Raw genomic sequence first — 57,671 nt, 5'->3', positions numbered from 1 at the left:
ATGATTCATTTGGCATTTAAGAAGGGATTTACCAATAAAGAAACGGTCGAGTGCAGTGGAAGTTGGTCATTGATACGATAACTGGAAAATAGGGAGGGAACCATGATGGATATGCAAACGAAAAAACAAGTAAATAATAGCATAAAGATCCCACAATTGGGATTGGGCGTATACAAAGTGCATGCTGAAGAGGTATATGAAACGGTTAATTTTTTATATTTCTCGCCGATCTGCATCAGTACCGGATCATACAAATACTTCGCTCTGCCAAGTGGAGACCATGATTCAACGGCAAAAAGGAAGCGACCATCTGCGTCCCAAGAAGACGTTTGTCAATTATCATTGTTTGACGTGTCATGATGAGGAGGAAATTCCTTATGACTTAATGGATGGAGGAGACTACACCACCGAGATTCACCTGTGAACAATGTGGGGGAGAAATGTATCCAGTGTATTATAAAGGCATACATGGACAGGAATATAAATTACAGATTTTCTCTAGTCTTGGTGGATAGAAAAGGACCTGGCGGCGTTTGCCCGGTTTTTCTTATATGATCCCCAAAAAGGCATTTAATGTTGTAGGGCGCCTGTCGCTTTCTGAACTATGTCATGTTTTGTCGAAAAATGATTAAATGATACCATGTTAATGTGTGATAAAATAAAGTAGCAACTGTATATGGTAAGGGTGGTTGGTTGTCGCACTTCTTTCCTGATCATTATCGATCGGAAAGGAGGTGATAATCATGGAAACGTTTTTCGACTTTTTCAGAGAAGTTCTAAAAGGAATTGTTCGTGCAATCAGTACGCACTTCTTTAAGAAGGCTTTTCTTGAAAAGGAGAAAACCACCCTGCTCCGTCGAAAGAAAAAGGGTGGTTTTCAATAAATGTAAATAATTGTTGACAACCACCCCCCCGGAGGGTAGTAGTTGCAGGGAGAAGTGTTGATAGCGCTTCTCCCTTTATCTATATCCATTATATATGAAATTATTCCAAGTTTCCAGCCTTACGAGTTTGGGGTCAGACACCTTAGCCAAGTTTAGAATACGTTTTACGTCTAACCAAATGTTTTACCTCCCCGGCACCCATTCTCATCAACTGTTTCCGCTATCCACTAAAACTGTATTTTTCTTCCTTCAAAAATTAACTATCACAAAAGATACAGCTCCAAGTGAGATGGAATCATTGCCTAAAAAAGAAAAACATATTCTCGTGTTTTTTCTGTGGTTTTCGGACAGCGAAAGTTACAATTATTCTGGAAGGATGATCATTGTGAAAAGAAAAATCATAGGCAGCTTTATCATTGTCTTACTGTTATTATTAATCGCTACCTGTATTCAACAGATATCGAAGCAAAAGACGATGGTAAGGATGAAGGGATGATTAAATTTGGTGTATTCGCTTGGACAAGCACTGTACCCCTAACCAACAAAATTTATGATGGGGCGGATGCAAAAGAAGTTGCCCAAAAGTGGATCGATGATAACCAGGACAATATTAATAAGATGATTGGGGAGTCGTAATGGTGATGAACCAGAATGTTTATCGTTTCCGATAATACCCACAATAAACAATCCCACAGCCGGTTTATGAGGGATTACTTTCTTAAGCTGTCTTCCTCTTTTGACGGGTTGTAATTATTTAGTAAGAAATAAGCATCGCCCGTAGGTATAAAAAACAGTCCTTTGTTTTGGTTATATCATCTGAACGATCTCAAAGAACGACATGCAAATATAAAGGGTAAATAACACCAACTAGTATTGCAAGCGTTTCAACTGCTGACCTCGTTATCGAAGCTGTTCCAGAGATACTGTTATTAAAACAGGATGTCTTCAGGGAAATTGTCCAAGAGACAATTATAAATGATCATCCTCATACATAAAAAAAGTATTGACAAACGGAATGAAAACGTTTTATTCTATGTGTTAACGGGTTACATGTTTTCTAACCCGTTTTGTTTTTTACTATTTATGTAACGGGTTACACTACGTTTATCATTCAAATAGAAAGTGGTTGGATACATGGCTACAATAAGGGATGTTGCTACACTAGCGGGGTTTCAGTTGCCACCGTCTCGCGCGTGCTAAATGAATCGGCAAATGTTAATGAGTGTACCAAACACCGGGTTCAAAAGGCAATTGAAAAGTTGAACTACCGGCCAAACGATGTGGCGAGGAGTTTGTTTAAAGGTAAGTCGAAAATGATTGCTTTATTTGTTCCGGATATTATGAATCCATATTTTCCCGAATTAGCCCGGGCAGTGGAAGATATCACAACAAAACACGGCTATACTTTCATTTTATGCAATACCGATGATGATCTGCAAAAAGAACTGGCATATTTGAATACGTTAAGTCAAAAATCAATAGATGGCATTATTATTGTATCCAGCACGATGACAAACGAACATGTGGTCAATGCTAATTTTCCAATTATTGCAGTTGATCGGGAAATCAACGATAGCTTCCCATCTGTTACCGTGAATAATTACGATAGTGCACGGGAAGCGGTTCATTACTTACAAGCTATTGGCTGCACGAAAATTGCCCATATCAGCGGTCCGAAAAATGTTCGAAATGCTGTGCAACGGATGGAGGGTTACTTGGCCGTTGTCAAGAAGGAAAGCTGGTTTACAAAGACGCATGTCAAGTCGGGCAATTATACATTTGAAGAAGCATACTCAGCAACAATTGATTTGTTAACTGCCAACCCACAAACAGATGGTATATTTGTAGCTAACGATTTGATGGGAGTTGGCGTATTAAAAGCAGCACAATCGCTGGGAATACGAGTGCCGGAAGATTTATCCGTTATTGCATTCGACGGCATATCCCTGGGGGAAACGACAACCCCGTCATTAACGACAATGGCACAGCCCATTTATGATATGGGGGCAAGAGCTGCAGAAATGTTGATGGAACAAATTAATCAACCAGAGAAAATGATGGGTTCGGTTGAATTCAAGGCAGCATTGATCGAACGTCAATCGGCAAGGAGGTAAACTAAAATGAGAACCCCAAATATACGTGTGGTAGGTAGTATAAATATGAATATGACTACTACAGCCGATATGGCGCCAATACAAGGAGAAACTGTCTTAGGCAGGTCGTTTGCTACCTATCCTGGAGGCAAGGGTGCAAATCAAGCGGTTGCCGCTGCTTTATCCGTAACAAAAATCGGCGCGCAAAACGGGATGCCAACACGAATACAACTAGAGAGATTTATAGCGGGGAGAAGAGATGATGCTGATGAAAAAGAAAGGAATATTAAATAGAGAAATAGCTGCGGTATTGGCAAAAATGGGCCACACGGATAGTATTATCATAGCAGATTGTGGGCTATACCCATACCAGATGGAACGTGGTGTATAGATTTATCCATTACACAAGGAGAACCGAACTTTTTATCTGTATTGCAAGCGGTGATGGGTGATATGGAGATTGAAAAAATGACTATGGCAGACGAAATAAAAGTAGAAAATCAATCATTGCATGTACAAGTGCTGGATAGTCGTGACGCAATACCGAAAGCATACATTTCGCGCGAGTTGCTGAAAAAGAAGATACTAGATGCAAAAGCAGTTATTCGTACAGGATAAAATACACCTTTTGCAAATATTATCCTTCAATCAGGCGTGATTTTTTAAGAAGGGAGTTTGAAAAATGCCCCGTACCACTTTTGTTGAAATGGAAAATATTAGTAAATCATTTTCGGGAAATCAGGTGTTAAACAATGTTCAGTTTACAGTGTTAAGTGGCGAAATCCATGCATTGATGGGTGAAAATGGTGCAGGGAAGTCTACTTTAATCAAAATCCTGACAGGTATCTATCCAAAAGACAGTGGGGTTGTAAGGATGAAGGGAAAACAAGTCCATTTTGCCAATCCCAAGGAAGCGGAGCAGAAGGGCATCAGTGTTATCCATCAGGAGTTGAATATCATCCCGTATCTAACCGTTGCCCAGAACATGTTCATGGGGAAGGAATTAACAAAGAAGTTCGGGATTTTGGATACAAAGGAAATGCAAAACCGAACGAAAAAGAGCCTAGAAGATTTGGGAGTTACCAATATTGATCCCAATGAAATCGCTAGTAATCTATCGGTCGGACAGCAGCAATTGGTAGAAATTGCTCGTGCATTGGCAACAAAGGCTGAAATGATTGTCATGGATGAGCCTACAGCGGCACTAACGGAGCGTGAGATTGAGAGTCTCTTTGAAGTGATTGATTCACTTAAGAAAAAAGGGGTTAGTATCATCTACATTTCTCACCGTATGGAGGAGATTTTTCAAATTTGCGACCGGATAACAGTATTGCGGGACGGGGAATCGATCGGCACTAGAAATATTTCAGACACGTCTTTTCAAGAAATTGTAAAAATGATGGTAGGGCGTGAATTAGGGGATCGGTTCCCAAACAGAGAGGGGAAAATCGGGGAGGTCGTATTTGAGGCTCACGAATTGTCCAGTCCAGGATGGTTTGAAAACGTTTCCTTTCGAGTCCGTGAAGGAGAAATCCTCGGGGTCGCTGGGCTTATGGGTGCCGGGCGGTCTGAAATGATGGAGGCCATTTTCGGTTTTCGAAAAATGAAAAGCGGCAGTGTAAAACTCAATGGTAAAGAATTGCATATTAAGCACCCGCGGGATGCGATTGAGGCAGGCATCGGCTTTATAACGGAGGACAGAAAGACAAAGGGATTAGTGATTGATGCTTCTATTAAGGAAAATATGGCATTGACCAATTTGAAAGATATTTCGAAAACCGGTGTGATTTCCAAACAGGATGAAAAGAAACTCGTGGATCAACTCATTGAAAGATTGATGATTCGCACGACGAGTAGTGAACAGCCTGCCAAGTCTTTAAGTGGCGGAAACCAGCAAAAGGTTGTCATTGCAAAATGGCTTAGTATTCATCCAACGTTGCTTATTATGGATGAACCGACCAGAGGAGTAGATGTTGGTGCGAAAACGGAAATTTATGACATAATGGGCGAATTAACAAGAAATGGAGTTGCCATTATCATGATTTCTTCTGAATTAACGGAAGTAATTGGCGTCAGTGACCGGGTAATGGTGGTTCATGAAGGGAAAGTCACCGGGTTTTTAGACAGAGAACAAGCAAACCAGGAAAAAATTATGACATTAGCAACTGGAGGTGAATATATTGAATAAATCATTGGCTAGTCGTCTCGTAAAAATTGGTCCACTTATCGGGTTAATACTCATTATGATCATACTCAGTATTTTAAGTGACAGCTTTTTGACAATGAACAATATCCTAAACCTACTTAGACAAATTTCTATTAATGCACTAATTGCTTTCGGGATGACTTTCGTTATTTTAACAGCAGGGATTGACTTGTCAGTTGGATCTTTGCTTGCACTGGGCAGTGCCTTAACGGCGGGTATGTTGACAAGTGGAATGGACCCAATGTTGGCGATATTGATTGGACTCTTGATTGGTTTGGGATTAGGTGCCATCAATGGACTGATCATCACGAAAGGAAAGGTGGCCCCTTTCATTGCAACATTGGCGACGATGACGATTTTTCGCGGAGCAACGCTTGTTTTCACAAACGGAAAACCTGTTACAGGACTATCGGATAGCTTCAGTTTTCAAATGATCGGTAAAGGCTATCTACTTGGCATCCCATTTCCGGTCGTCATCATGCTGATTATATTTTTGGTGCTGTTTTTTATTCTGAGGAACACGGTTTTTGGAAGACAAGTTTATGCAGTTGGTGGTAACGAAGAAGCATCGACGTTATCCGGTATTAAGGCGGATCGTGTCAAAATTTGGGTTTATGCCTTAACAGGGATGCTGTCCGTTCTTGCTGGCATAATTATGATGAGCCGACTTAATTCCGCCCAGCCAACCGCGGGGACTTCATATGAATTGGATGCTATTGCGGCGGTGGTTATCGGAGGGACAAGCTTGATGGGTGGCCGAGGAAAAATATTAGGTACACTGATCGGTGCCCTGATTATTGGTGTCATTGACAATGGGTTGAACTTGTTGAATGTTTCTTCTTTTTATCAACAAATCGTCAAAGGTGCAGTTATATTGTTAGCTGTATTATTGGACAGGCAATCTAAAAAACAATAGGTTGGGGAGGATTATGATGAAAAAATATGTGAAACTAATGGGCTTAGTAGTATTGGTTATGATGCTGGTAACGGGTTGCTCTTTGGATCAGCCTGGAAAGTCTGAAGGTGATGGTGACAATACAAAAAATAAAGATATTAAAATCGGATTATCTATTTCTACTTTGAATAATCCATTCTTTGTGACATTGCGTGACGGGGCGGAAAAAGCCGCAAAAGATGCTGGACATCATATTGTAACAGCAGATTCACAAGATGACCCTTCTAAACAAATGAGTGATATTGAAGATATGCTGCAGCAAAATATTGATATATTGCTTGTAAATCCGACTGATTCTGAAGCGGTGGCTTCCGCTGTTCAAATGGCTAATGATGAGGATATTCCTGTTATTACCGTGGATCGCAGTTCTGATGGGGGAGAAGTTGTTACCCATATTGCTTCTGACAACGTAGAAGGCGGAGAAATGGCAGCGAAGTTTATAAGCGAAAGGTTGAAAGATAAAGGAAACGTAGTAGAACTGGAAGGTGTTTCTGGTGCTTCCGCTACACGGGAACGTGGTAAAGGTTTTCACAATGTTATTGATAAGAAGAAGGATATCAAAATAATTGCAAGTCAATCTGGTGATTTTGATCGAACCAAAGGATTGAGCGTAATGGAGAATATCATCCAAAGCCATAAGGATATCGATGCAGTATTCGCTCAAAACGATGAAATGGCATTAGGAGCATACGAGGCGTTGCAAGCACAAGGAATGGATGATGTGGTTGTTGTTGGTTTTGATGCGACAGATGATGCAGTTAAATCGGTAAAGGAAGGGGACATGGCTGCGACTATTGCACAGCAGCCGGATCTAATCGGAAAACAAGCTGTTGAAACAGCAGCTAAAGTACTCGATGGGGAAAAACTAGACGACTTCGTTCCGGTTGAATTAAAATTGATCAAATAGATGTTTTTGAATTGGTGTCAGGCGCCCATGTTAGTAGTGCGGGTACCTGACATTATTTTACGGACAGATACATGCTGCGTAAACACAACCTTACATTCCACCCATTCATCTATAATTGCTTTAACACTTTAATATTTTACTACAACAGGGGACAGTCTCCCATTTACAAAATTGTAATATTTTAGCTGTTTTTATTTGTCTTTCTTTGGAAGTGAAATCGATCATATATTGAAACCCATAAAGAAGTAATACTCGTATCGAATCAATTCCCAAGTACTGGAGTTTTGTCAATTTTGCCAACGTAATTAGTTTGGAGCGACTTACAAATTTAACACCATTTAGCGGTTTAATTTCTTTATAACATATCCGCCATTTTTCTTTTGGCCGAACTGATCAAGTGCTTTGGTGAATATACACATAACTATGGCGGCCGGCAGAAATTTTTAAATGCCTTTTTACCCAGAATAGCTATCCTCAACCGTGGGACGGTAAGGACAGCAAGTAAAAATAACTTCTCCTAAACTTCACCTCTTACGTTTAGAATATCTGGCTAGGCAAATTTTACTCAAAATACACACTTCATTTTCTACCTGTTCATCGTGATATACTAGAGGACAAGGAGGGAAACATGATGGATATGCAAACACAAAAACAACTAAATAATGGCACGTACATTCCGCAATTGGGGCTGGGTGTATACAAAGTGCCTGCTGAAGATGTATATGAAACGGTTGGACATGCACTGGAACTTGGTTATCGGCATATTGATACGGCGAGTTTTTATGGGAATGAAGAGGGGGTAGGTAAAGCAATCCAAGATTCTGGAATTCCCCGGGAAGAGCTCTTTGTCACGACCAAAGTATGGAATGACCAGCAAGGCTTTGAACGGGCGCAGCAAGCGTTTGCAGCCAGTTTAACAAGGCTCGGGCTTGATTATGTTGATCTTTACCTGATCCACTGGCCGGTTCCAGATATGTTCCCGGAAACATGGAAAGCGTTGGAGAAACTCTATCAGGATGGTAGGACGAAAGCGATCGGGGTCAGCAACTTCCTGGATCACCATTTGCAAACCCTGGCAGCTACCCAGCAGATCGCACCTGCCGTCAACCAAATTGAGCTTCATCCCAAGTTGCAACAAAGAGAGACAACAACTTATTGTCGGGAACATGGAATTGCCGTTGAATCATGGTCTCCACTTGGCAGGGCAAAGTATTTGGATGATCCGGTTCTTATGAAAATTGGCAAAAAGTACAACAAAACGCCGGCACAAGTAATAATCAGGTGGCACCTGCAGCACGATTTTATTGTGATTCCAAAGTCAACGAACAAAGAACGGCAGCGACAAAATATGACCGTGTTTGACTTTCAGCTTGACGATGGCGATATGAGATTATTGGATCAGCTGGAAAGCGGCATGCGTGTCGGATCACACCCCGATCAGCCACCAAAATAGGGGATAAGCCCTCATCGCTTTAGCATGTTAATCGATGAGGGACTGACCACCCATCATGGGATAATTCCATGATGTAGAATCCGGACATCGACATTAAAATCAACATCTATGTTTGGATAAATCTCATGTAATTTATCGTTGCCGGGTTTATTTCCTTTTTGATGGGTGCGATAAACAACCCCGTAACCAAAGGGATCGGCACCTAACTTTTGTGTGTAGGCCAATAACTTCTCATATTGGCTCTTTACCTCGTTTTCAATCTCTTTTTCAAATTTTTTAATGACCTTTGGATCTCGCAAATCAATTTCCTCACTCAATTCCATTAAATCCACACTGAGTTTTACATTCGTTTGAAACTTCAAGTTTTGGCTATCAAGCAATTTTGTTTTGGCTTTCCCCTTACGAAGGGATAAGTCAGCATAAGCATACTTTCTACTTTGCTGCTTCGTTGATTGCTTTTTCATGTGCTCCTTGAATGGTTTTAATGGAATCGCGGCTTGTATATTCAATTTCTTGATTGGTTTATGCAACATGGAAATTAAATAAACTTTATCCAATGGTATCTTGCCAACAAGTTGGTCATCCAAAAATAGAGCAACTGATGAAATAATTGGTTGGTTGTCCTTGATGGATAATATCGGTAAATACGGATCCCTGCCTATCTTGAAATATTCATTAGAAAAATCAATTAATCTAACGTCCGGGATGACATTGTTCTTTTTATTTTGTTTGATGAGATCATTCAGGTAACGATTTAGATTGATTCTCGGATTTTTGTTCCCTGTTAAAATGATCTTTTCAGCGGTTGGCTCTGCTATTGCCAAATACATCATATCGGATATTTTTGCATCACGTTCCAAGGGGTCAAGATAACGTGACAATCCCTGTTTGGCCAGTTCCGCACCAAATAACGCCAATTGGATAGATCCGGGAGCCAGCTCAAAACTGGTATATTGATTGGCTATCTGACGCGCACGTTTCATTGTATTTGCCTCCCCGGATACAATTTGGGAGGTTTCTTCATTTTGTTTTGCGAATTTGTATATGACCATTGTCGATTTAAGTTGACCATTTTCCAGCTGGTCTACCCCATAATTATTAATGATTCCCAAGTCCTCAATTGTTTTGGTGGGCACACAACCGGCAAGAAAAATGAGAAATGCCAAGATCATCACACATGTCCGATTCATTTTTTACCCCCACCTTTTCTTTTTTTATCCCAGCGTCTCTTTATCCATACGATTGGTAGTAGAATAAACGGGTAAACATAGACGATCCAGAAGCTAATGACGGAATAGGCATCGGTCAATTTGATCACATATGTATGACGCGAGATAAACCCGCATGATATAAAGAGGAGAAGGGCAACGGTAAAAAGCGTGAATTTCCTTGGTATATTATATAATCGCTTCATCCCATAAGTAATCATCCAGATTAACAACAGCATCACCGGTACGATTACCATAATCCACTCGGCGATGACAATAAAGTCAATGCGATTGATAAATGGCAATTTCGACCCTTTAAATAAGGTCAATACAGCCCATTCTAATTGCGCAAGCAGTCCCGGACTGAAAAAGCCAATTGCAATAACCATCTGCAATAAAGCGATTAAAGCAGTATAGGTTATACCCAAAAAGATTGGGCGTTTGGCCTTTTGTTTGTTTTGGATAAATGGGTAAACAAAAAAGAGAATTTCAAACCCGACAAAGGTAAAGGTTGTCTTTTTTGCCCCCTGAAGCAATTCAGGAATAGTTGCTTCGAAATAAGGCTGGAAATTATTAAATTCCATTTTCATGATTGGCTCGTAAAACAAGAATAGTAACCACTGTGTTAAAAAAAAGAATATAAATGCAACCCCAACAATGACTCGTAGCCCACCCAAGGCACCATAAATAATCAAAATAAGCAACAGTCCGCCCATCACAAACGAACTCAGTTGTGGAAAAATAAAAATTTGTACAACTTCAATATAAGTGACAAACACGGTGATGAGGCCAACGGTAAAATGAATCATATAAATCGTACCCAATAATTTGCCGATCCATTTGCCAAATACATCAACCTGGATACCCAAAATATCTGCGTTTTTATACTGCTTCAGTATCAAGTACATGACATAGACAACAACCATTAGGTAGACATAGGCAATAAGAATGGATATCCATGAATCTTGTTTTGCCTCATTGTAAACATACATCGGATACCCCATCATGCCGACTCCTATTTGCGTGCCTGTAACGATAAAGAACAAATAGAATGCACGAATCTGCAAGTCATTTTTTACTTTTACATTAATATCCATCCTATCACCTAATCTTCAATGTCATGTTTGCGTTTGGACTCTTTGCGTTTATAACGAAGCAAATTTTTCGGTCTGATGGAGAAAAATCGCTTGTTTTCGTATTGGAGCGGAGCACGAGTCAGTGATTTGTTCAAGTCGGCCCAGCGGAATGGATAGATGGGCGTCAAATACGGCATCCCTAAAGATTTTAGTTTTAGCAAATGGATGACTAAAAACGATGCACCAAAAATAATCCCAATAAGACCAAATAATCCAGCCAGGACGATCATCGGAAAACGAACGATTCGAACCGCTGTCCCCATCAAATAACTTGGTGTCGTAAAAGAGGATAGTGCACTTAATGCAACAACGACGATTAAAATATTACTGGTTAATCCTGCCTGAACAACCGCCTGTCCGATGATAACCCCGCCAACAATTCCAATCGTCTGACCTACTTTGGTCGGCAGTCTGGCTCCAGCCTCACGCAATAGTTCAATCAAAAATTCCAGAATTATCGCTTCCCAGATTGGTGGAAAAGGAACAGCTGCCCGTGACTGGCCGATCGTTATCAGCTCGTCAACAGGAATAATCTCGTAATGATAGGTCACCGCAGCCACATATAATGGCGTCATCGTAACTGAAAGAAATATTGCGAAAAAGCGCAAAATCAATAAAAAAGTGCCGATATTCCAACGCATATACAAGTCTTCTGTTGACTCAAAAAAACTCAAGAATGTGGATGGCGCAATGAACCCAGTCGGACTATTTTCCGTCAATACCCCAATCCGACCCTGTCTGATCGCATAGCTGAAACGATCAGGAAGTTCGGTGGAATAGAACTGGGGAAAGACGGTAGAGGATGAATCATTGAGATACTGTTGCAATACAGTGCTATCTTCTATTTCATCTACATCCAAATCTTGTAGACGTTGCCGCATCGTGTTGACCAATTGCTCGTTGGCAATGGATTTTATGTAACAAATCCGAATTTCCCGTGGATAGCGATGACCAATCATCAGCTGTTCCAATACGAGATCAGTAGAGCGAATACTCCAACGAACCACGTTAAGATTGGTCACAAGCGACTCGGTAAAAGCGACTTGTGGTCCAATCACAACGGTTTCATTTTCTGCTTTATCCAGCTGACGTTGTTGTTTTTTCAGGGCAAGATAACCAAGCGCTTCTTCTTCCCCCTCCACGTAAATGAATAGTTCTCCGACCAGCAATCCTTTTAGAATGTCCTCCAATTTATCCACCGTGTGTCCGGTATTTTCGGGAATATCGTCTAAAATAGAATCATTGCTCCATTCCTCTTTGCTGCTTAACAGCGGATCAAGAATAAACTGACCAATGATGTTCAAGTCGACTTGATAGGAGATAAAAAACACTGCTGCTTTTTTACCACTATCCTGATTATATGTACGAAATAATAAGTCATCGTTGTTTTCAAATTTTTGGAGCATGATCTGCTCGAGTTCTTCCAGTTTGATCGGAAAGAAACTGTTTGTGTTTTTCTTCTGCTGACGATTTCTTCTCATGTGGACCTCCTGGAACAATATTACAGTCCGCTTATAAGTGATAAACTGATAACACCTAGTATGTGAAAAATCGCTGAAATTATTATAGAGATAGCGTAGAGGGTCAGCGGGAGCATGAGTGGTAGTTTGAGATTACTGAAATATCCAGATGGTCTGTACAGAGTGAAGTTGCGGTGGTTGCTTTTTATCTTATTTTATAAGGGGCGTAAACAATCAAGAAAAAAACTTTCCATAGATGGCCGATTTGATACCAACCATCCATGGAAAGTTTTTTCAATGGTGTGCTACTTATTCTGCTTTGGTAACAAGATCAAGTTTTCCTGTTGCCGGATCGATAACCAAGCCATGTACCTTAATTGCTGGGGGCAGAAGTGGGTGATTGCGCACAATATCAACACTTTGCTTGACGGAATCTTCAACAGTTGTAAATCCCTCGAATTCCTTATGTACATCAATGCCGGCATGTTCGAGTGTTGTTAGTGTATCTTCCGCAATACCTTTTTCAAGCATGGATTTTTTTAATACATCTGTATCCACGTGGGACATGCCGCAATCGTGGTGACCAATGACCATTACTTCTTCTGCTTTTAGTTCATAGATAGCGACTAGGATACCCTTCATGATACTGTCAAATGGGCTACGAATAATTGCACCGGCATTTTTAAGCATTTTTACATCGCCATTATGAATATTTAATGCTTTTGGCAACAATTCAACAAGTCGTGTGTCCATGCAGGTTACAATAACTAGGCGTTTATTGGGAATATTATCGGTTTTGTAGGGCTCGTATTCCTTTCCTTCTACAAATTTTTGGTTGTAAGCGAGTATCTCATCGATTTGCATCCAATCCACTCCTTCTTAAAAATCTCTTCTATATAACTATAGCAGGTTTTGATGCTGTTCGACCAGTCTGTTGTATAAAACGGGGAGTTATTCCATTGGTTATTTCAAACAAGGATCGATTGAGGTGAAAGAAGGCGAACAGGCGATGTCTAACTGGCTAAATTTTTCGGGATATTTTACTTTATTGCTTCAAGTGCGTGTTCAAAAAGGAGAATAAAAAGGACCGAGAAGTTCTAGGCGGCGTAGCTTTCAGACTGTTTATTTTGAATTGTCCGATCTATTTTGAGCAAAAGCCAATGTTCAACCTAAAGTGAGCATTGGCTTTTGTTTAAATCAGTCACCCATACTCATGCCTTTTAAAGTAACAGCCGTAATAAATCCTGTTACACAAACAATTGCCGTCGAAATAACGATAGCTGTTGCGATACTCATGAAATATACCCCCTTATATAATCGTAACGTTACTTAAGTCTACCTTGGCTCCATGTAAAAAGTTGTAGGTTAACTTATCCATCCTGGCCCCGGAAAAATCGGTTTTCCTTACATCTGACTGGCGAAATTGAACGCTTGTCAATATTGCATTACGAAATGATGCCTTCTTTAACGTGGATCCTTCAAATATCGTTTGATGAAAGGTTTCCCCATCAAAGACTAATCCCTCCAAATTGCTATTTTTAAAGTGTGTGCCATTATATATACAATGTTTGAAAGTTGCCCCTTTCAAATTCGCGCCTTTAAATAGCGTTCCGGTTAAATTGACATCTTCAAAAATGCACTGGTATAAATCACTGCCTTTAAACGTACTGTTGGTCAGGTCAGAATGGCTGAAATCGGATCCTTTTAACTCACTGGCATTAAATTTACCATCATGAACCGAAACCGAACGGAAATCTGAATCCCGGAGACGTTGGCAGGAAAAATTCATCTGTACGGCTTGCTCTAATTCATTATGTTTTAGATTAATGGATTCTACCAACTCCGATACCTCACCAATGGAGTCGATGGTTAACCTGTATGCTTCTTTATCACTGTATCCTTGTTGTTTGTAATCATCATATTTTTCTTTGAGATTTTGCGACAGTTCTTCTTCCAGTTCTTTGGCAGATTTTACATTTTGATAGGGCATAAAAATGCTGTGCACATGCGCTTTTATTTGGTCAATCATGGATCATTATCCTTTCTATTGTTTAACATTTTTCATTCGGGTACTTCATTTCTCATAACAAGCGTTCCAGAATCTTCTTTGCCTGTTCCCAGTTTTGTTTATTTTGTTTATAGGTTTCTTTCCCGCTTAATGTGATCGTATAATATTTTCTTCGTCCGCCTTGAGTCGCGTCCCCCCAATAGGAGCGGATGTTGCCTTCTTTTTCAAGCCGTTTCAAACTGGAGTACATGGTCGCTTCCTTTAATTCGTATTGTTCCCCTGAATTCGCCCGGATTAATTTACTAATTTCGTATCCATATTTATCTCCATTTAACAAAAGTTTTAAGATCATCGTATCAGCGTGTCCGCGCAGCAGATCGGAGGATAGCTTTGACTGAACCACATCCTCACCTCCTTGTGTATAATATATAATAAATTACTATATCTGTCAAAGTAATTTGTGTATAACAGCAAATATGTAAATGAATAAGGGGACTCGAATGAAAAAGATCAGCGGCAAACGGAAAAAACAGCAAGCACTTGAATTATCACTTGAGAGTGTTGACCAAATGTTTGGGAATAGTGCTTTCATCACGAAAAAGAAGCAGAGTGTGCTCCCCAAGTTCGGAAGGGAGGAAATAGAAAACAAAGGGAGAGAAACGGAAGAATGTCAAAAAGGTGTCATAATGATTGGATCTTTATGTGATTTTTTTCACAGTTGGTGAATGTGTTTTGTCATAAGCTAGTGATATGAAGGTAGGAAGGGATTTTATTCAGTTTAAAAACCAAATCTGGAAGGGATGGTTGAGCATGAATCGGCCAAATCTACAACTCTCGCTGCAATCCGTCAGTTTGATCGTTGGGTTTATGGTATGGGTGCTGATTTCCTCGTTGATGCCAATTATTAACGAAGAAATTCATTTAACAGCCGGGCAAATGTCGCTTGTTACGGCGATTCCGGTTATTCTTGGATCTGTGTTAAGGGTTCCGATCGGATTTTATACAAATCGCTTTGGTGCCCGGACAATTTTTATGATTAGTTTTGTTATCCTTTTGTTTCCTGTGTTTTATATGAGTATTGCCAAGTCGTTTACCGATTTAATTATTAGTGGACTCTTCCTTGGGGTTGGTGGTGCCACGTTTTCTATCGGGGTAACCTCACTGCCGAAATATTATCCAAAAGAAAAACATGGATTAGTAAACGGGATTTATGCGGTAGGGAACGCAGGAACAGCAATCAGTACATTTTTTGCGCCGATGCTGGCAAAATCGTATGGCTGGGAAAATACGGTTCGCTTTTATCTTGTTTTGCTACTTGCATTTATTGTCATTAATTTTTTCATTGGCGATCGCAAGGAGAAAAAAGTCAAGGTTTCCATGGTGGCGCAAATCAAAAGTGTTTACCGCAATCAAACACTATGGTTTTTAAGTTTTTTCTATTTTATCACGTTCGGTGCTTTTGTTGCCTTTACCGTCTATTTGCCTAACTTTTTGGCATCACACTTTTCACTGGATCCGGTTGATGCCGGGATTCGAACAGCCGGCTTTATTGTATTGGCGACATTGTTGCGTCCATTAGGTGGCTGGCTTGCCGATAAATTTAATCCGTATGTGATTTTGATGATTATCTTTTTGGGAACCAGTATATCAGGTGTTATCTTATCCTTTTCACCAACGATTGGCCTTTATACGTTTGGAACGTTATCGGTTGCTGTTTTTGTCGGGATTGGAAATGGTACCGTGTTTAAGCTTGTCCCACTGCATTTTTCCAAACAAGCCGGGATCGTCAACGGAATTGTGTCGGCAATGGGCGGACTAGGGGGATTTTTTCCGCCAATTGTACTCACAACGGTCTTCAATTTAACCGGACACTATGCAATTGGTTTTATGGCATTGTCAGAATTTGCACTGGTCAGTTTTGTGATTGTCATTTATATGTATTATCAAGATCGCTTGAGTATTGAGGGACGAATTATTGAAGGAGCCGCGGAAGGCATCATGGTCACCAACAAACATGGTGTTATCCGAAACGTTAACCCTGCGTTTACGCGTATAACTGGATTTAAGGAAGAAGAAGTGAGAGGGAAAACGCCGAGTGTACTTAAATCGGGCAAGCATGATGAAACTTTTTATCAAGACATGTGGGAGATCATGCGGGAAAAAGGTTATTGGGAAGGAGAAATCTGGAATAAGCGGAAAAACGGTGAGATCTATCCCGGATGGTTGACCATAAGCCAGTTAAATAACAGCAAAGGACAGCCGCAGTATTATGTCGGGATGATGAGTGATATATCTCAAGTGAAAAAGTAAAAAAGAAGACCATATGACATTGTCTTCTTTTTTTGCAGGAATACTTACCTATTTTGAGGAAAAGAAGAAAAAGGGCATTGACTTTAAATTTTAGTAATATTATAATTACTGGGAGTCAAATAACGAGAGGAGGTCATTACCATGCAACGCCAATTACAACGACAGCAAAAGCAACAACTATACAAGCAAAATTTTATAAATGGTGTGACCTCAAACGATGTCAGTGGCAGCAATAGCTGATTCACATGATAAGCTAAATCTGTTTGGTAAAGGTCACATATGTCTGTGGCCTTTTTGTGATTTAGAACAGCTCATTCGCCCGGCTAACGAAATTTTTGTCGGTAAGAACACTCTATTTTACGAGAGCATGCGTCATAGGCGACGTGTGCTTTTTTGTTTAGGGATAATTGAACAAACCGGTTGATAAAAGCGTTAATCCGGTTGATATGTTGGCGAGACCGGTTGATATCCAGTCATGAGCGGTCGATATCTACCTTCAATCGGTTGATACGTGCCCCAAACTGGTCGATATCCATACCAATTTGGTCGAAACTCCCGGACGATAATGAAATTAACAGGAGATGTTAGCCCATGTAAAAAAACCGTAACAAAGCGTATGTCAGCAGATTTTTGCAAGAAGAGGGTGAGAAGATGTTTCAGGTTTTTAACAAGTTAAAATGGTTTTTTAAGTATTATTGGAAACGGTATGTGTTAGCAATAACGGTATTAATTATTGCCAGTGCGATTGGCTTAATCCCGCCCAAAATAGTTGGCTTCGCGATTGATAAAATCCAGTTTGAAACACTGACAATGAAATTATTAACCATGATCGTTGCCGGTTATTTGCTGCTAGCGGTTATTCATTATGCCATCTCGTTTTTGTGGGATTATACCTTGTTCAGCGGAGCGGCGATTTTAGAACGGTGGACCAGGAGTAAATTGATGGATCACTTTTTGCATATGACGCCAACCTTTTTTGGTAAATACCGGACTGGTGATTTAATGGCCCGTGCAACGAATGATTTGCGTGCCATTCAGTTGACGGCGGGATTTGGTGTGTTGACACTGGTCGATTCGAGTATGTTCATGTTGATGATTATCGCCATGATGGGATTTACCATCAGTTGGAAATTAACCCTTGCTGCGCTGATCCCATTACCAATTATGGCAGTCGTGATGAATAAATATGGAGCAGCAATTCATGCTCGCTTTATGAAGGCACAAGCTGCATTTGGCGAGATGAATAATGATGTTTTGGAATCGGTTCGTGGGGTGCGGGTGATCCGTGCTTTTGTGCAGGAAAAACAGGAAGAGGTACGATTTCAAGCGATGACGGAGGATGTCTATCGGAAAAATATCGAGGTTGTAAAAATTGATGCCTTATTCGAGCCAACGATGAAAATTCTTGTTGGGCTGTCGTATACGATCGGGATTGGCTATGGGGCATTGCTAGTGTTCCAAAGCGGGATCACACTTGGTGATTTGGTTACATTTAATGTCTATCTTGGTATGCTCATTTGGCCGATGTTTGCGGTTGGCGAATTAATTAATATTTTACAGCGGGGAAATGCTTCATTGGATCGCGTACAGGAAACGTTGAGCTATGAAGCGGATGTGCAAGATAGTGCCCATCCAAGGCAGGTGAAAACGGTTGATTCGATCACATTTTCCGATGTCTGTTTTGCCTATCCTGGGGCGGTATCCAATCAATTAACCCATGTGAACTTGCAAGTGAACCCTGGTGATACCATCGGGATTGTTGGTAAAACCGGTGCTGGTAAAACAACCTTGTTTAAATTAATGCTTCGCCAGTATCCGGGCCTTGTTGGCAGTATCCGCATTTCAGGTGTGGAATTATCAGATATAAGCCTTGGGCAAATTCGCGATTGGATTGGCTATGTGCCACAGGATCAAATCATGTTTTCGAAAACAATTCGGGAAAATATTCAATTTGGCAAAGCTGACGCGACGGATCAGGAAATTTACCGGACGCTGGACTTGGCTCATTTCCTTGATGATATCAAACAACTGCCAAATGGATTGGATACGCAGGTTGGTGAGAGCGGTGTTACGCTTTCAGGCGGACAAAAACAGCGTGTGGCCTTAGCCAGGGCGTTTATCAAGGATCCGGAAATTTTAATCCTTGATGATTCATTATCTGCAGTCGATGGAAAAACGGAGGCGAAAATCATGGAACATTTACGTCATGAACGCCGGAACAAAACAACCTTTATCGCGGCGCACAGGCTGTCAGCGGTCACCCATGCCGATCATATTATTGTGCTTGACGACGGAAAAATTACCGAAGCAGGCACACATGAGGTGCTGATGAACCAAGGTGGCTGGTATATGCAACAGTATCAGCTACAGCAATTGGAGGATAAGGAGGAGATCTCCTAATGAAACAATCAACCGAAAAACGTTTAGTTGGTTATGCGTTACAGTTTAAAAAAAGTATTATTATTGGCCTGGTTTGCTTAATGATTGCTGTGTGCCTGGAACTTGCCGGGCCACTCATTGCCAAAACAGTAATTGATGATCATATTCTTGGGGTGGAAGGTAACTGGATACAGGTGAACAGCCAACACGATCGCAATACCGTTACCTTTGATGACCAACAGTATAAACGCGCCGATCGGGTTACCGGTCAAGAACAAACAGGGGAAACAAAGACCATTTTACAGGTTGGAAACAGTTATTATTTGGCGGATGGGGACCTTCCATTATCCGGTAAGCGATCTGTTGATGGAAATACGATTTTGATCAAACAAGGAAATGATACACAGACATATACTGCTGAGAAGCTTTCCTTGTCGGAGATTTATCCATTTTTTAAACCGGAGCAACGTCCGATTCTGTTCTTGCTGGGATTGTATGTAGCATTGCTGGTGATCGCAGCGTTTTTTCAATTTTTTCAGACCTTCTTATTGCAGAAGGTGTCCAATCAAATTGTTAAGAAAATGCGCAATGATGTGTTTGCCCATACACAGCGGCTTCCGATCAATTATTATGTGGATCAGCCGGCAGGAAAAATTGTCGCTAGAATTACCAATGATACGGAAGCCATTCGGGATTTATATGAACGTGTGTTATCGATTGTAGTAACGAGTATTATTTATATGGCAGGTATTTTTATTGCTTTGTTTCTACTTGATGTCACATTGGCGGCATTCAGTTTGCTTGTTATTCCGTTGATTCTGGGCTGGATGAAGGTGTATAAGTACTTTGGAACCAAATATAATACTGTGATTCGCTCTACGGTCAGTGCCATTAATGGAAATATTAATGAAGCAATTCAGGGAATGCCGATTATCCAGGCGTTTCGTCGTGAAAAACAAACGAAAGCTGAATTTGAGACATTAAATGAACGCAATTTTACGTATCAACGCAAATTGGTTAAATTAAGCGCACTAACATCATATAATCTTGTTACAGTTTTTCGGAACCTGGCCTTTGTTGGCTTTATCTGGTATTTTGGCTCATTTTCGCTTGAGCCTGGTAGCATTATTTCCATTGGTGTTCTCTATGCGTTTGTGGATTATCTCAACCGCTTATTTGAACCATTGGAGGATATTGTCAACCAGTTACCACTGATTGAGCAGGCAAGGGTAGCCGGCAATCGTGTATTTACCTTAATGGATCACCAAGGCGAGGATGTGCAAGTTCGAAAAATCGACAAATATCGCGGGAATATCGATTTTAACCATGTGTCATTTGCCTATGATGATAAGGATTATGTCATCAAAGATATGTCTTTTTCGGTTAAGGCGGGGCAAACCGTTGCTTTTGTCGGGCATACCGGATCAGGCAAAAGTTCGATTATGAATCTGTTGTTTCGCTTCTATGACCCACAGCATGGAACGATTACAATCGATGGACAAAAAACCGTTGCCTTGTCACGACAGCAGGTGAGAAGTCATATGGGCATCGTCTTACAGGATCCATTTCTGTTTTCGGGGACTGTCATCTCCAATGTTACGATGAATGACCCAAATATTACCCGGGAAATGGCAATCGCGGCATTGCAGGCAGTTGGGGCTAACCGGTTTATTGAGAAATTGCCTGACAGGTACGATGAAAAGGTCACCGAGGGCGGGACTACTTTTTCACTTGGGGAGCGGCAACTGATCTCTTTTGCCCGTGCCTTGGCATTTGATCCGGCCATACTAATTCTCGATGAAGCGACTGCCAATATTGATACAGAAACGGAGCATATGATCCAGCGAGCATTAGATGTATTGAAGCAAGGGCGTACCACACTTGTTATTGCGCACCGCTTGTCAACAATTCAACAGGCCGATGCAATATTTGTACTCGAGCATGGTGAAATTGTAGAACAAGGAAATCATGAAACACTCATTCAACAAAAAGGCCTATACCATCAAATGTATCAAATGCAACAAGGAAGAACACGCCAGGCTGGGTAGTGGGACAAGAGGACAGGCACCTTCTCCCACCTTTTTCTTCCATGTTAAAAATGGTGGGACAAAGGAACCGTCCCTATGGCCCTGGGGTATGCAATCAATATTTAAAGGAACTGTAAATGTTTTGTGATAGCAACGCTTGTCTTCTTGCGGTAGGATTAGATATGTTGACGATTAAAAGATGGTCAATGTTGAAAGTCAGTAGACCTGATGAGTAAACTAAAAAATTTTTCCTGGATGGTCAAAAAATGTCGTTTTAATGCGAATTTTGACTACCCTGTATTTAATCATATTGAAGATGGTGAGTTGTTATGAAACAAAAATACCTAATAAATACACCCAAAAAGGTTGACAAACAATCGTATCTTATAATGGCTGGGGGTGTTTCGGTTTGAAACATAAAGACCAATCCCTGGAAGAAATAATTTCCTCCATCCAAGCGGGGGATGAACGGGCACAGTACAATTTATTGAGAACCTACCAGCCGTTTATTGCCAAATGCGTTTCAGAGGTTTGTAAACGATATATTGATCCCAAACAGGATGATGAATTCAGCATCGGTTTAGCAGCATTTAACGAGGCAATTTTAACTTATTCTGCCGACCGGGGGAGTTCCTTTCTATCCTTTGCCAAACTAGTAGTAAAACGTAAAGTGATCGATTATATTCGTTTTATCCAAAAGAACCCCATTGCTGCATCGCTGGATGAGAGCTATGATGAGGAACAAATGGAAAACCACAGCGAGATTGTTGCGGTCAAAGAAATTTATCAACAAGAACAGGATACATGGCATCGAAGGGAAGAAATTGCCGAATTTAAGGAAAAATTAAAGGACTATAAATTATCCCTGGCTGAGTTAACCGAGATCTCGCCAAAGCACCGTGATGCCAGAGACTCCGCAGTTCATACAGCGCGTGTTTTGTTTAATGATCCTGAATTAAGATCGTTTGTTGAACGCAAGAAAAAACTTCCCATCAAAGCACTTGTCAAAAAAGTGGATGTCAGTAAAAAAACATTGGAACGAAACAGGAAATATATTTTGGCTATTTTTATTGTACTTAGTAATGATTTCGTATATCTGAATGATTATCTCAAGGGGGTGGGTAGGTGAGAAAAGGGATTGTAATGGAGAAACACCGCCGATATACGATTGTAATGACTGACAATGGCCTGTTTTTCAAAACGAAGCCACTTGGGGATACTGCATCGATTGGCACTGAAGTTTCCGTTGAAATGCTGGAAAGGAAAGGACGCTATTTATTCTCTTTTTACCCCGGGCAAACAGTAAAAAACGCATTTCGATTTATTGCCATGGCTTTCTTTTTACTTCTGTTTGCGTTTCCACTTTATGTAATATCCAGCAATAAGCGAACATATGCCTACGTAAATATTGATATAAACCCAAGTGTGGAATTGGAAATCGATGAACAGATGCATGTCCGCTCCATTAAGCCGTTAAACGATGATGCAAATGTACTTATGGATCAATTATCCAATTATAAAAATGAACCATTGGATCGAACCGTTTCACGTATAATGGTAAAAAGCGAACAGTCGGGCTTGATGACACATGGTAAAAAAGTCATAGTTGGTGTTAGTTATGTAAAAAGCTGTAAGGTTCCCGTGTTGAATAAATTGGAACAATATTTCCGTGGTCAACATGGTGATTGGAAGATTGTTTCCTTTCGTGTGCCCGAAGAAATTAGAAGAACAGCCAAACAACAGGATAGAGCCATGAATGAGGTGATGGCAAAAAAGTTTGAAGAAGGTTCCACGAAGGTAAGGAAAGAAATAGAAAAGCTAAAACCTAATGAACAAGCAATTATCCATTCTTTTTATCAATAATGTATCTGGGACAAGGCTCTTTGTCCCACCTTTTATTTTCATGTAATATTGTGGGACAATGAAGGGGATGTTCGACTTGGAGCACTGCCTCTTATTGCAATGTCGAACGAACCTGTATCCCCATGTCCCTATCTTTAAACCTCCATGACGGCAGTTGGTGTTTGTTTCATGGCATGATCAATATAGTAAAGTAATTCATCATGCAATTGGAGAATTTTTGTTTGATCAAGTGAGTAATGATACGCATGCAGAAAATGCTGGATTTTTTTCGAAAGCATATCATCTTGTGTACGTACCATCAGCACTAATAAGTCGTCCCATTGCCCCCATAGTGAGTAATACAATGCCTTATCGTAATCAGGTATATCCATCATGTTCCCCTCCTTATAAATTAAAGGGTCATTTGTAGTTTCTCCATTTTATATATATATTGTCTGAAACAAAATTGGTGTCTTTGCCAAAAATAGGATGAAGCAGAAACCGGTATAAACCCGTTTTTTTGAAACATACTATGGGCAAATATGTAAGGAGGAATGAGCAAATGAAGTTCAAACTTTTATGTGTTGTATTTGCAGCAATGTTCGCACTTGCAGCATGTGGTAATGGAAACAACGGGGCAAACAATGACAACAATGGGGATAACGACGGTGCACAACCAACACGGTACAATAACAATGCAAACGATGAAAACCATGGTCAATCGTTAAGAAATGCACAAAATGCGGATCGTGACCGTGGTAATTTGAATAATAACAACGTCAATGACCGTAATAACAATGGCAATAACAACGATCGTTATGATATTTCCAAAGAAGCGGCAGACCGTATTACAGATGAAGTGGCCGGAATCGATCGTGCCTATGTCGTAACAACAAGAAACAATGCCTATGTTGCAGCGGGACTAGATGAAAATAACAATGACAATGACAACGTTAATAACGATAATGGCGTCAACGACAATAATACTGGTGTTAACAACAATAACGGTGTAAACAATAACAATAATGGCGCGATGAATGATAACAATGGTGTAACGAATAACAACCGTGCGGACAATGGTGATGCACTAACAGATGAGACAAAACGTCAAATCCGTGACATTGTTAAAGATGTGGACAACAATATTGACAATGTATATGTTTCCACAAACCCGGATTTCCTTAACCTTGCCGACAACTATGCTGACGATTTAAACAATGGTAAACCGGTTCGCGGATTTTTCGACCAAGTTGGTAACATGATCCAACGCGTATTCCCACAAGGACATAACAATCGCTAAAATCAATGGGACAGGGGGGACAGGCTCCTTGTCCTATTTTTAGATGTGACTTTTTTGTACAGGTTTCTGTGCTTTTATTTGTTGATTTTTTTCGTTATCATATACATACGGTAGCTTTATCAGCAAAAGGGGAGAGGATAATATGGCGGAAAAAATGAACGTGGAAAGCTTTAACCTGGATCATACTAAAGTGAAGGCACCATATGTACGTTTGGTTGGTGTAACAGAGGGCGCCAATGGAGACAAGATATATAAATATGATATTCGTTTTAAGCAGCCAAATAAGGAACATATGGATATGCCTGGGCTTCATTCATTAGAGCACCTAATGGCCGAGAATATCCGGGAACATCTGGATAATGTGCTTGATATCGGTCCAATGGGCTGCCAAACAGGCTTTTATTTATCCGTTTTTAACAACGATGATTACGATGAGGTACTGGACGCGATTGAAAAAACATTAAACGATGTGTTAGAGGCTGCAGAGGTACCTGCATGTAATGAGGTTCAGTGCGGGTGGGCCGCAAGTCATAGCCTTGAAGACGCCAAGGAAATTGCCCGGCAAATGCTCCAATCACGCAACGAATGGCACCAGGTTTTCGCATAGGGACAAGGGTTTCTCCTTGTCCTGTTTTTTGTGTTGGTCTACTGCTGGCTATGAAGGATTCGGTATGCTAAAATAAGTGAAAATGCATTGGAGGGTAAAGGATGAGTGAGCAGGTAATCAAGTATTTAGAGGAACATCACGATCAGCTGCTGGAAAAATTAAACCAGTTTTTAGCGATTCCAAGCGTGAGCACCGATAGTATACATAAAAAGGACATTAAAGATGCAGCAAGTTTTTTGACGACATATTTACAAGAAATTGGTTTTGAAAACATTGAACAACAGGAAACAGGTGGACACCCACTTGTGTATGCAGCATACAATCAGGCAGGTCCGGACGCGCCAACGGTTTTATTCTACGGCCACTACGATGTACAGCCAGTTGATCCGCTCGACCAATGGAAGAGTGATCCGTTCAAACCGGAGATTCGCGATGGACGTCTGTATGCCCGCGGGTCAAGTGATGATAAGGGACAAGTCTTTATGCATCTGGCCGTCTTTGAGGCGTTTATGAAGACGGATGGAAAACTTCCATTAAATGTAAAGGTCTGCATTGAAGGAGAAGAAGAAATCGGTAGTGAAAATCTTTATCAGACATTAAAGGATAAAAAGAGCAGTTCCAAGCAGATTTCGTCGTTATTTCCGACTCGGGAATGGTTGCCAAGAATCAGCCGACGATCCTTTACGGTTTAAAAGGATTTACTGGTGTCGAAATCACCGTAAATGGACCAGACCATGACCTGCATTCCGGTATGTATGGTGGGGCGGTGCGAAACCCAATCATGGCACTTAGTCATATTTTGGCATCGATGAAAAATGAAGATGAAGTCATTACAGTGGACGGTTTTTATGAGGGTGTTGAGCCGCTGACCAATGAGGAACGACAATTAATTGACCAGGTAGAGGGTGAGGATTATCGTGAATCCACCGGTGTTCCTGAAACCGTTTCCGAAAAAGGGTACACGGCAAAAGAACACACAATGGGCCGACCAACATTTGAAATAAATGGTATTTACGGTGGATATCAAGGAGAAGGAACCAAGACAATTATTCCTGCATCAGCGACTGCTAAAATCACCTGTCGTCTGGTACCTGGGCAAGATCCGGAAAGAATTCAACATTTGCTTGATAAACATGTGAAAAAGCATGCACCATCCGGCGTTACAGTCGAGGTGAAAAAAGAAAAGCTGTCAGCAAAAGCATATCAAGTGGAGCCGAACCATCCACTGATCCAAAAAGCTGCCAAAAGCTATAGCAAAGCATTCGGTAAAGATATCGTTTATGTCCGAATGGGCGGCTCGATTCCAGTGGTTGAATGGATGGAAGCATTATACAATATACCAATTGTCTTATTGGGATTTGGCACCCCGGATGACCGGCTACATTCGCCAAATGAAAGCTTTCCAATTGACAGCTTTACCAAGGGTATGGAAACCTTGGCATATTATTGGGACGAAATTCGTCATTAATCAAACGGCAATTGCTTCCTTGTTTGAAGGGGAATCAATTGCTGCATAAACCTATTAAACTTTTCTTTGTTCAATTATTTGGGTGGGGACTTTTTACAAAAAAGATATAAACATGAAATGGGGAGATGAATAGTGAAGTATGCAATCGTAACAGGGGTTTCGCAGGGGTTAGGTGAAGCAGTTGCCAAATTATTTATTGAATCCGGTATACATGTGATAGGCATTTCCCGAAATAACAATAAAAAATTGACAACACTTGCCGAGCAAAATAATGTATTATTCCAACATTTATCCTGTGACTTAGGCAATTTAGAAATACTGGAGCAGACAATCGATCAAATGAATGCATTTTTGTTTCAGGAAGAACCGACAACTATTTACTTGGTAAACAATGCCGCGGTACTAGAACCTATTGCTCAAGCTACGGAGATAAACAATCTTGAACTGCAAAACCATGTACAGGTAAATGCGATTGCGCCAATGGTCTTAATGAATTCATTAATAAGAAAAGCATTAGAAGAAGATGTGCGTTTTATTGGTGTAAATGTTACATCCGGTGCAGCAGAAAAACCATATTATGGATGGAGTGCCTACTGCAGTACAAAGGCTGGGATCAATATGTATACAAGAACAGTTGCAGTGGAACAGGATCAATTGGGGACCGGGAACAAGGTAATCGCCTTTAGCCCAGGAATCATGGATACGCAAATGCAAGAAAAGATTCGTGCTAGTTCTGCTGCTGATTTCGTTGAAGTGGATACATTCCGCAACTACAAACAACGAAATTTGCTAAAAGATACAGATGCTGTTGGTGGCGTGCTCGTTGATATTTTGACCGACGAATCCAATATTGTAAATGGAAAAGTGTACGATGTAAAAGACTATTTTTAAGATGGGGACTGCATCCGAACGAACCCTCAGATCACCGAATTAGTCATAACTTTTAATAATTTGCCAAGCATTAAAAAACGAACCCTAGGTATAACGGGTTCGTTTTTTGAAAGAAAAGAAAGAATAAAAATATGCTCTACTTTGCTTGAAATCAAATACTCATGTAATTCTTTGAAAATAAGAGGTATATAGATTAATAGTATCCACCGCCAGCATAACCACCAGCACCAACGATAATCAATAAGATGAATAATACGACGATTAATGCAAATCCACCGTTCATAAATAGTCACCTCCTTATTAGAACTTTATTTTAGTATTGGTTAGCACCAACCACAACGGTAACCGCCGCAGCCACCACCATAGCCATAACCACCGCGGTAGCCTCCGCACCAGCCGCTGGCACCAACAATAATTAGCAGAATAAATAACACGACAACAAAGGCAAAGCCACCACCATAGCCTGCACCATCACTCAATCATCTCACCCCCTTTAGAGGATGTTCAAAGTCCGGTAAAATGACACCAATAGGGGATCTTCACCCAAAACCCTAGTCCTTTTTATCCTCCTTTTGAACACGCTCTTTTATTTAATGTATGTGAATATCACGGACTTGGGAGGGCGGACGCATAGATTTACTTTCAATTTTGCATGTTACGTTGATGATTCTGGTTTTGGGCGGTGATTGCTGAGGGGATTTCTGCATTTGCTTGGATATCAACGATTTATTATTAGCAATTCCCAATTTCTGGTGGAACAATGGAACCGTCTCCTCATCCCACTTCATTTTTCGATTCATCTGTTCCTATGTTAAGATAAATCTGTGTTAAAATTAGGGGTGCTTATAATTACAGTGAGATATAACTGATAATGGTTGAAAGGAAGAACGGCATGATAACACGAAAAAGTAAACGTGAGATTGAAATGATGCAGAAGTCGGGTGATTTATTGGTGCAGTGTCATAAGGAAATTGCTCAAATGATTAAACCAGGAATCACTACGAAGGAAATTGATACATTTGTTGAGGAGTTTTTGGCAAAACATGGGGCGACCCCCGAACAGAAAGGCTTTGAGGGCTATCCATTTGCTATCTGTGCCTCTGTTAATGATGAAATTTGCCATGGTTTCCCCAATGATGAAAAATTGGTAGAAGGCGATATTGTCACCATTGATATTGTCGTCAACTTAAATGGGGGATTAGCCGATTCAGCTTGGACCTATGCAGTTGGGGAAATTGATCAGGTTGGAAAGCATTTGTTGGATGTAACGAAACAATCGCTTTATAAAGGGATTGAGCAAGCCCAGGCAGGTAACCGGATTGGCGATATCGGTCACGCCATTCAAACCTATGCAGAAGGGGAAGGATTTTCCGTAGTGCGTGACTTTACCGGGCATGGCATTGGCCCAACGATTCACGAGGAGCCGCATATCCCGCATTTTGGTCTGCCAAATAAAGGGTTGCGTTTAAAAGAAGGCATGGTCATCACAATTGAGCCGATGATCAATGAAGGTACATGGAAAAGTAAAATGGACAGTAATAACTGGACAGCGAGAACCGTTGATGGAGGACGTTCAGCACAATATGAGCACACCATCGTGATTACGAAGGATGGTCCATTGGTGACGACCGAACAGAATCGCGACGTGTAATAGTTACTTGAAAACCGGGGAAGTAATACGGCAAGCCATAATCAATTAAAAATGGGGATTTTCGGGAGAGTAAAATAGCCTTTACCCATGTAAGGAGGAGCCATCATGCGGGTTGTGTCAATTTGCCCGAGTAATACGGAGATTGTTGCTTATTTGGGGAAAACGGATGTACTAGTCGGTGTGGATAATTTTTCAGATTGGCCAAAAGAAGTAGAGGAACTACCGAAACTTGGCCCGGATTTATCGATTGACATGGATAAAGTAGCAGAGCTAAAACCTGATCTAATATTGGCCTCATTGAGTGTACCAGGCATGGAAAAAAATATTGCTGCACTCAAAGAACGCGGACTCCCGCATATTATCCTTAATCCAAACTCACTTGACGAGATTGCCCGTGATATCCAGACTGTAGGAGAGGCATTGGGTGACCCGGATCTTGGCAAGGACAAAGCCAATACATTTCGATCGCAAATAGCCCGTTATCGAACAAGAGCACAAAGGCGGCAAACTACCCCAAGATTATATTGGGAGTGGTGGCCGAAACCGATATTCACTCCAGGAAAAGCTAACTGGCTAACAGAAATCAGTCAGCTTGCTGGTGCCTGTAATATTTTTGCCACGGAGGATGTTGCCAATTTCCAAACAACCTGGGATCAAGTGAAAAAGCGTGACCCGGATCATGTTTGTATGGTGTGGGTTGGGGTCAAGGAAGAGAAAATGCGGCCGGAGTTGGTCAAAAAGCGACCAGGCTGGAATGAGATGAAGGCGATTAAGACAGGGAACATTCATGTAATGGAAGAATCTTTATATTGCCGCCCCTCCCCAAGGTTGTTAGAAGGTTTACAGAAATTGGATAAAATATTGGGGAGCTGACGAGCGTGGAGCCGTCAGCTTTTGCTTGTAACGCGCTACTTACCCGGTGATTCGGATTGTTGTCCTCTTCCACCAAAAATGACGGTGATAATCGGGCTTAATAAACAAAAGAAGGCAAATGGCAGGTAAGTTAACACGGGAACATCCAGTACATCGGCTATAAACACACCGCATACACTCCATGGAACTAGTGGATTAATGACAGTGCCGGCATCCTCCAGTGTCCGGGATAATACTTTATTTGGCAGCTCCGCTCGGTTGTAAATACCTTTATACGTTTCGCCAGTTAGCAGAATAGACAAATATTGCTCTCCAATAAACACATTGACCCCAATTGCTGTAAGTGCGGTGGAAATAATAATCGTCCGGACTCGTCTCAGTTTCTCTTTAAACGCATTTAGGATGGATGGAATAATTCCTGTTACAAATAGTAATCCCCCGAATCCTAAGGCTAATATAACGAGCGATACTGTTGACAACATGCTCGTGATGCCGCCCCGCGTTAGCAATTCATTCATTGGTTCGAAATTGGTGTTGGCGGTATAACCGTTAAACCACGTGTTCCATATATCCGACCAGGTTAAATGACTGGTTATTCCCGCAAGCAGTGTTGCCAGTGAGCTGCTTAAACCGAGCGCAATAAATGCAGGCGTTTTAAAAATGGTACAAACGACTAGAACAAGTAATGGCAGCCATGATGTCCAATGAATTAATTGTGACGCTTCCAATGCACGTTGATATTGCATAATATTTTCTAATGGCACGGATCCATTTGGTGAAAGAAAAGCAAAGATAATAAATGAAATAATAAATGCCGGGATCGTAGTCAAACACATATGCTTAATATGATCAAACAAGTCAACTTCCACGATTGTTGATGCCAAATTCGTTGTATCGGATAATGGTGACATCTTATCCCCGAAAAGCGCTCCGGAAACAATAGCGCCGGCGGTAATGGCCATGGAGGCATCAAGGGCACTCCCCATGCCGATAAAGGCAACGCCAATGGTTGCTGACGTTGTTAATGAACTGCCAAGCGAGACTCCGACTAGGGATGTGATTGCAAATACAATGGCATAAAACCATGTCCCGCCAATAACATGAAAACCGATGTTAATTAATGCTGGAATGGTTCCGCTAATGATCCAGCTGCTGATGAGCACACCAATTAACATGAATAAGAAAATGGCTCCCATGCCGGATTTTGCACCGAAGATCATTCCTTCTTCCAGATCTTTAAATGAAATTTGCCGGAACAGCCCATAGGCGATGAGCAAAAAGATGGCGAGTGTAATCGGGATATGTGGCGATGTTTCCAGCTTAATGATGAAAAAACTAATCATAGCTACGATGAGTACAAAGAAAATAATCGATTCCACAACGGAAGGGTTATATTTTGGCCGAATTGGAAACATGGCATTTCCTCCTATCTATCATTGATGTTCCAAATTTTGGTTAATTATCCATAAAAAAAGCCTCATCCCCATAATAGGGACGAAGCTTAACTCCGCGGTACCACCCTGCTTGATGATTGATTGTCACCATCCACCTCATTTATAAAGGTTCCGACTTTAATTGAATGTGTATTTCAAATTTAACCTGCCGGGGCTTTCACCAGCCGCCCCGTCTCTTTAAAATAGGCTAAACGCCAAGTTTTCCACCTTTTCGTCCGCCTTTATACTGCTCGGAAAAATTCTACTTTGCATTCCCGGATAATCGTATTTATTTACTACTAAAGTTCATCGTCATTTTAATGATGTAATTTAGAATATACATCGTTAGCGTACCCATTGTCAATATAGGGTTAAATACTTTTTAAATTTGCAAATATCAGGTATAATAGCGTCAATTTTTAAATGCAAGGGGATAGCGAAGATGATGACAAATACGGTTAAAAAAGAAGAGGATTCTTCCCAAACAATGCGTATGGTCCGGAGAGGGATTGCGGTTGGCTTTCCAATCATGCTCGGTTACTTGCCAATCGCGATTGCATATGGCGTGTTGGCGAAACAGGCCGGACTTTCTCTTGTAGAGTTAACAATGATGAGTGTACTTGTTTTCGCTGGTGCCAGTCAATTTATGGGTGCCAATATGATTGCTGTTGGTGCGGGTGCTGCAGAAATTATTGTCGCAACCTTTGTCCTTAATTTTCGCCAATTTGTGATGAGCCTATCGTTTATGAATCGGTTTCGTGACATTGGACGAACTTGGAAGGTTCCTTTATCATTGGGATTGACCGATGAAACATTTGCCGTATCATCATTACATACCAAAGAGGCAAGAGAGGATAAGGGTGCCCTCTTTTATCTGGCACTCCTATTAACGGCCTATTTTTCTTGGGTCGCCGGCTCATTACTTGGTGGTGTATTAGGCGAAATTATTCCGGAAACTTTAAGCCAAAGCATGGGGATCGCTTTATATGCGATGTTTATCGGATTGCTGGTTCCATCGGTAAAAAAGGAATTAAAGGTCGGATTAATCGCGATTATTGCAATGCTGATTAATGTATTGTGCAGTCCATTTATGAGTGAAGGATGGGCAATTGTGATTGGCACCGTTTTGGGCGGATTAACTGGTGTTTACCTTTTGAAAGGGGAGAGCGAATCTTGATTTTTGCTATTATCATCGGTATGTCGCTTGTCACCATGATTCCGCGTCTGATTCCAGTCTATATTGTTGATAAAATTAAATTCCCGGACTGGATCAATCGTTGGTTGAATGCGATTCCCTTTGCGGCGTTGGGAGCATTAATCTTTCCGGGAATTATGTCCGTCAAGTCTGGCGAACCGTATGTCGGGATCATTGGCGGGATTGTCGCGATTATTCTGGCTTTTATCGGGCTAAACGTTATCCTGGTTGTATTGGGTGCTATTCTTGCAGTCTTTCTAATAACAGTGATGTAAGGGAGGGACGGTCATAGGGGGATATTTGGATGTATTCCATACGAAAAGCGGTTTATACAGATGCAGAAGTAATTGCAACCATTCACGAAAAAAGTTGGAAAAATATTTAAATCTAAGCATACAGATCTCTTGCAAAAGAGGAACTGTATGCTTAATTTGGGTGTTTTGGATAAGGCTCAATATGGATATGAGCATAAGGAATGTTATGTTTTTTAGCTAAAAATTGTTCAATCCTTACAGTGATGTCATGACTCTCTTTTACATTTAAATGGGGATCAACCAGGATTGTAATTTCAATAAATGCCTGGTTACCGTGAATTCTTCCTTTAACATCATATACTTCCTTTACCTCGGAAACCTTTGCAATACTATCTTTTATCTTCTCTAATTGTTTTTCATCAAAACCATCAGTCAGGGTCAGAGTAGAATCCTTGAAAATATCCCACGCGGTTTTACAAATGATGATCCCAACAATGAATCCGGCAAGCGGGTCTAACCAATATAACCCGAATTGCGCACCGATGATACCAATGAATGCGCCAATACTGACAAGCGCATCAGATCGGTTGTCCTGCGCAGCCGCATTGAGGGAGGAGCTTTCGATTTTTTTGGCTAAGCTTTTATTAAAACGGTACACCAAAAACATGACAACAGCAGCACCAATAGCTGTCCAGGCTGTGAGCATATCTGGCTGCTGGGTTTGGCTGGAAATCAATTTCTTTAGCGTTCCATAAAGCACTTGCAAACCTACCGTGATCATAATAAAGGCGGCAAATAGTGATGCAACTGTTTCTGCCCGGTAATGCCCATAGTGGTGATCCTCATCGGGAGGTTTTCTGGAAATTTTCAATCCAACCAGAACCGCTATAGAAGCAATAACATCCGTGGAGTTGTTTAATCCATCAGCGCGTAATGCCTCAGAGTGTCCGATATAAGCGATGACTAATTTTACAGTTGCTAAAAAAAGGTAAGCAATGATGCTGATCCAAGCACCTTTTTCACCTTTTTTCAGGTCGTCTGCACGATTCATTTAACTTGCCTCCATAATTAGCTGTATCTGAGTTGATCTAAAAGCAGCCATACGCCCCTAAACGGTCGTCTCCGCTTTTCCTTAAACAGTCTACCAAAGGTGTGTGTGGTGGGTCTAGAGAAACATTCAAGCATCTGGTTATATGTATTGCTGAAAACTAATGATGTTTCGTGCACGCAATATCTGTTGGTGTTTATTTTAGTATCCAACTTCATTCGGTGGTCATTCAAAAAAGTAAAAATTTTTGCTTGCAATTATTCATAAGATTTAGGATAATAGAAAAAAGGAACAAAGGAGAGATGTTCCATGAAAAAGCAAAAATTAGTGTATAAGTATTTTCGGTACACGGGGGATATGATCCATGCCAAACGGGAGATACCATACGAGTTGAGGCTTGCCTCGCGTATGCTGCTGGATGAATTGTGCTTTAACTGGAACAAAGCACACTTGGAAGCGGCTATAAATCAAGCGATTGACAATGGTGATGAGGTGGAATTTTTACGATTAAGCGAGAAATATAAGCAGTTTGTTTGGGAATAAATCTTAAGAAAAAAGGCTTCACCGTTCATGTGGTGGGGTCTTTTTTCAAATGAAATTGATTGTTGAGATGCATATGGTGGAAGTGGGAGGCAACGCATGAAAAATAAAAAAACAATTATGAGCTGGATGATGTATGACTTTGGTAATTCTGCCTTTGCGACAACGATTATCGCTGCGGTGTTGCCGGTATTTTATTATGATGTTGCGGCAGTTGGAATTGATAAATCATTGGCAACAAGTTACTGGGGATATTCGCAATCTATTGCTGTGTTGATTGTCGCGATTTTGGCACCGTTTTTGGGAGCGATCAGTGATTATTCCGCTGCTAAAAAGAAATTCCTGCGATTTTTCGCGTACATGGGTGTTCTGGCAAGTATTTTGCTGGCGTTTGTCGGGGAAGGTGACTACTTGTTTGCTTCAATCCTGTTCGTTGTGGGTTCAATCGGTTTTTCTGGCGGGAATATTTTTTACGATGCATTCTTACCGGAGATTGCGGATGACAAATCGATTGATAAAGTTTCGGCCGGCGGATTTGCTGTCGGGTATATCGGTGGCGGAGTATTACTGGCGATTAATATTCTAATGATTTTAAAATACGAATGGTTTGGTATACCAAATGCTACTATGGCAAGTCAATTATCCTTTGCCAGTGTTGGGATTTGGTGGTTCATTTTTTCACTGCCATTGTTTAAAAACTTGCAAGAAGAGAAGAAAACGACTGCCAAACGGGAACACTCCTATTTTTATATTGGTTTGTCCAGGGTAACGAATACCTTTAAGGAAATCAAACAGTATAAGCACTTATTAATTTTTTTATTCGCTTTCTGGGTTTACAATGATGGCATTTCGACGATTGTTCGCATGGCCACCATTTATGGCCGGGATATTGGGATTGATTCCAATGCGTTAATTGCTGCATTGTTAATTACGCAATTTGTGGGGATTCCCTGTACGTTTTTCTTTGGTTGGCTTGCACAAAAAATTACTGCTAAGAAAACACTGTATATCACGCTTTATACATACTTGGGGATCGTACTATTAGGTTATGCGATGTCGTCTGCATTGCATTTTTATTTGCTGGCAATCGCGGTTGGTATTGTGCAAGGTGGGGCGCAATCATTGAGCCGGTCGATATACGGACGCATGGTTCCAGTCCATAAACGTGCGGAGTTCTTTGGCTTTTATGGGATATCATCCAAGTTTTCGGCGGTTTTCGGTCCATTTCTGTTTGCCTTGGTCGGACAGCTAACCGGATCCAGCCGCTTTGGAATCATTTCAGTTGCCTTGTTTTTTATCATTGGCATTATCATGCTGCGGTTTGTGGATATTGATAAAGGGGTAGAAGAGGCAGGGGCCAAAGCAAAGTAAGTTTAGCTTATGTTAATGTATCTGATTAAGCCCAATTTCTTAAAAGATCATGCAGTTGACACATGGGAGCCAAGGATTTAGCGGAGAACCATGATGATTGGCCGGATATCATTCATATTAATCCGGCTATTATATGCTACACAATCGGATCACTATATTTATTCTCCAAATTAAACTTCAATGGCTTCCCGGTATCATAGGAAATATCGCCGATTAACCCAGAAATTTGCTGCGTGATATGATTCGCATCGTCTCCCCGCCAGTACTCCAGTATCAAGGTCATTATTTCGATTGCCTCGGCAAGTCCTGCTTCATAAAGATCCATAAACGTTTGGTTGCTTGGTTCTTGGGTAGCTGGATGATACCAGGTCGTTTGCTTTAGATTTAGATAATCGATATCCGTTTTGATCGGCTGGTGGGAATAGGCGGAGACCAGTGATTTCAATAATTTATTTTTCCATCCGTGTGGATCAGCCAATATTCGCAAGGCTAATTTCATATCCTGGTAAGCTTTTTGAATATATGCTGAACTTTGTGGGTTAATATCAGGATAGTGGGCCTGTATGATCGAATACAACAGCTTGACAAGTTCAGGATTTAAGTTACGCCCAACATCAATTTCGTTGTAAACTGGGACTTTCCATGTTTGCATTCGATACTTGTGTTGCATCATCAAGGTATCAATCAATACCTCAAGCCGCTGATGGTCATTACCTTCATAGCCTGCGCGATAATGGATGTAGGGATGGGCATTGCGGTCAAGGATATGATGAGTGACAAACCCAAAGACATAGGCTTGTATGGATGGATCCAAACTAGCTGATTTGGTTATTAAATCCATCAGAAAATCCCCACAATGTTTTGTATGTAATGCTGTGCCGATATCATGAACTGGTTCATCTTTTATCCATGGCCAAAAATTATAGTAAAAAAATGGATCTGGTCCCTGAGCTCCTAAATTCAAATATTGTTCGTGTGTAAAAAAACGACTTGGATGATTCATCGCATTTACCATATCTTTACAGAATGCGATATGTGTCCAAATGTTTGGCATGATAGTTCATCCTTTAGATTTATTTATCACGTATACATATATTATAAAAGACATATTGGATAAAAGGAATGAAAAGTTAAGACAATTTTGCATCTATACCGACAAATCAGCAGGATATTGGCAAAAAAATTGTTTTACAACCAAAGCTATACTAAAATGAAAAGTGGGTGAAAATAGCTTACATAGGGGAGGCAACAAGTGATGGAATATCGTATTGAAAAAGACACATTAGGAGAAGTTCAAGTACCTGCTGATAAATATTGGGGTGCGCAAACACAGCGCAGTAAACAAAATTTTCCCATCGGTGGTCAAAAAATGCCATTGGAAGTTGTACGGGCATTTGCGATATTGAAAAAAAGTGCAGCAAAAGCAAATAGCGAGTTAGGTTTATTGGAAAAGCAAAAAGCAGAAGCAATTGCTCATGCTGCTGACCAAATTGTTGCAGGCAAACTGGACGAGCATTTTCCATTAGTTGTTTGGCAAACGGGAAGTGGAACACAGTCCAATATGAATGTCAATGAGGTTATTGCACATGTAGGGACGAAATGGTTAAACGAACAAGGCAGCGAATTAACCTTGCATCCGAATGATGATGTCAATAAGTCACAAAGTTCGAATGATACGTATCCAACCGCGATGCATATTGCTGATGTGTTAAAACTAGAAGACGTTGTACTTCCGGCATTGAAGCAGTTAAAGAATACGCTAAAAGAAAAAATGGACGAGTTTCAAGATATAGTGAAAATAGGACGTACCCATTTGCAAGATGCCACACCATTGACTTTAGGACAGGAAATTAGTGGCTGGCATCGGATGCTTGAAAAATCAGAAGTGATGATCCATGAAAGCTTGCATCATTTGAAAGAATTGGCTATTGGCGGAACAGCGGTTGGTACTGGATTGAATGCCCATCCTGATTTTTCTGAAAAGGTATGTCAGGCTATTAACGAGGAAACAGGGAAGGATTTTATTTCTGCATCGAATAAATTTCATGCGTTAACAAGTCACGATGAATCTGTTTATGCACATGGAGCATTAAAAGGACTGGCAGCTGACTTGATGAAAATTGCTAACGATGTTCGCTGGCTGGCAAGTGGACCGCGCTGTGGCATTGGTGAGTTGACCATTCCAGCCAATGAGCCGGGCAGCTCGATTATGCCTGGTAAAGTGAATCCGACCCAATGTGAAGCAGTAACCATGGTCGCGGCGCAAGTGATGGGAAATGATGCGACGATCGGATTTGCCGCAAGTCAGGGCAACTTTGAATTGAATGTATTCAAACCGGTTATTGCCTATAATTTCTTGCAATCCAGTCAATTACTGGCAGATTCGATGCTTTCCTTTGAAGAGCGTTGTGTACGTGGAATCGAACCAAATCAGGAACAAATCGATAAATATTTAACTGATTCGCTTATGCTTGTTACTGCATTGAACCCGCATATTGGTTACGAAAATGCAGCAAAGATTGCCAAACAGGCATTTGCCGATAATGCAACATTAAAAGATACAGCGGTCAAACTGGGTCTGTTAACACCAGAACAATTCGATGAATATGTCAATCCAAAAGAAATGACCCATCCGAAATAAGATTTGAGAAAAGCTCATTCGTTATGAATGGGCTTTTTTGCTGGGAAGGCTTACGTTAAAATACTGCAACACCAGCAGTATTTGTTCCGACTATGCCAATAGCGAAATTTAACGACGGGGTTTGGTGGTTTTTTACGGTAATTTTTGTATGTTATACGGCGGATTCGGCATGTTATACGGCGAATTTAACGAGATATACGGCGATTTGCCCAACCTTTACGGCGGATTCGTCTTTTTAGTGCATGAATATACCAAATCCTGCCCGGTATAAAACACAATTTACCAGTCCAAATCTGTGATAAGTTTCCCCGAAGTGCAGACAATATGATTACAGGAGGTGATAGACATGGCTAACAACAACTCAAACCAATTAGTCGTACCTGGCGTACAACAAGCACTTGACCAAATGAAGACTGAAATTGCACAAGAATTTGGTGTTAACCTTGGCGCTGATACAACTTCTCGTGCTAACGGTTCCGTTGGTGGAGAAATCACTAAGCGTCTTGTAACAGCTGCACAACAACAAATGCATGGACGACAATAACAAATAATGATGGCTTTGGTGAGTATGGTCTCACCTAATATAAAAAGGGATGTCTATTAACAGACATCCCTTTAAACTTTTCCATATTTTATTTTTCTATACATATAAACAAAACTTAATGAATGCGCAGCTCTGTATCTGTGTCAAAAAAGTGGACCTTATTCATATCAAAGGCTAAGTCGACCTGCTCGCCACCGGTTATGTCCGATCGGGAATCGACCCTGGCAACAAAATCCTGTTCATTCACCTTGGAATAAAGGTAGGATTCTGCCCCCATCAATTCGGCGACATCAATTGTGGCGGTGATTTTTGTGTCTGGTGTGGAATCGATGAATACGGGTTCGTCATGAATATCCTCGGGACGAATACCCAGGACTACATCCTTGTTCACATATCCTTGTTCACGTAATATTTTCATTTTACCCTCTGGCACTTTTACGCTTACATCACCTATTTGAAAGGATCCGTCCACCAATTTTCCAGAAAGGAAGTTCATGGATGGCGAACCAATAAATCCGCCAACAAACATGTTCTCCGGTTTATCATATACTTCTTTCGGTGCACCAACCTGTTGGATAATCCCATCTTTCATGACGACTAGTCTGGTTGCCATCGTCATCGCCTCAGTTTGGTCGTGGGTTACGTAGATGGTCGTTGTTTGCAGACGCTGGTGCAGTTTTTGAATTTCCGCACGCATTTGGACGCGAAGCTTGGCATCCAGGTTGGATAGTGGCTCGTCCATTAAAAATACTTTGGCATCACGAACAATTGCCCGGCCCAAGGCAACCCGCTGCCGCTGACCACCGGAAAGTGCTTTTGGTTTCCGATCCAAATACGCCTCTAATCCCAAAATTTTCGCTGCATTTTCCACCCGTTTTTTAATTTCATCCTTTTTAAATTTCCGTAATTTCAAACCAAACGCCATGTTATCGTAAACATTCATGTGTGGATATAGAGCATAGTTTTGGAAAACCATGGCAATATCACGGTCTTTTGGTGCAACATCATTCATTTTTCTATCATCAATATAAAGTTCCCCGTCCGTTATTTCCTCAAGTCCGGCAATCATTCGCAATGTGGTGGACTTCCCGCAGCCAGAAGGACCAACAAATACAATAAATTCCTTATCTTGTATATGTAGGTTAAAGTCATCCACCGCAATCGATTTCTTGTCATATGATTTTTGAATGTGATCCAAACGTAATTCAGCCATTTTTCATATCTCCTCCATGTAATCCCTTTCATACATCTATTGTATAAAAAAGTTTGAAAAGGGGAAATAGTAAACATGCCCGAAGATCTTTCGTTATTTTGTGCACGTTTACAAATCCAGCTGCTTTTTTATTAGTAAGGCGAATTGTACGGTCATAGCTGCTTGAAACTGCCTGATATCAATCCCGGTTTTTTCAATAAATTTATCAATTCGGTATTGGAGACTGTTCCGGTGCATATACAATTCTTTTGCTGTTACCGAGATGTTCAAATTATGCTGAATGAATGTTTCGACTGTTTCCAGCAGCTCTTTATCAGCTAATACGTCATGGAAAACAATCTCGGGAACATAGTGAAGGAAAGTATCATTTGCTTGGTCAATAAGCAAATACGGAATCGCCGTGATATAGGACACCACCTTATCTGTCGAGTAGTGAAAGACGGTTGGCGCATCGTGTAACAGCTGCTGATAATATGGTTTTGCCTTTTTTATATCATACAGGTACGGTCCAACGTAAAATTTAATATTGACATATAAATCGCTTATTAGTACATCGACAATTTGCTCATAGGAAAGGCTTTCGTCAGTTTCTTCCACAATTATTCCTGTATGGTTGTTCTCCCATAGAATAGAGATCCTGGTTGTAAAAATATCCCGAATTGCTTCTTTAAATGCGTCAGGCTCCAGCTGATTGATGGGGAAGGAAAAAAAGACAAACCGATATTTGTCTATAGGACGGTTGATGGGAATTTCTCCATGTTGCACCAGCTGTGTCCACCATCGTTCGTCATCGGTCATCGATGGCAGTTCTACATGATAAGGTGTTAAAAAAGCGGACAATAATGTGTGATCTTTATCCGTTAATTCATCCTTTTTGATACCGATCAGTTCATTGTTTTCAGTTATGAACCATTGATAGTCCGTTTTTGTGATGTGTTTGGCATCTTTCATAAAAATACATGATGGAAATATGGCTTGTAGTGTTGTGATCATGTGCAAAATCCTTTTTAATATGATTCGATTACAATTGTGCTCGTTTTGATGGATAACATTACATTCATTATAGCATGATTCCGCCGATATTTGGCTTGATCAATTTTTTAAAATGGTATACATGAGGTCGCTCCTCTGTTATAGTTGTTTTAGCTGAAAATTGAGGAGGAATGATCGTGCCAAACATTTACGATCGTGCATATGATTTGGAAAAAGCCATACGGGAAAGTGAAGAATTCAATCACTTGAAAGATGCCTATGAGCTAGTGATGAACGACCCATCAGCAAAGCAAATGTTTGATAATTTCCGTGATACCCAAATGGAATTACAGGAAAAGCAAATGAAGGGTGAAGATATTTCCGAGGAGGAAGTGGAGAAGGCCCGTAATATTGTAGAGCTTGTTCAACAGCATGATGCCATTTCCAAACTAATGGAACAAGAACAGCGGTTAAATTTGGTAATCAATGATGTGAGCCGGATTATTACTAAGCCATTGGAAGAACTTTACGGTAATCCGGAAGAGCAGCAACAGTAAAAGTATACATAAATGGGACCCGGAGTTTTTCCGGGTCTTTTTATGTTCGGTACGATCGTATGAAGGTCTTTGAAATTCATAAACGGGCTGTTGTACCTGCTTGAGTCCTTTGAAAAAGTGCATGTCCGTCAGTTAGGCAAAAATTGATCAGGTCGGGAACAAAGTTGATCAATAAAGCGTGAAAGTTGATCGAACTAGGCGAAAAGTTGATCAAGTGCCCATAAAAGTTGATCGAACCGGACGGAAAGTTGATCTTGCGGGTACAAAATCGATCGAGTGTGCGGAAAAATGAATTGAACTGTACATATCGTCTGGATGTTTCATTAACCTCTCCCTGTCCCCGAGCAGGAAAACGTCCCTTTTCTCATCGGTGAAACAATAGCAGCTTTGCTTCTGGTGAGACGCAGCGGTGGGTATATTCAGTATAGCCCTCGTCTTCCAGCCGTGCTTGACCCACTTTTTTAGCTTCAGTATCATTCTCCGCCGAAAATGACTCATCAAGTAATTTATTTCCATTCTTTTCAAAAACAGTTAATACGTATGTCCGCATTTATTTTACCTCCCGAAATATTTCTTCCTAATTTCATACTATTCGACACCACCCGTAAAAAATCCTGCAATCAAAGCCAAAAAGCATGGTAAAATGGGATTACTATGCCAGCAGGAAGCATTAAAAATAAATGAAACCATTAGCTAATTAATAACGTAACATAAACGGGAGAGAGGAGAGGGTCTGATGACATTATCGTTACAAAATGTGACCAAACGGTTTGACAAGCACACAGCTGTTGATCATTTATCACTGGAAATTCCGGAAAAAGAGATGTACGGGTTTCTTGGTGGGAATGGCGCAGGAAAAACAACCACATTCCGGATGATCCTTGGATTGTTGGATGTAACACAAGGATCAATCACTTGGAATGGAGACTCAATCGGTTATAACAAAAGCCATTTAATCGGTTATTTACCAGAGGAACGGGGGCTGTATCCCAAGCTAAAGGTTCGTGAGCAAATTATTTATTGGGCAAAATTGCGGGGGATGAGCAAACATGATGCTTTGACCGAACTAACAGGATGGCTTGATCGATTAAAGGTACCGGAATATCTGGATAAAAAGGTAGAGGAATTATCCAAGGGGAACCAGCAAAAAATTCAATTTATCTCCGCCGTGATTCATCAGCCGAAATTGTTGATTCTGGATGAACCATTTTCCGGACTGGATCCGGTCAATGTAGAAATGTTGAAAGAAGCGGTTGTTGAACTAAAGGAGCAAGGGACTTCCATCGTATTTTCATCACATCGGATGGAACATGTGGAAGAACTTTGCGAGCATTTGTGTATTTTGCATAAAGGACACCAGGTTGTTGAGGGACGCCTGCGAGATATTAAACGATCATTTGGCAAGAAAAATCTATTAATCCATGCGGATGCATCATTGGAATTTTTGCGGGATCATCATGGGGTTGTCCAATACAAGTCATTAACAGAAGGTTGCAGTTTGCAGATTGAAAATGAAGCAGTATCACAGGAGATTTTTCAGGAATTGCAGGGTAAGGGTTTTGTTCGCAGGTTTGAATTAGAAGAGCCATCATTGAATGATATTTTTATTGAGAAGGTAGGTGACGCCTATGAATAAATTTTGGATTATTTTGTCACATACATTTTTGACAAGGGTTAAGGCTAAATCGTTCTTGATTACGACGCTTATTTCGTTAGTAATCATTTTTGCCATTGCCAATATCCAAACGATTATTAATTTGTTTTCAGGTGATGAGGATAACAAAGTCGCGGTGATTGATGAATCTGGGGAACTATTTAAGCCATTTCAGAAAAGTGTAAAAAGTGCAGATGATGATTTCCAACTGGTTGCTTTTGATGGTACGGAGGAAGAAGGGAAACAGGCCGTTACAGATGAGGATTATCAGGCTTTAGTTGTCTTGTCTATGAATGAAAATAAATTACCTGAAGCAACGTATTTCGCCAATACGATCACTGATTCTGAGCGACAAATGACGATGGAACAGCAATTACAGCAGTTGAAAATCTCCATGGCAACGCAACAGGCAGGAATTGATCAGGGAACATTGGCTGACATTTATGCACCGGTAGACTTTCATACGGTTTCCTTGGATAAAAGTGCAAAAACCGATGAGGAGCTTAATCAAGCACGAGGTATTGTTTATGTCATGCTATTTTTATTATATATGACGGTGTTGATTTACGGACAAATGATTGCCCAGGATGTCGCCACGGAAAAGTCTTCACGGGTAATGGAAATATTGATCTCCAGCGTGTCACCGGTCACACAGATGTTTGCAAAGATTTTTGGTATTGCTTTGGTCGGGATCACGCAAATTGTTGTGATTATTGGAGCGGGTTATCTGATGGTTTCCGCTAAACAGGATGACATGACCAGTGAAATTTTTACGTACTTTGGTATTGGGGGTGCGTCCCTTTCCCTGTTTGTTTACGCGGTTGTCTTTTTTATCCTTGGTTATTTGCTTTATGCAACACTGGCAGCTATGTTAGGATCATTGGTTAGCAGAATAGAAGATGTCCAGCAGCTAATGATGCCCATGATGTTTCTGGTTATCGCTGCTTTTATGATTGCCATGTTTGGGTTAGGTGTTCCAGAATCCAGTTTTGTAAAAATCAGTTCGTATATTCCATTTTTCAGTCCGATGTTGATGTTTCTCAGGGTCGGCATGGTCGATGTTCCGATTTGGCAGGTTGCTTTGTCGATCGGTATCTTAGTAGCGACGATTGTGCTGTTTGCAATCATTGGCGCCAGGATTTATAAGGGCGGTGTACTGATGTATGGCAATGCCGGCTCGTTAAAAGATTTGAAAAAGGCATTAAAATTGTCGAAAAAAGAATAGATGATTATAGAAATAAAGGCCACCTGGGTGTGGTCTTTTAATATGCGGCCAAATCTGTAGAAATATCAACCCAAAAAATTAATGACAGCACCAAAATCTATGGTTGAAAATAATGAATAGAAATGGTGATGATAAACTAGCTAGCGGAGGAAAAACACGGAGACTCCTGTGGGAATGCGCAGTGTGAAGACCCCGCAGAAAAAGTGCGGTGTTAAGGAAGGCCGACTAAAAACGGCCTTTGCGGCCAACATCGGCATACCCTTTGCCAGGGCAAGGAGGCTGAGGACAAGCCCACGGAAAGCGTAGTGTTTTTCCGTAGCGGTCGCCTGTATCAAAATTACATCTAATCTGTCAACCATAGATTTTGGTTAAGGCCAACATTAATTTGTCATATTTTCGAACGTGCATGCTACAATAGCCTTTGGTAAGATAAGGGTAAAGGTGGTGGTGACGTTGCCCGAACAGAAGCAAATTTCTTTTTTGCATGCGGCTGACCTGCATTTGGATACCCCATTTAAGGGGTTAGCCCGTGTTCCGGAAGCTATTTTTAAAGAAATTCAAGAAAGTACATTTATGGCGCTGAACCGGCTCGTGGAAACTGCAATTGATAAGCAGGTTGATCTTATTTTGCTTGTTGGTGATTTATTTGATAATGAGCGGCCAAGTCTGAAGGCGCAAATTAAACTAAGAGATTTATTTGTGAAACTGAATCATCATCATATTTCGGTTTTTATATCATACGGGAATCATGACTATATCAACGGGAACCGCTATCCGATTACCTACCCGGATAATGTGTTTATTTTTCCGGATGAAACGGTACGCTCGTTTATTTACGAAAAGGATGGGGAAAAGCTTGCTGCAATTTACGGGTTTAGTTATGAAAATCAGGCAGTACTTACAAATAAAGCGCAAGAATTCGTGATTCATCATAACGACGTTCCGTTTCATATTGCGATGTTACACGGCAGTTTACATCGTAACACGGAGCATGACACGTATGCCCCGTTTGCTTTGGCCGATCTAAAACAACAGCCGTTTGATTATTGGGCATTGGGACATATTCATCAACGGGAAACACTTGCGGAGAACCCGCCAATCATTTATCCAGGCAATACCCAAGGCCGTCACCGGAAAGAGGCAGGGGAAAAAGGGTGTTACTATACGGAATTGACGCAAACTGGTATCCAGTCATCATTTATTCCATTACAGTCGATTCAGTTTCATACCGTAACACTTGATATCAGCTCTTGTAAGCAAGCTGAGCAGTTGACATCTGTTATCGAAAACACAGTAACAGACAAACGCAATAAAGGGCGGCAACTCATTTCGCTTGTGCTAACAAGTTCATCACAGGAACACCAGAAATGGGAAACAGATGGAATCATTAGTGATTGTTTAGAACTGGTCAATGAGTCTTTCCTTCAGCAGGTGAATTGGGTATACATTTATCAGCATCAACTAGAACAGGTCGTCAAGCCATCAGAGGAAATGCTCGCTCAAGGGGAGCACTTTTTCGGTGAACTTGTCAGACATGCGGAGAATACATCCATTAAGCCGTTTATCAGTGAATTATATCAGCATCGACAGGCACGAAAATACTTACCTCATCTAGCAAATGATGAGGAAGAATTAATTAAGCAAAAAGCGCAGCAATATCTTCTTCAGGAACTGTTAAATCAGGGAGGCGACCCATCGTGAGAATCGTACAGGCAACAATTGACGGATTTGGCAAATGGTATGATGAAACAATTGATTTTTCATCGGCTAACCTGACATGCTTGTACGGGGAAAATGAATCGGGCAAATCAACGCTCTATCAATTTATTTTGTTTATGTTATTTGGTTTGTCCCCAAAGAAACGAGAGCTGTTCCACCCGAAAACAGGGGCAAAAATGGGGGGACGATTAACTTTATATGATCCGGAAATAGGGGAGTATACAGTTGAACGCTATGATGCCAAGAGGAACGGAGCAGCTGTATGTTATACGAGTGATGGGCAATTCAAGGATGAAGCATGGCTTTATAAACGACTAAATGGTATGACCCTCCAGACCTATCAGGCGATTTTTTCGTTTTCTGCTAATGATTTGGCGGGGCTTCGGGAAATGAAGGAAGAGGACCTTGGTGATGTGTTATTGAGTATCGGAATGACTGGGGCAAAAAACATTCAGAAGGTAGAAAAGCAACTAGATGCACAAATGGCAGCGTTGTTTAAACCGTATGGAAAAAAGCCGGTGATCAATGAACAGCTGGCCTTGTTAAACGAATTGCGGACATCATTACAGCAGGCGGATCAGGAGGAGGCAAGTTATCGCGAACGAAAGGACATGATTGATCAATTGGAAACCGAGATCAATCAGTTAAAACAAAATTTACAACAGGAAAAACAGTTGCTTTCTTTCTGTGATAAACAAATGCAGGCATTACCACTCATCCAGCAATATCGCTTTTATAAGAAACAATTAGAAGCACTGCCAACATCGATTTCTTTTCCGGAAGATGGAGTAAATCGGTTTCAACAGATAAAGGATGCGCTTTTGCCAATACAAAGTGAACACGCCGTTATAATGGATAACTTGGAAACATACCGTGCCAATAAAAAACAATTAATGGCCGATCAAGTTAGTGATGCGGTTTATGAACAAGCGTGTGAACTGTTGAAACAAGCAACGAATTATTTGGAAAAAGAACGCGATCAACAGAAACTTCTGGAGAAGAAACAGCAAAAAGAAGCACAACTAACAGCATCATTGGATCAATTAAACATTGGAATCACGACTGATGATTTAGCGATGCTGTCTTTATCCTTTCATACAGAAGATACTTGGAATAAACTTGTGCAAAATAGTAATCAAATCGCACTGGAATGGGAACAATTTGAACAGGAAGAACGGATAGCCAAACGTCAGCAACAGGATCTACTCGAGCATCAAGAAACATTACAGACGCAGGTTTTATCCGGTTCACGTGTCGAGGAGTTAAGACAGACGGTACAAACCTATCAACAACAGTTGCAATCCGAAAATCAACATCAAACAGGTTCAAAACAATGGCAGCAATTGAAACAGAAAAAGGAAAAGTCGGCAAAACAGGTATTGATTGGAAGTTTCTTCGCAGCCTTGATCTGTCTTGGTGGATTGTGGGTGTTTGATAGAACCAATGTATGGATCACCATTGTCGTGATACTAGTTATCGGGATCGGATGCTGGGGATGGATGAAACGATCGCTGAGGGATATGGAGCAATTGTTTGAACATGAGGAACAGGCGCCACTGTATGTCACCGAACAAGCATGGATGGAGGCAAAGGATTTATTGGCAAAAAATGAGCGTCATGAAGCAGAACTTTCTGCTATTAAGGATCAGCTTAAAACAGCCAATGTGCAATGGTTAACGTTAGCCGAACGCAAGAACACGTTGGAGGTGAAACAGGAACGTTTACAGCAGCAAATCGAGCAGCAATATGCGATCTATCCATTTTTGCGGGAAGTAGATTTAGCATATTGGACACCGCTTTATCATGCATTGCGAAGTGCGCTGAGCGTATATAGAGAAATCAAACAAATCGCCGAAAAACAAGCAACGATAGAGCAAGAAATGGACCAATTTGCGAAGAATATGCAGACGTTTTTTCAAGGAAGCGATGGGGAATCGACTAGCAAATCAGTTGATGAAAACATGAAACGATTGGAGAAGCTTGTCAAGGATCACCAGCAAACAAACGAACGTAAGGAACACTTGGACCGTCTGATTCAGGATAATGTATCGCAACTGGAGACGGTCAAGCAGCGGATGCGTGTTTACCAAAAAGAGCAACAAACATTATATAAGGCAGCCGTGGTAGAAACAGAGGAGGAATTCTTTCAAAAGGCGAAAACATGGGAGGCAATTAATGATTTTCGCACCAAACTTGCTGTGGTAAATGATCAGCTTTCTTCCTTTTTTTCACAAGACGAGTGGAAAAAAGTTTGTAAGGCCTCACTACAAGAACAAGAATTGAAACAGGAGCAGGAGCATCATCTTTCCACGATCAAGTCTATGGAAACAACCCTGGATACAAAGCGGCAGGCATTGGCCGAACAAAACGCGGAAATTAACAGACTGGAAACATCACAACAGTACTCACAGTTGCTGCACCGGTTTGAGATGGAGCGGGAACAATTGGAGGAGTTCGCCAAGAAATGGGCTGTATTAAAAACGGCCAAAGAACTGTTAATCGAAACGAAACGCATTTATCGGGATAAATATTTGCAGGCGGTGATGGACAAAACAAGTGCCTATTTCGCCAAATTAACGAATCATAAGTATACGAGCGTTGCAGTCTCACAAGGGAACCAGTTTATTCAGGTGATGTCGACTGATCAAATACGTTATTCTGTGAATGAATTATCCAAAGGGACAACCGACCAGTTGTATGTGTCTTTGCGGATCGCCATTAGTGAGGTGATGAGTGAGCAACATGGTTTGCCGTTTGTGATTGACGATGCGTTTGTCCATTTTGATGCTTTGCGAACGGAAAACATGCTAACCATTTTAGAAACCATTGCCGAAAAACAGCAAATTATCTTGTTTACTTGCAAGAACGATGTCAAAAATACGGTTCGTAACGGAAAAGTTGTTCATATAGAAAATACTGTTCGCATTTCTTCATAAATAATGATAAACTATTTCCAGATAATCACGAATAGGTGGAGGGAATTCCATTGTCAGAGGATCAGAAATCAAAGGAATGGGAAAAATACGAGGAAACAATTGAAAAATTCATCCAGGTTATTGCAAAGAATATGAATTTGTATGGTATCACTTCATCTGTTGGCCGGTTATATGGCGTCATGTATTTCTCGGATAATCCATTAACATTGGACGATATGCGTGAAGCACTGAAGATGAGCAAGACAAGCATGTCAACAGGGGTTCGGGCATTATCGGAAATGAAGATGGTGGAATCCACGTTTAGACGCGGTGTCCGCAAAGATCTGTATCGGACCGAAGATGATTGGTACAAGTCGTTTACCTCACTGTTTGGCAATCGCTGGCGTCAACATACCGAAACAAATATTGAAGAAGCAGAGGAAACAATTGAGGAGTTGACCTATATTGCCGGACAAACAAACGATGAGACATTAAAAGAAGCGATTAATAACGATATTGAACGTTTACGCTATGCACAAAATTATTATAAATGGCTCATGAAATTTATCCAGGTCGTGGAGTCAGGGGAAATCTTTAAATATATTCCAAAGAATAAATAAGCAGCATCAGTTGAGCAGGCAGACAAAACTGCTACCGCCTTGGGATTTACTGGCGGTAGCTGTTGCCAAACTTAAATTGGATGCCTTTCGTACCTTTTTACAAGGTTCGGACTATGCTCCCTTACTTGATCATTTCTGTATTTTCATACCTGCTATCAAGGAAATCGACAATATGAATAATATACCCTTCAATGGATTGTGGTGATCGAATGCATGAACCCCATTCCGGCAGTCCATGATGGCATAGGATACAGTGAGACATTTCGTGAATTTCCGTTAATGAAAGACTTATTCTCTCCGTTTCAATAATTCTGGCAAGCATGAGTACCCCATACGGAATATGCCCAACCCTGGCACCTAAAGCATCCATGGTGATTCCCGCCTGCTTACGGTTTTCAGTTTCTGAAATGTCAGCGGTTGGAAACAGAAACGTGAACGTATCAAATGTTTTCCCGGCATGATCATATTCCAATAGTTTACCAATGTCATGAAAGAGAATACTAGTTAAGATAGTATCATAGTTTGGTGTGGCCTCTTTATACCCCATCATTCCTTGCAACATATGGTACAGATGGTCAATCGTATCTTTCCAGACAAACTGTTGTTGTATAGGCTCGTTTGTTTGAAACTGCGTCCAAAGTTCCTTCTTGTATGCCTTTTCGACAACATTGATCAGCTTCATTACCGCTTTGAAAGGATCACTCTCTAGTTTTAGGATATACCTGGCAAAGCGCATCAGGCCAACCGTATGTTTTAATAACCCGCCTAAATAATTGTGATGGTATCCTTTTGCAGCCGGCCGAATCCGGAATTGATCCCAAAAGCGGTCCATTGCAGCGAATGAAATATCCATAAATGGCGGTTGTAATTCCCGAAGATACGTAAATAGTTCAACCGTTAAGTCATCCATGTTTTGTCTGGTATAAGCCAACAATGAGAAGGGATTAATCGCTTCATCACACGGTGTCAGCTGATTAATCGTTACGGATTTATGACCGCGAAATTCGTCAACGATCCCCTCGATATCAAACACTGCATATTTTTCCAGTAGCGGCTGGTATTTGTCTACCTCGCCTTGGTTATCCCACATTTTTGCCTGAATCATTCCGGCATTATTACTAAATCGTATTTTTAAAAACTGTTTATTCGTTTTGGTAAGCTGTACCTGAAAATCATTCAAAAGCACACGGGTTTGTACATGGTTTCCCTGGACTTCATGTTGTAGACCAAAGTATTCCTCACTGTCTGGCAAGGCTGGTGGGGGAAACCGGGTAAGAATTTCTTTGCGTTCTTCAGCGGAAATGTCATATTTAATCGGGATAAATTCATAAAAGTATGCTTGATCCGGCATCTTGTTTCACTCCAATTACAAGTTTCATGTATGTGTTCAATCAAACAATCCACTCTATTGTAACGTATAACAACCTTGTGATTCGAGAATAAAGTGATGTGCTTGTACATATATATGAAATAGATGATGATTGACAAGGGGGACGAGGACATGATTGTCGGGGTACCTTGGTGGGTATTTATGTTGATCCTGTTTATTTTCTTGAGCGGATATATGTCATTTCGAGCCATGCGTGCGGAAAAGAAGTTGGATCAGCAATTTATTGAACAGCAAGGGAATGTGTATCTTGAGCGAATGCGTGAAGAACGACAAAAGAGGGAAAACCAGCACAAGACGGGGCTTTCCTAGCATAAGCTAAATACAGTCATGAGGTTGATGCCTTTCTTAACTTATAAAAAAATGGAGGCAAGTTATAAGAACTTGACTCCATTTTTTTATATGCTCAGAATGTGGATCAGCTGAGCTTGTCCAGGTTATTTTTTATCTTTATCTTCTTTTTGATCCTTGGCGTTATCATCGTCTGAGTTAAACAATCCCTTAAATTGTTTGTCTTCCACTTTGATATCAGCATCTTTCATAAGTTTATCAATTTTTTGCTGTGCTTTTTGTGGATCCACTTTTTGGTTTATGATCTCGCGACGAATGTCATCCTTTACATCTTCATATTTGCCAACGTCCTGATCGGATTTTTTCTTGCCGGTTACTTTAATGATGTGGTAACCAAATTGGGATTTAACTGGATCACTGATTTCACCTTTTTTCATGCTGTAGGCCGCGTCTTCAAATGCGGGATCCATTTTTCCGACTGAGAAGTAACCCAAGTCACCACCCTTTTCGGCAGAAGCTTTGTCTGTGGAATACTTCTTGGCCAACTTGGCGAAATCACCGCCGTTATCCAATTCTTTTTCGACCTTTTCCGCAGTTTTTTTATCGTCAACAAGAATGTGTGATGCCTTGATTTGTTCTTTCATGCGATCGTAATGTTGTTTGATTTCTTTTTCCGGAATATCGATATCCTCGGAAAGAGCCTGCTCTTGTAACATACTGAGGCGAACCATGTGACGGAACTCGTCTTCATCTTTAATTCCCTGTTGTTGCAAGGCCATCTCAAATTGATCGCCCATTTGGTCTTTGGCTTTCTTCACTTCTTTATCCACTGCTTTATCGGAAACATCGTATTTGTCGTTTAATACTTTCTCGGTTACCATTTGCTGTAGAACCTGATCACCGGCCTGATCCTTTAATTGATCATAAAAATCTTCTTTAGTTATATTGCCGGCATCAGTTTTGACAACTGTCTGTGATGAATCATTGTTTGTACATGCGGACAGTCCAAGGACACCAGCTGATAATGTGAGAGCAATGACTAGTTTTTTCATCGAATTAAACACTCCTAATCTGATTGTTTCCTAATTGATTTTGAAACTAATGATAAATATACCACATTTTTATTCAAAAAAAAAATAGTGCAAGGATAAAAAGAGATATTTCTTTGCAGATTAGGTTGTTAGCTTATCACATTTGTGACCTTCACATACGAAGAAACCAATAAAATAATGATCATAATATTAATCATGCGAAACACACGGGATTGTTTATGCCGGTTCATTTCCAATTTTAAACAGAATTGGTTCGTTAATGAATTAAAGATCAGCAGAATAAAAAGCGCGTAAACAACAAAAAAGATTACCATGTGTATATTCCCCCCTGAATACAAAAGCAAATGGTGTGTTATATATTTAATAATCAAATGATGTGACACCTGTAAGTATTACTTTATCAAAATATAGACTTCATGAACAGAGCCGATTAGTATTTAACACAAAAAAGAGGACCTGTTTAAACAGATCCTCGTCTCGTATCATTTTTCTGCTTTCTCGGATGAATGCCTTGTTTTTCTTTAATCCTGGGCATTGACCAGTATTGCATACGCCCCATTTTCATTTTCAATTAGCGATTTTTTTGGTGCTTTGTGCAAATGAATCATATATATAAAATCGGAAAACGATACACCGATATGAAAGGCGGTAATTAATACGATAGGCAGATAATAATCATCTGTCACGTAACTGGCAATGATCCCTGGTACGGTAATCAGAATAGTTGGTGCCAGGGCAACCCATATCGACAGCTGCTTGGATATACGGGCCGTTGGGAAATACGTTAATGCAGGCAGAATGATTTTTTTAATTTTAATCTTCATGTTTGTTCGTTTATTCGTTATGATTAATGGTAAAATATGCATAAACGAATGTACAAAAGGCAAGATAATAAACAAAATACCGAATAGAATCATACCATTCTTGTTTATGCCAGGAGTTCCATGGATAAAGGATAGTGGGACATACAAACAAATAAAAGCCGCAATTCCGATCAAAAGTGAAAGCGAGTAAATACGGGTTAAACCAAATTCCTTATTAAAATTAAACGATTTCCAGCAATTCATTTTTGACCCTCCTGTCAGACACATTCGTTTATCCTCAATTCAAGAGAATCATAGTATGTTTTTGGCCAAAAAGCAATAGGTATTCACAAAAAAATATTCCTTTCCTTTTTTCGGGATTTTCGGTAGGCTAAAAGTAGCATTACATAGGGGGTAGGTTTAGTTGGACAAGTTACAAAATGATGATACCATATATTTTCATTTGCAATTGTTAGCGAAATTAATTGATATGAAGCAATATCCCTTTAGTAAATTAATCATTGATCATCGGGTTACCTTCCAGGAATATAAGGATTTGCTTGATCTTCTTGCCAATTTAAATGAACAATATGGAATACAAAAAGAAGAAGGGTTATTAAATTTTACGGCATTGCTTGTACATTTTGCCGGCATGTTAACAGTGAAACTGGATCCAACCGAAACTATTTTTGCATTAAAAAAAGAAGGATATTACCCTTCTTTAATGGACGAATTTATTAAAATATTGGAAGATGATCGTACATGACTTCGGATAATGGTTGATTCATTAAGTAAGATAAGCAGCATTGAAATGGCCCGATTCCAACATATTAACAGTATGATTCGTTAGTTATTCTTCATTTTCTGAAAAGCGGCTTCGATTTGATGATGGAATGCAATAATATTCTGTAATCGGCCACGAAGGGATATAACACCCTGATTATTTTGTTCTTCCTTCATGCTCGTCAACAATTCTTCCAGTGATTCCCTTTGATTGCTGGTTGCGTCAATCCATTTTGTGATGGATGTGTGCATAAACGATTTAAATAAATGGGCGTTTGCCTGATATAAATCTTTTCGAACTCCTTTTCGCCATACCCTCGTTACCAGATTTGCATCAACCAAACTTCTAACGCTTGTACTCATCGTAGTCTTGCTCTTTCCCAATGCTTCACTCATTTCATCCAGTGTCATTGGATCCCCATACAAATATAAGAAAGTAAATAAACGTGCCTCAGATGAAGATAAATTGAACATTTCAATAGTTGGTGCAAACTCACTTATTATTTTTTGCATCATCCATTCCTTTTGTTGATTAACCATAATATCCTCCTAAAAGAGAATGGTTCCAAATCAGCAATAACTGAATTTGCCTTATTGCCTAAGTTCTTTGAATCCACCCCTCAAACCCTGATATATAAAGGTTACAACAAAAAGGGAAATAATGAAAATGGGTCATTACATAGAAAACAAGCGGAAATTGGCGTAATTAAAAGCATATTGGATTAAGAATATGTACAGTTCAAACTGTACGAAAAATATGTTTGAAATCAGTGGTATTTAGTGTTTGAACTGTGAAACTAAAACATTGTATAGTAATAGAGTGATTGAAAGCCGAATGATCTCTGATGAAACATTATTGAACTATTATTTTTCTGTTCAGCTGCCCAATCATCAGTTGAACGATTTTTCTAGTTTAATAAATTATGCATGGATGTAACCTGATAGAAAAGTAGCAAGACGAATGACATGCTTCATTGGAATGTTAATGAATGATACAAGGGAAAGCGGATCAGTTATTTTTTAGATCTGTTCCTTGTAACAATTGGGCTTAATCAATTTTGATACGGTATATAAAAAATTGTTAGAGAGAGGTGAAGGGAATGCCGGTTATTGAAGTCAAAGATTTGACCAAAATATTTGGAAAAAATCGAAAAGCGGCGCTGAAGCTTTTGAATGAAGGCAAGACAAAAGCAGAAATTTTAGCGGAAACTGGCTGTACAGTAGGGGTTAACCGTGCCTCTTTTTCTGTTGAACCCGGAGAAACATTCGTAATTATGGGTTTATCCGGTAGTGGGAAATCAACGTTGGTTCGATTAATTAACCGTCTAATTGAACCAACAAAAGGAAACGTGCATATTGATGGCGAGGATCTCGCAGTCATGGACAAAAGTTCGTTACGCAAAGTACGCCGGGAAAAACTAAGTATGGTATTTCAACAATTTGCCTTATTTCCTTATCGAACCATCCTGGAAAATGCAGAATATGGTTTGGAAATCCAAAAGGTACCCAAAGAAGAACGAAGAAAGCGGGCAAAGGAAGCGTTGGAACTTGTTGGTCTTGGGAACTATTTAGAACAAACCCCCGGCCAGCTATCAGGCGGTATGCAACAGCGTGTTGGACTTGCACGGGCACTTGCCAATGACCCGGAAGTGCTATTGATGGACGAAGCATTTTCCGCACTTGATCCATTAATCCGTAAAGATATGCAGGACGAACTCATTGATTTACAAGCTAAAATGCAGAAAACCATTATATTCATCACACATGATTTGGATGAGGCATTGCGGCTTGGTGATCGAATCGCCCTGATGAAGGATGGATCGATCGTCCAGATTGGTACACCAGAGGAAATTCTGGTACATCCAGCCAACGATTATGTGGAAAAATTTGTCGAGGATATTGATCGCTCCAAAGTGTTAACCGCACAACATATTATGCGGCGTCCGGAAACCATCAACATCGAAAAGCATGGTCCGCGGGTAGCCTTGGAACGCATGCGTGAAGAAGGTTTATCAAGTATTTTTGTTGTCGATCGGCATCGCAATTTGAAAGGATATGTCACGGCAGAAGATGCTTCAGATGCCAGAAAAAATGATGTTCGCGATATTAATGAAATTATTAAAAATGACATACCGCGGGTTGAAAGTGATACACCCATGAACGACATCTTTAATATCATTTACGATGCTCCAATTCCGGTTGCTGTTGTGGAAGATGGTAAACTACTGGGAATTATTATTCGCGGTACGGTAATCTCAGCATTGGCCGGTGAAGGAGAGGTGAATTTGAATGCTTGATGATGCATTAGATTTTGTGAAAGAGATTCCTATAGCTGAATGGGTTGAAAGTTTTACCGATTGGATAACGGATGTATTTGCATTTCTATTTGACCCCATTAAAGAGCAATTTGGCGACTTCATGGAATTAACTTCCGATTTGTTAAGTCAAATACCAGCGCTTATTGTGATTATCATCATTGCGTTGATTGCCTTTTTCGTTTCCGGAAAAAAATGGGGGCTGGCTGTTTTTTCGATTGTTGGATTATGGCTAATTTATAACCAGGGAATGTGGGACAAATTAATGGACACATTTACACTCGTCTTGATATCTAGTGTATTGTCAGTCATTGTTGGCGTTCCATTTGGTATTTTAATGGCAAAAAGTAAAATTGCTGAGGCTATTCTCAAGCCGATATTGGACTTTATGCAGACCATGCCCGCGTTTGTATATTTAATCCCTGCCGTTGCCTTTTTCGGAATCGGAATGGTACCAGGGGTATTTGCCTCATTAATCTTTGCCACACCACCTACCGTTCGTTTCACCAACCTGGGCATTCGTGAGGTTTCCAAAGAACTGGTTGAAGCGTCAGAGGCATTTGGTAGTACCGGTGCACAAAAATTATTCAAGGTTGAACTGCCAATGGCCAAAACAACAATCATGGCAGGAATTAACCAGACAGTCATGCTGGCACTATCGATGGTTGTTATTGCATCCATGATTGGTGCACCGGGACTTGGACGAGAGGTACTATCGGCATTACAACGTGCAACGGTCGGAACAGGCTTTGTTGCCGGATTGGGAATTGTTATTCTGGCTATCATTATCGACCGGTTGACACAAAGTATGAATGCCAAAAAATAAACATGGTTGGTTAGCTTTTTACTATGCACAAACGTTCAAAAGGGGGTTCACCGCCTTTGAGCGTTTGCAGTGAGAATTTCCATATATTAAAAACTACAAAAAGGGGAGATTCATAGTTATGTTTACACTTAACTGGAAACGTCTTGGCGTAGCAGCCGGACTATCATTATCATTAGTTGCTGCAGGGTGCGGTTCAGATGATGATGCTTCATCAGATAAAGATTCAGATAGCGGTTCGTCAGGAGATAAAAAAATTGAACTTTCATATGTAGAATGGGATACAGAGGTTGCCTCCACAAACGTGATTGCCAAAGTATTGGAAGATGAAGGATTCGATGTGACGGTAACCCCACTTGATAATGCTGTCATGTGGCAATCAGTAGCTTCCGGAGAGTCTGACGGTATGGTTGCTGCATGGTTGCCAGGTACACACGGTGATTTATATGAAGAGCATAAAGATGATGTAGAAGACTTAGGTACGAACCTTGAAGGTGCAAAAATTGGTTTGACGGTACCAGAGTATATGGATGTAGACTCGATTGAAGATTTGAAAGACGAAGCGGATAAAACCATCACCGGTATTGAACCGGGTGCCGGCGTTGTACAACACGCTGAACAAGCTGTAGACGATTACGATAATCTGAATGGCTGGGAA

The 57,671-nt window shown here is 40.6% G+C and carries 58 protein-coding genes and 3 pseudogenes (2 of these 61 cut by a window edge); 41 read left to right on the top strand and 20 right to left on the bottom strand.

Annotated elements, in window-relative coordinates:
* The 12 genes and pseudogenes from ABRT01_RS02720 to ABRT01_RS02665 all read left to right on the top strand — a co-directional run.
* Positions 1-81: the 3' portion of an aspartyl-phosphate phosphatase Spo0E family protein gene (locus ABRT01_RS02720; protein WP_269409775.1), read on the top strand. It extends 51 nt beyond the left edge of the window; the window shows 81 of its 132 coding nt (coding positions 52-132); its start codon lies off the left edge, out of view; the stop codon is at positions 79-81.
* A 24-nt stretch (positions 82-105) separates the two neighbouring features.
* On the top strand, positions 106-360 hold the full coding sequence (locus tag ABRT01_RS02715) for a hypothetical protein (RefSeq protein ID WP_367746254.1): 255 nt from the start codon (positions 106-108) through the stop codon (positions 358-360).
* Between the two features lie 383 nt (positions 361-743).
* On the top strand, positions 744-884 hold the full coding sequence (locus ABRT01_RS02710; protein WP_269409773.1) for a hypothetical protein: 141 nt from the start codon (positions 744-746) through the stop codon (positions 882-884).
* Between the two features lie 336 nt (positions 885-1,220).
* Positions 1,221-1,520, top strand: a complete 300-nt coding sequence (locus ABRT01_RS02705; protein WP_269409772.1) for a hypothetical protein — start codon at positions 1,221-1,223, stop codon at positions 1,518-1,520.
* A gap of 221 nt (positions 1,521-1,741) precedes the next feature.
* On the top strand, positions 1,742-1,879 hold the full coding sequence (locus ABRT01_RS02700; RefSeq protein ID WP_367746264.1) for a 3-hydroxyacyl-CoA dehydrogenase NAD-binding domain-containing protein: 138 nt from the start codon (positions 1,742-1,744) through the stop codon (positions 1,877-1,879).
* 297 nt (positions 1,880-2,176) lie between these two features.
* Positions 2,177-2,998 carry a LacI family DNA-binding transcriptional regulator gene (locus ABRT01_RS02695; protein WP_367746263.1) on the top strand — a complete coding sequence of 274 codons (822 nt, stop codon included), beginning with the start codon at positions 2,177-2,179 and terminating at the stop codon, positions 2,996-2,998.
* Positions 2,999-3,004: 6 nt separating this feature from the next.
* On the top strand, positions 3,005-3,271 hold the full coding sequence (locus ABRT01_RS18355; RefSeq protein WP_439649402.1) for a PfkB family carbohydrate kinase: 267 nt from the start codon (positions 3,005-3,007) through the stop codon (positions 3,269-3,271).
* Positions 3,246-3,595, top strand: a pseudogene (gene rbsD, locus ABRT01_RS02685) (D-ribose pyranase). The gene ABRT01_RS18355 and the pseudogene rbsD overlap by 26 nt, the downstream one beginning before the upstream one ends.
* Positions 3,596-3,659: 64 nt before the next feature.
* Complete coding sequence (locus ABRT01_RS02680) at positions 3,660-5,165, top strand: sugar ABC transporter ATP-binding protein (RefSeq protein WP_269409770.1); 1,506 nt, start codon at positions 3,660-3,662, stop codon at positions 5,163-5,165.
* Positions 5,166-5,220: 55 nt separating this feature from the next.
* Positions 5,221-6,099 carry an ABC transporter permease subunit gene (locus tag ABRT01_RS02675; protein ID WP_439649461.1) on the top strand — a complete coding sequence of 293 codons (879 nt, stop codon included), beginning with the start codon at positions 5,221-5,223 and terminating at the stop codon, positions 6,097-6,099.
* 16 nt (positions 6,100-6,115) lie between these two features.
* A complete protein-coding gene (gene rbsB, locus ABRT01_RS02670; RefSeq protein WP_269412583.1) occupies positions 6,116-7,045 on the top strand; it encodes a ribose ABC transporter substrate-binding protein RbsB in 930 nt (309 codons plus the stop codon).
* 628 nt (positions 7,046-7,673) lie between these two features.
* Positions 7,674-8,498 carry an aldo/keto reductase gene (locus ABRT01_RS02665; RefSeq protein ID WP_439649401.1) on the top strand — a complete coding sequence of 275 codons (825 nt, stop codon included), beginning with the start codon at positions 7,674-7,676 and terminating at the stop codon, positions 8,496-8,498.
* A 53-nt stretch (positions 8,499-8,551) separates the two neighbouring features.
* Here ABRT01_RS02665 and ABRT01_RS02660 read toward each other — a convergent pair whose 3' ends face one another.
* The 6 genes from ABRT01_RS02660 to ABRT01_RS02635 all read right to left on the bottom strand — a co-directional run bounded on the left by ABRT01_RS02660 (position 8,552) and on the right by ABRT01_RS02635 (position 14,713).
* Entirely contained in the window at positions 8,552-9,688 is a 1,137-nt protein-coding gene (locus ABRT01_RS02660) for a Ger(x)C family spore germination protein (protein ID WP_367746251.1), read from the bottom strand.
* Positions 9,685-10,803, bottom strand: a complete 1,119-nt coding sequence (locus tag ABRT01_RS02655) for a GerAB/ArcD/ProY family transporter (protein WP_367746250.1) — start codon at positions 10,801-10,803, stop codon at positions 9,685-9,687. Before ABRT01_RS02655 ends, ABRT01_RS02660 begins: the two co-directional genes overlap by 4 nt.
* 8 nt (positions 10,804-10,811) lie before the next feature.
* Positions 10,812-12,323 carry a spore germination protein gene (locus ABRT01_RS02650; protein WP_367746249.1) on the bottom strand — a complete coding sequence of 504 codons (1,512 nt, stop codon included), beginning with the start codon at positions 12,321-12,323 and terminating at the stop codon, positions 10,812-10,814.
* 288 nt (positions 12,324-12,611) lie between these two features.
* Entirely contained in the window at positions 12,612-13,166 is a 555-nt protein-coding gene (locus ABRT01_RS02645; protein WP_269409765.1) for a beta-class carbonic anhydrase, read from the bottom strand.
* Between the two features lie 445 nt (positions 13,167-13,611).
* The gene (locus ABRT01_RS02640) at positions 13,612-14,331 is read right to left on the bottom strand and encodes a pentapeptide repeat-containing protein (RefSeq protein WP_269409763.1); all 720 of its coding nucleotides are present in this window, start codon (positions 14,329-14,331) and stop codon (positions 13,612-13,614) included.
* A gap of 52 nt (positions 14,332-14,383) precedes the next feature.
* On the bottom strand, positions 14,384-14,713 hold the full coding sequence (locus tag ABRT01_RS02635) for a PadR family transcriptional regulator (protein WP_269409762.1): 330 nt from the start codon (positions 14,711-14,713) through the stop codon (positions 14,384-14,386).
* Positions 14,714-14,810: 97 nt separating this feature from the next.
* Between ABRT01_RS02635 and ABRT01_RS02630 the strand changes: the two genes are divergently transcribed.
* The 6 genes from ABRT01_RS02630 (at position 14,811) to ABRT01_RS02605 (ending at position 22,889) form a co-directional block, all read left to right on the top strand.
* The gene (locus tag ABRT01_RS02630) at positions 14,811-15,035 is read left to right on the top strand and encodes a hypothetical protein (RefSeq protein ID WP_367746245.1); all 225 of its coding nucleotides are present in this window, start codon (positions 14,811-14,813) and stop codon (positions 15,033-15,035) included.
* 85 nt (positions 15,036-15,120) lie between these two features.
* The gene (locus tag ABRT01_RS02625) at positions 15,121-16,620 is read left to right on the top strand and encodes a nitrate/nitrite transporter (protein ID WP_367746242.1); all 1,500 of its coding nucleotides are present in this window, start codon (positions 15,121-15,123) and stop codon (positions 16,618-16,620) included.
* 651 nt (positions 16,621-17,271) lie between these two features.
* On the top strand, positions 17,272-19,020 hold the full coding sequence (locus tag ABRT01_RS02620) for an ABC transporter ATP-binding protein (protein ID WP_269409760.1): 1,749 nt from the start codon (positions 17,272-17,274) through the stop codon (positions 19,018-19,020).
* Positions 19,020-21,047, top strand: a complete 2,028-nt coding sequence (locus ABRT01_RS02615) for an ABC transporter ATP-binding protein (RefSeq protein ID WP_269409759.1) — start codon at positions 19,020-19,022, stop codon at positions 21,045-21,047. Before ABRT01_RS02620 ends, ABRT01_RS02615 begins: the two co-directional genes overlap by 1 nt.
* A 388-nt stretch (positions 21,048-21,435) precedes the next feature.
* Entirely contained in the window at positions 21,436-22,155 is a 720-nt protein-coding gene (sigI, locus tag ABRT01_RS02610) for an RNA polymerase sigma factor SigI (protein ID WP_269409758.1), read from the top strand.
* Positions 22,152-22,889, top strand: a complete 738-nt coding sequence (locus tag ABRT01_RS02605) for an anti-sigma-I factor RsgI family protein (RefSeq protein WP_367746241.1) — start codon at positions 22,152-22,154, stop codon at positions 22,887-22,889. The genes sigI and ABRT01_RS02605 overlap by 4 nt, the downstream gene beginning before the upstream one ends.
* Before the next feature lie 134 nt (positions 22,890-23,023).
* On the opposite strand, the gene ABRT01_RS02600 is transcribed toward ABRT01_RS02605, so the two are convergent.
* The gene (locus ABRT01_RS02600; RefSeq protein ID WP_269412581.1) at positions 23,024-23,260 is read right to left on the bottom strand and encodes a YhdB family protein; all 237 of its coding nucleotides are present in this window, start codon (positions 23,258-23,260) and stop codon (positions 23,024-23,026) included.
* A gap of 170 nt (positions 23,261-23,430) precedes the next feature.
* Between ABRT01_RS02600 and ABRT01_RS02595 the strand changes: the two genes are divergently transcribed.
* The 4 genes and pseudogenes from ABRT01_RS02595 (at position 23,431) to ABRT01_RS02580 (ending at position 27,134) form a co-directional block, all read left to right on the top strand.
* Positions 23,431-24,168 (top strand): YhcN/YlaJ family sporulation lipoprotein, encoded by a 738-nt coding sequence (locus ABRT01_RS02595; RefSeq protein ID WP_269409756.1) that lies wholly within the window; start codon positions 23,431-23,433, stop codon positions 24,166-24,168.
* Between the two features lie 142 nt (positions 24,169-24,310).
* Positions 24,311-24,775: an S-ribosylhomocysteine lyase gene (locus ABRT01_RS02590; RefSeq protein WP_269409755.1), complete on the top strand. Its 465-nt coding sequence runs from the start codon at positions 24,311-24,313 to the stop codon at positions 24,773-24,775.
* Between the two features lie 101 nt (positions 24,776-24,876).
* Positions 24,877-26,243, top strand: a pseudogene (locus ABRT01_RS02585) (dipeptidase).
* 132 nt (positions 26,244-26,375) lie between these two features.
* The gene (locus tag ABRT01_RS02580; RefSeq protein WP_269409754.1) at positions 26,376-27,134 is read left to right on the top strand and encodes a (S)-benzoin forming benzil reductase; all 759 of its coding nucleotides are present in this window, start codon (positions 26,376-26,378) and stop codon (positions 27,132-27,134) included.
* A 193-nt stretch (positions 27,135-27,327) separates the two neighbouring features.
* Here the strand turns inward: ABRT01_RS02580 and ABRT01_RS02575 are convergent, their stop codons facing one another.
* Positions 27,328-27,417 carry a YjcZ family sporulation protein gene (locus ABRT01_RS02575; protein ID WP_269409753.1) on the bottom strand — a complete coding sequence of 30 codons (90 nt, stop codon included), beginning with the start codon at positions 27,415-27,417 and terminating at the stop codon, positions 27,328-27,330.
* Positions 27,418-27,532: 115 nt separating this feature from the next.
* A pseudogene (locus ABRT01_RS18350) lies at positions 27,533-27,613 on the bottom strand (YjcZ family sporulation protein); the annotation flags it as partial.
* 413 nt (positions 27,614-28,026) lie between these two features.
* On the opposite strand from ABRT01_RS18350, the gene map reads away from it, so the two are divergent.
* Entirely contained in the window at positions 28,027-28,785 is a 759-nt protein-coding gene (gene map, locus ABRT01_RS02565; protein ID WP_367746240.1) for a type I methionyl aminopeptidase, read from the top strand.
* Positions 28,786-28,890: 105 nt separating this feature from the next.
* Positions 28,891-29,658 (top strand): cobalamin-binding protein, encoded by a 768-nt coding sequence (locus ABRT01_RS02560; protein WP_367746239.1) that lies wholly within the window; start codon positions 28,891-28,893, stop codon positions 29,656-29,658.
* A 35-nt stretch (positions 29,659-29,693) separates the two neighbouring features.
* On the opposite strand, the gene nhaC is transcribed toward ABRT01_RS02560, so the two are convergent.
* Positions 29,694-31,073, bottom strand: coding sequence for a Na+/H+ antiporter NhaC (nhaC, locus tag ABRT01_RS02555; protein WP_367746238.1), 1,380 nt, complete (start codon positions 31,071-31,073; stop codon positions 29,694-29,696).
* Positions 31,074-31,533: 460 nt separating this feature from the next.
* Here nhaC and ABRT01_RS02550 point away from each other — a divergent pair, with 460 nt between their 5' ends.
* Positions 31,534-32,268 carry an AzlC family ABC transporter permease gene (locus ABRT01_RS02550; RefSeq protein ID WP_483101554.1) on the top strand — a complete coding sequence of 245 codons (735 nt, stop codon included), beginning with the start codon at positions 31,534-31,536 and terminating at the stop codon, positions 32,266-32,268.
* A complete protein-coding gene (locus ABRT01_RS02545) occupies positions 32,265-32,561 on the top strand; it encodes an AzlD domain-containing protein (RefSeq protein ID WP_269409748.1) in 297 nt (98 codons plus the stop codon). Before ABRT01_RS02550 ends, ABRT01_RS02545 begins: the two co-directional genes overlap by 4 nt.
* A 151-nt stretch (positions 32,562-32,712) precedes the next feature.
* Here the strand turns inward: ABRT01_RS02545 and ABRT01_RS02540 are convergent, their stop codons facing one another.
* A complete protein-coding gene (locus tag ABRT01_RS02540) occupies positions 32,713-33,591 on the bottom strand; it encodes a cation diffusion facilitator family transporter (protein WP_269409747.1) in 879 nt (292 codons plus the stop codon).
* A gap of 306 nt (positions 33,592-33,897) precedes the next feature.
* Between ABRT01_RS02540 and ABRT01_RS02535 the strand changes: the two genes are divergently transcribed.
* Positions 33,898-34,131 carry an IDEAL domain-containing protein gene (locus ABRT01_RS02535; protein ID WP_269409746.1) on the top strand — a complete coding sequence of 78 codons (234 nt, stop codon included), beginning with the start codon at positions 33,898-33,900 and terminating at the stop codon, positions 34,129-34,131.
* A 96-nt stretch (positions 34,132-34,227) separates the two neighbouring features.
* Positions 34,228-35,499, top strand: coding sequence for an MFS transporter (locus ABRT01_RS02530; protein WP_269409745.1), 1,272 nt, complete (start codon positions 34,228-34,230; stop codon positions 35,497-35,499).
* A gap of 136 nt (positions 35,500-35,635) precedes the next feature.
* On the opposite strand, the gene ABRT01_RS02525 is transcribed toward ABRT01_RS02530, so the two are convergent.
* Complete coding sequence (locus tag ABRT01_RS02525) at positions 35,636-36,553, bottom strand: zinc dependent phospholipase C family protein (protein ID WP_269409744.1); 918 nt, start codon at positions 36,551-36,553, stop codon at positions 35,636-35,638.
* 201 nt (positions 36,554-36,754) lie between these two features.
* On the opposite strand from ABRT01_RS02525, the gene fumC reads away from it, so the two are divergent.
* On the top strand, positions 36,755-38,140 hold the full coding sequence (gene fumC / locus ABRT01_RS02520) for a class II fumarate hydratase (protein WP_269409743.1): 1,386 nt from the start codon (positions 36,755-36,757) through the stop codon (positions 38,138-38,140).
* A gap of 346 nt (positions 38,141-38,486) precedes the next feature.
* Positions 38,487-38,684 (top strand): alpha/beta-type small acid-soluble spore protein, encoded by a 198-nt coding sequence (locus ABRT01_RS02515; protein WP_269409742.1) that lies wholly within the window; start codon positions 38,487-38,489, stop codon positions 38,682-38,684.
* A 115-nt stretch (positions 38,685-38,799) separates the two neighbouring features.
* On the opposite strand, the gene ABRT01_RS02510 is transcribed toward ABRT01_RS02515, so the two are convergent.
* Both ABRT01_RS02510 and ABRT01_RS02505 read right to left on the bottom strand, forming a co-directional pair.
* The gene (locus ABRT01_RS02510; protein ID WP_269409741.1) at positions 38,800-39,897 is read right to left on the bottom strand and encodes an ABC transporter ATP-binding protein; all 1,098 of its coding nucleotides are present in this window, start codon (positions 39,895-39,897) and stop codon (positions 38,800-38,802) included.
* Positions 39,898-40,005: 108 nt separating this feature from the next.
* Entirely contained in the window at positions 40,006-40,890 is an 885-nt protein-coding gene (locus ABRT01_RS02505) for a PucR family transcriptional regulator (protein WP_367746234.1), read from the bottom strand.
* Between the two features lie 176 nt (positions 40,891-41,066).
* Here ABRT01_RS02505 and ABRT01_RS02500 point away from each other — a divergent pair, with 176 nt between their 5' ends.
* A complete protein-coding gene (locus ABRT01_RS02500; protein ID WP_269409739.1) occupies positions 41,067-41,426 on the top strand; it encodes a YlbF/YmcA family competence regulator in 360 nt (119 codons plus the stop codon).
* Positions 41,427-41,790: 364 nt separating this feature from the next.
* On the opposite strand, the gene ABRT01_RS02495 is transcribed toward ABRT01_RS02500, so the two are convergent.
* Positions 41,791-41,976, bottom strand: a complete 186-nt coding sequence (locus ABRT01_RS02495; RefSeq protein ID WP_269409738.1) for a YhzD family protein — start codon at positions 41,974-41,976, stop codon at positions 41,791-41,793.
* A gap of 186 nt (positions 41,977-42,162) precedes the next feature.
* On the opposite strand from ABRT01_RS02495, the gene ABRT01_RS02490 reads away from it, so the two are divergent.
* From ABRT01_RS02490 to ABRT01_RS02470, 5 genes are all read left to right on the top strand, one after another.
* Positions 42,163-43,062, top strand: a complete 900-nt coding sequence (locus ABRT01_RS02490; protein WP_367746233.1) for an ABC transporter ATP-binding protein — start codon at positions 42,163-42,165, stop codon at positions 43,060-43,062.
* The gene (locus ABRT01_RS02485) at positions 43,055-44,305 is read left to right on the top strand and encodes an ABC transporter permease (RefSeq protein WP_269409736.1); all 1,251 of its coding nucleotides are present in this window, start codon (positions 43,055-43,057) and stop codon (positions 44,303-44,305) included. The genes ABRT01_RS02490 and ABRT01_RS02485 overlap by 8 nt, the downstream gene beginning before the upstream one ends.
* A gap of 453 nt (positions 44,306-44,758) precedes the next feature.
* Complete coding sequence (locus ABRT01_RS02480) at positions 44,759-46,006, top strand: metallophosphoesterase family protein (RefSeq protein ID WP_367746232.1); 1,248 nt, start codon at positions 44,759-44,761, stop codon at positions 46,004-46,006.
* On the top strand, positions 46,003-48,960 hold the full coding sequence (locus tag ABRT01_RS02475) for an ATP-binding protein (RefSeq protein WP_367746230.1): 2,958 nt from the start codon (positions 46,003-46,005) through the stop codon (positions 48,958-48,960). Before ABRT01_RS02480 ends, ABRT01_RS02475 begins: the two co-directional genes overlap by 4 nt.
* Positions 48,961-49,010: 50 nt before the next feature.
* Positions 49,011-49,559, top strand: a complete 549-nt coding sequence (locus tag ABRT01_RS02470) for a GbsR/MarR family transcriptional regulator (RefSeq protein WP_269409733.1) — start codon at positions 49,011-49,013, stop codon at positions 49,557-49,559.
* A gap of 121 nt (positions 49,560-49,680) precedes the next feature.
* On the opposite strand, the gene ABRT01_RS02465 is transcribed toward ABRT01_RS02470, so the two are convergent.
* The gene (locus tag ABRT01_RS02465; RefSeq protein WP_367746229.1) at positions 49,681-50,910 is read right to left on the bottom strand and encodes a hydrolase; all 1,230 of its coding nucleotides are present in this window, start codon (positions 50,908-50,910) and stop codon (positions 49,681-49,683) included.
* A 150-nt stretch (positions 50,911-51,060) separates the two neighbouring features.
* Here ABRT01_RS02465 and ABRT01_RS02460 point away from each other — a divergent pair, with 150 nt between their 5' ends.
* Entirely contained in the window at positions 51,061-51,258 is a 198-nt protein-coding gene (locus tag ABRT01_RS02460; RefSeq protein ID WP_367746228.1) for a sporulation YhaL family protein, read from the top strand.
* A 125-nt stretch (positions 51,259-51,383) separates the two neighbouring features.
* Here ABRT01_RS02460 and ABRT01_RS02455 read toward each other — a convergent pair whose 3' ends face one another.
* From ABRT01_RS02455 to ABRT01_RS02445, 3 genes are all read right to left on the bottom strand, one after another.
* Positions 51,384-52,289 (bottom strand): peptidylprolyl isomerase, encoded by a 906-nt coding sequence (locus ABRT01_RS02455; RefSeq protein WP_269409730.1) that lies wholly within the window; start codon positions 52,287-52,289, stop codon positions 51,384-51,386.
* Positions 52,290-52,417: 128 nt separating this feature from the next.
* On the bottom strand, positions 52,418-52,603 hold the full coding sequence (locus ABRT01_RS02450; RefSeq protein WP_269409729.1) for a hypothetical protein: 186 nt from the start codon (positions 52,601-52,603) through the stop codon (positions 52,418-52,420).
* 207 nt (positions 52,604-52,810) lie between these two features.
* On the bottom strand, positions 52,811-53,356 hold the full coding sequence (locus ABRT01_RS02445; protein ID WP_367746226.1) for a DUF3267 domain-containing protein: 546 nt from the start codon (positions 53,354-53,356) through the stop codon (positions 52,811-52,813).
* Between the two features lie 160 nt (positions 53,357-53,516).
* On the opposite strand from ABRT01_RS02445, the gene ABRT01_RS02440 reads away from it, so the two are divergent.
* Positions 53,517-53,858: a DUF1878 family protein gene (locus tag ABRT01_RS02440; RefSeq protein ID WP_269409727.1), complete on the top strand. Its 342-nt coding sequence runs from the start codon at positions 53,517-53,519 to the stop codon at positions 53,856-53,858.
* An 80-nt stretch (positions 53,859-53,938) separates the two neighbouring features.
* On the opposite strand, the gene ABRT01_RS02435 is transcribed toward ABRT01_RS02440, so the two are convergent.
* Complete coding sequence (locus tag ABRT01_RS02435; protein WP_269409726.1) at positions 53,939-54,415, bottom strand: GbsR/MarR family transcriptional regulator; 477 nt, start codon at positions 54,413-54,415, stop codon at positions 53,939-53,941.
* 560 nt (positions 54,416-54,975) lie between these two features.
* Between ABRT01_RS02435 and ABRT01_RS02430 the strand changes: the two genes are divergently transcribed.
* The 3 genes from ABRT01_RS02430 to ABRT01_RS02420 form a co-directional block, all read left to right on the top strand.
* Entirely contained in the window at positions 54,976-56,172 is a 1,197-nt protein-coding gene (locus tag ABRT01_RS02430) for a quaternary amine ABC transporter ATP-binding protein (RefSeq protein WP_269409725.1), read from the top strand.
* Positions 56,165-57,016: an ABC transporter permease gene (locus ABRT01_RS02425; RefSeq protein ID WP_269409724.1), complete on the top strand. Its 852-nt coding sequence runs from the start codon at positions 56,165-56,167 to the stop codon at positions 57,014-57,016. Before ABRT01_RS02430 ends, ABRT01_RS02425 begins: the two co-directional genes overlap by 8 nt.
* Positions 57,017-57,134: 118 nt before the next feature.
* On the top strand, positions 57,135-57,671 hold the 5' portion of the coding sequence (locus ABRT01_RS02420) for a glycine betaine ABC transporter substrate-binding protein (RefSeq protein ID WP_269409723.1). 363 nt of this gene lie beyond the right edge of the window; 537 of the gene's 900 nt are visible here — the first part of the coding sequence; it begins with the start codon at positions 57,135-57,137; its stop codon lies beyond the right edge, outside the window.

Source organism: Lentibacillus sp. L22, assembly GCF_040812445.1.
Classification (GTDB): Bacteria; Bacillota; Bacilli; order Bacillales; family Amphibacillaceae; genus Lentibacillus_C; species Lentibacillus_C daqui.
This window is presented reverse-complemented; position numbering and strand designations above follow the sequence as displayed.

What these genes read in the sequence shown, in the direction of transcription:
- ABRT01_RS02550 (WP_483101554.1), top strand. Translation starts at nt 31,534, where the DNA reads ATGATGACAAATACGGTTAAAAAAGAAGAGGATTCTTCCCAAACAATG.
- ABRT01_RS02595 (WP_269409756.1), top strand. Translation starts at nt 23,431, where the DNA reads ATGAAGTTCAAACTTTTATGTGTTGTATTTGCAGCAATGTTCGCACTT.
- ABRT01_RS02630 (WP_367746245.1), top strand. Translation starts at nt 14,811, where the DNA reads ATGAAAAAGATCAGCGGCAAACGGAAAAAACAGCAAGCACTTGAATTA.
- ABRT01_RS02650 (WP_367746249.1), bottom strand. Translation starts at nt 12,323, where the DNA reads ATGAGAAGAAATCGTCAGCAGAAGAAAAACACAAACAGTTTCTTTCCG.
- ABRT01_RS02495 (WP_269409738.1), bottom strand. Translation starts at nt 41,976, where the DNA reads ATGCGGACATACGTATTAACTGTTTTTGAAAAGAATGGAAATAAATTA.
- ABRT01_RS02680 (WP_269409770.1), top strand. Translation starts at nt 3,660, where the DNA reads ATGCCCCGTACCACTTTTGTTGAAATGGAAAATATTAGTAAATCATTT.
- ABRT01_RS02645 (WP_269409765.1), bottom strand. Translation starts at nt 13,166, where the DNA reads ATGCAAATCGATGAGATACTCGCTTACAACCAAAAATTTGTAGAAGGA.
- ABRT01_RS02675 (WP_439649461.1), top strand. Translation starts at nt 5,221, where the DNA reads ATGATCATACTCAGTATTTTAAGTGACAGCTTTTTGACAATGAACAAT.
- ABRT01_RS02430 (WP_269409725.1), top strand. Translation starts at nt 54,976, where the DNA reads ATGCCGGTTATTGAAGTCAAAGATTTGACCAAAATATTTGGAAAAAAT.
- ABRT01_RS02425 (WP_269409724.1), top strand. Translation starts at nt 56,165, where the DNA reads ATGCTTGATGATGCATTAGATTTTGTGAAAGAGATTCCTATAGCTGAA.
- fumC (WP_269409743.1), top strand. Translation starts at nt 36,755, where the DNA reads ATGGAATATCGTATTGAAAAAGACACATTAGGAGAAGTTCAAGTACCT.
- ABRT01_RS02525 (WP_269409744.1), bottom strand. Translation starts at nt 36,553, where the DNA reads ATGCCAAACATTTGGACACATATCGCATTCTGTAAAGATATGGTAAAT.
- ABRT01_RS02640 (WP_269409763.1), bottom strand. Translation starts at nt 14,331, where the DNA reads ATGATTGACCAAATAAAAGCGCATGTGCACAGCATTTTTATGCCCTAT.
- ABRT01_RS02510 (WP_269409741.1), bottom strand. Translation starts at nt 39,897, where the DNA reads ATGGCTGAATTACGTTTGGATCACATTCAAAAATCATATGACAAGAAA.
- ABRT01_RS02455 (WP_269409730.1), bottom strand. Translation starts at nt 52,289, where the DNA reads ATGAAAAAACTAGTCATTGCTCTCACATTATCAGCTGGTGTCCTTGGA.
- ABRT01_RS02560 (WP_367746239.1), top strand. Translation starts at nt 28,891, where the DNA reads ATGCGGGTTGTGTCAATTTGCCCGAGTAATACGGAGATTGTTGCTTAT.
- ABRT01_RS02445 (WP_367746226.1), bottom strand. Translation starts at nt 53,356, where the DNA reads ATGAATTGCTGGAAATCGTTTAATTTTAATAAGGAATTTGGTTTAACC.
- ABRT01_RS02575 (WP_269409753.1), bottom strand. Translation starts at nt 27,417, where the DNA reads ATGAACGGTGGATTTGCATTAATCGTCGTATTATTCATCTTATTGATT.
- ABRT01_RS02465 (WP_367746229.1), bottom strand. Translation starts at nt 50,910, where the DNA reads ATGCCGGATCAAGCATACTTTTATGAATTTATCCCGATTAAATATGAC.
- ABRT01_RS02710 (WP_269409773.1), top strand. Translation starts at nt 744, where the DNA reads ATGGAAACGTTTTTCGACTTTTTCAGAGAAGTTCTAAAAGGAATTGTT.
- ABRT01_RS02505 (WP_367746234.1), bottom strand. Translation starts at nt 40,890, where the DNA reads ATGATCACAACACTACAAGCCATATTTCCATCATGTATTTTTATGAAA.
- ABRT01_RS02530 (WP_269409745.1), top strand. Translation starts at nt 34,228, where the DNA reads ATGAAAAATAAAAAAACAATTATGAGCTGGATGATGTATGACTTTGGT.
- ABRT01_RS18355 (WP_439649402.1), top strand. Translation starts at nt 3,005, where the DNA reads ATGAGAACCCCAAATATACGTGTGGTAGGTAGTATAAATATGAATATG.
- ABRT01_RS02590 (WP_269409755.1), top strand. Translation starts at nt 24,311, where the DNA reads ATGGCGGAAAAAATGAACGTGGAAAGCTTTAACCTGGATCATACTAAA.
- ABRT01_RS02450 (WP_269409729.1), bottom strand. Translation starts at nt 52,603, where the DNA reads ATGGTAATCTTTTTTGTTGTTTACGCGCTTTTTATTCTGCTGATCTTT.
- ABRT01_RS02490 (WP_367746233.1), top strand. Translation starts at nt 42,163, where the DNA reads ATGACATTATCGTTACAAAATGTGACCAAACGGTTTGACAAGCACACA.
- ABRT01_RS02515 (WP_269409742.1), top strand. Translation starts at nt 38,487, where the DNA reads ATGGCTAACAACAACTCAAACCAATTAGTCGTACCTGGCGTACAACAA.
- rbsB (WP_269412583.1), top strand. Translation starts at nt 6,116, where the DNA reads ATGAAAAAATATGTGAAACTAATGGGCTTAGTAGTATTGGTTATGATG.
- ABRT01_RS02620 (WP_269409760.1), top strand. Translation starts at nt 17,272, where the DNA reads ATGTTTCAGGTTTTTAACAAGTTAAAATGGTTTTTTAAGTATTATTGG.
- ABRT01_RS02485 (WP_269409736.1), top strand. Translation starts at nt 43,055, where the DNA reads ATGAATAAATTTTGGATTATTTTGTCACATACATTTTTGACAAGGGTT.
- ABRT01_RS02540 (WP_269409747.1), bottom strand. Translation starts at nt 33,591, where the DNA reads ATGAATCGTGCAGACGACCTGAAAAAAGGTGAAAAAGGTGCTTGGATC.
- ABRT01_RS02600 (WP_269412581.1), bottom strand. Translation starts at nt 23,260, where the DNA reads ATGGATATACCTGATTACGATAAGGCATTGTATTACTCACTATGGGGG.
- ABRT01_RS02435 (WP_269409726.1), bottom strand. Translation starts at nt 54,415, where the DNA reads ATGGTTAATCAACAAAAGGAATGGATGATGCAAAAAATAATAAGTGAG.
- ABRT01_RS02660 (WP_367746251.1), bottom strand. Translation starts at nt 9,688, where the DNA reads ATGAATCGGACATGTGTGATGATCTTGGCATTTCTCATTTTTCTTGCC.
- ABRT01_RS02715 (WP_367746254.1), top strand. Translation starts at nt 106, where the DNA reads ATGGATATGCAAACGAAAAAACAAGTAAATAATAGCATAAAGATCCCA.
- map (WP_367746240.1), top strand. Translation starts at nt 28,027, where the DNA reads ATGATAACACGAAAAAGTAAACGTGAGATTGAAATGATGCAGAAGTCG.
- ABRT01_RS02460 (WP_367746228.1), top strand. Translation starts at nt 51,061, where the DNA reads ATGATTGTCGGGGTACCTTGGTGGGTATTTATGTTGATCCTGTTTATT.
- nhaC (WP_367746238.1), bottom strand. Translation starts at nt 31,073, where the DNA reads ATGTTTCCAATTCGGCCAAAATATAACCCTTCCGTTGTGGAATCGATT.
- ABRT01_RS02615 (WP_269409759.1), top strand. Translation starts at nt 19,020, where the DNA reads ATGAAACAATCAACCGAAAAACGTTTAGTTGGTTATGCGTTACAGTTT.
- ABRT01_RS02625 (WP_367746242.1), top strand. Translation starts at nt 15,121, where the DNA reads ATGAATCGGCCAAATCTACAACTCTCGCTGCAATCCGTCAGTTTGATC.
- ABRT01_RS02655 (WP_367746250.1), bottom strand. Translation starts at nt 10,803, where the DNA reads ATGGATATTAATGTAAAAGTAAAAAATGACTTGCAGATTCGTGCATTC.
- ABRT01_RS02665 (WP_439649401.1), top strand. Translation starts at nt 7,674, where the DNA reads ATGATGGATATGCAAACACAAAAACAACTAAATAATGGCACGTACATT.
- ABRT01_RS02535 (WP_269409746.1), top strand. Translation starts at nt 33,898, where the DNA reads ATGAAAAAGCAAAAATTAGTGTATAAGTATTTTCGGTACACGGGGGAT.